A 57,671-nucleotide genomic window follows, 5' to 3' on the forward strand; every position below is an offset into this window, starting at 1 on the left:
TCGAAGCCTACATAACGTGTTCCTTTGAACGAGAGCCGTCCTTCGTCCCCCTCAGCGCACAAACCATACTCTTCGCCATCGACTTTGAATTCAAGCCGATCTCCACTTTCTACTTCAAAGGTGACGTAGTATAACGTTCGTGCTGTACTGCCCGGTTCAGATTGCGACTGACTCATCTTCATCCGTCTGCTGGTGATTCGTGAAGGCACGGTCAACAGCGGCTCCGAGTTGTTGCGTCCCCACCTCCATACCTCTTTTCCCATCGACAGAAGGACTATACCTATAATCAGAACAAATACAACCGGAAAGACGGTTCCAAACAAATCAAACATCCAGGATGATTCAATGCCCATGTCTCTCCCTCCGTTCATACAACTTAGGACAGCCGGAGTCTTGACCCGTCTCCTGTAATGTATATGCACGTAAACAAGGAACTTGTTATCCAGATTGAAATCGAACGGTGTGAAGGGAAAAACCCTCCGACAGAATACCGAAGGGTTGTTTCATACGAAAATAAGTACCATTTCATTATCTAATACATTGCTTAACTAGCAGCCCTGTTTTACTTAAAGGTTGTTGCAAATCGATGATCCAACAATATAACCTGATTGACCTGTCCCTCTTTTGTCAGCATAAACGATGCACGATAGATAGCCAGATCATCTTTTTCAGCTTGCAGCCCTTTCTCATCCAGGAATGTTTCCTTCTGAATATGATAGGCATAATCGATATTACGTTCAGATTCGACTAAAACATGTTGCTTGCCATACAGTGACGTTTTCACCATTCCTCACAAAACAAAAAGAGTATCCGATATGTAGTTACTCCTGTACCATTATCCGCTCCAACTGAGATAACAGCCTCAGGTAAAACACTGCTATCTCAGTTCAAGCAAACCCATGTTACCGTTGTGGATGCATATTTAATAAAGTTGAGAAAAGTTTGCTAGCCTGTTAACGGACTCATGCTAATTGTGTGATCACAAGATGTGCGGATACAGGTCTAGTTCCGCCCGCAAGTGGCGTGATTGTTAATGCTGTAGCATTACCAGCCGGGTTCCGCACGGTCAGAATAGAATTAATCACGGTTGTTTGCACCAAAGCCATACCAACAATCTGAGACGTTCCCGTTGCTCGCCCAACTACAGTAGGAGCCAAGTCTGCCCCATTGAGAGTTAAGATTAATTGACCTGCTTCATTGATACTCACCTGGAATAAAATCTGATACGTACCAATAGCTGCTAGATTGAATGAACTAGGCCCCGTGCGGGCGATAGTTGTTCCACTTGTTGGCCCATCCTGAGGAAAGCTTACATCCGTACCGGGAGCAACCGTTGCTGCATTATCAGGTGGCATCAGTGCGAAAAAGTCAGCGAATCCCAGCACGCTTCCGGCTGCTCCTGTTGCACCTGTAGATCCTGTTGCCCCAGCGGGACCCGCTACTCCCGTTGCACCTGTCGGACCTACTGCTCCAGCAGGACCCACCGCTCCTGTTGCACCGGCTGGGCCTGCCGGGCCTACTGCTCCAGCAGGACCTACCGCTCCTGTCGCACCGGCTGGGCCTGCCGGACCTGCTGCTCCTGTCGCACCCGTCGGCCCAACTGCTCCAGCGGGGCCAGGAAAACCTTGAGGTCCAATCGCTCCGGCAGGGCCTGGATTACCTTGCGGACCTTGTGGCCCTACAGCCCCTGCTTCTCCCGGAATCCCCTGTGCTCCCATGGGTCCAGCAGGTCCGACCGGACCTTGAGAGCCTACCGCTCCAGCAGGACCAGGCTGTCCCTGAGGTCCTTGTGGTCCAGGTGGCCCCCCCGCTGGTCCTTGGGCTCCAGGCGGCCCTTCTGCCCCTTGTTTACCTGGAATACCCTGTACGCCCTGTACGCCTTGTATACCTTGTGGTCCTGTTGGGCCAACGACAGTAGGGGTAGATATGTTCACCTCTGGAGGCGGACATTTTACTTGAACGAACTTTTTAACGACTTTCAATCGGCGGTCTTTTCTTTTAACTTTACATGGATGTAATGTTGCCTTTTTTCTCTTCATACGTTTTTTCACTTCTGAATGACTCACCGTGTGGACACCTCCCTATGGACATAGTTTAACGTACGTATGTAGATGAATAGATGCGTGGACGAACAACCAATTTAATTAAAAAGCTTATCTGATTTATAAGAAAAACTATAAATTCGGTAGCAACTGCCCATACGTTTTATCTATATTTCATAACCATCGATTAAAGCGAGCTTGTTTACGTGAGGAGATTTGTTCACAGAAAAACTCATGCCAATTGGGCATGAGTTTCATGTTTTAACCATGCAGATTTTTCGAATAATGCCCATTCGTTCGTTCAAAGTAAATACCTTTCCCTTGAGCGGGACTTCTTAAGTCTGCTTCGGATGTACGACGATATATGAGTTTTGACAAAAGGGTAACCATGACCCCCATACCGTGTTGAGTTCACTTATGCTGATTTTTCGGTTGTAATACTCTTCATCACAATTAATCTTGTGATCTAACGATTCTGCCAAGTAAAAATGCGTTTCATCATAACCAACGACGGGAACAAAATGCAAATAACGTTGTTTGGCATGTACTCTAATAAATAAAATAACAGGCACCCCTTGGCTGATCTGTTTCTTCAACGTATTCACATTTCCACGTAAGTACATTGCCTGATATCCTAGTTTCCTGAAAAAAACAACAACTGCTTTGGGGTATACGGTTCCATCCAGTAATCTGCGAGGATAGGCTTCATAAAGCTTAGTTCCGTTGGACTCCAAACCGAAATGTCTCAAGACGAACGCACTGGAAAATGCAGCACATTCGTAGTTTTTCTGAATATCCAACCGATTTGAAGATTGAATGTAATATGTGCTTGGTACATTGACTGTGTACATGCGATCTTTCTTAGGAAAACTGAAATAAAGGGAGATCACCCAGAGAATAATCAACCAAAGTAATACATTGAGAAACAATTCGTGACCTCCTTCGTCTCATCAGACGATGTACTCTAACGTTTAAGTACGCCATTCACTAGACAGCAGACTATACGTCACAATATTCTCATAATGATCGTAGACCCATTGAGCTTCTCTGGATGTTCCCTCATTTGAAAATCCGATTTTCTCAGGTATAGCTCTGCTTTTTAAATTATTTTCTGCACATTGAATGATCACACGATTTAACTTCAACTCGTTAAAGAGATATTTAAGCAATCGCTCTATTGATTTGGTAATGATTCCTTTGCCCTGTGCTGACTCAGCTAAAAAATATCCAAGGCTCGTTGCTCTATTGTTCCAATCAATATAGTGCAACCCTAACATCCCGACCAATTGTCCATTGAAGCATATTCCGGAATCAAAACCGTTTCGCTCTTCATAATTACGTGTCCATAACTCTATTACAGAATCTAAATCTTTGGGCGATTGCCGTTTATCAACCCAGAGTAACCACGTTCTCAAGTACTTTCTATTTTCATCAATTAATGCATACAACTCATCTCGATCTTGAGATTTGATCAGCTTTAATACAATAGATTCATTTACTTGAAAAGGTAGCATCCTGTTCCTCCCACTCAATCTAACTATGAGTTATTTTAGGTTTCATTCCTCGCACCAGTTTTTTAGAACCCATTCTTTAATCTGTTCAGCTGTTTCCTCTGCTGTAAGTTCTGCCGTTTCGATTTTTTGCATTGGCGGGTCAAATGCAGTTTTCGAATTTTGGAGTAGCCAATTTGCAAAATTCTTGTGATCTTCGATCGAGTTTTCATCCCACCCACGAGCTCTTAAACGCGTCTCGCGAGTAACGTCGTCACAATGCAAATTCATATATAGAATTCGATCAAATCGATCTATGTAATCTGACGATGCAATGTTTTCCGGCACCATCGTTCCACATAAAACAGTCCCTCGTCCACTTAGGGATATGCTATACGCAATCCTCAACCAATTCTCTTTGGCAATCTGCCAATCCACATTATCGATGATATCCATATCAAAGACGTCAAATTCGGGAAGCTGCTTGCGAACAAACGAAGAGATCGTTGTTTTTCCTGTTCCACTTGCGCCTGTCACTATAAATAGCGGTAATTTTCTCATAACTAGCTCCTTTAGTTAAAATAAAATTTGATAGTCCGCTCTCCGATTCACTTCATTTAATCATCGTTTTCTTGCTTTAATAACAAAAGTTACAGGTAACATCTTCGCTCTTTTAAGGAGATTATCGCTATTATCAAGTAATTGCATGAGATCCTCATCGGATTCCTCGATCATTTGTTCAATGACAAATCCCGCTTTCGCCAATGCATTGATATAGGTTGATATTTGACGATCCGCTAAAGTTAGTTCACCCTGAACAAAATCAGGAGATACCGCATACCACGATTCATCAGAATATGGCTTATTAAAGATAAATCTATCATTTTCTTCAACGACACATCTATGAATTGGATGAGACCAACTGAAAATAAAAATGCCATCTTTCTTTAAATAAGAAGCGATTCGGCTGAAAGTACCTTGAAGATCAGTGGTCCAACCTATGGCGTAAATCGAATACACAGCGTCAAAATAATTCGTAGGAATACCACATTCCTCTTCCATAGGTGAACATATCAATGTTGCCGAAATACCGTGTGTACTCAAGTGTTGTTGTGTCTTTTCTATCTGTTTCTGGGATATATCCATACCCCACAGCTCACCAGCGTTGTGATCCCCATGATACTGCAAGGATTGGCCATCTCCACAGCCTACCTCTAACATCTTTAATCCTGAGACATCCCCAAATAGTTGGTGCTTTTCTTCTGATATGAATGCTCCATAATGTGGAAGCACGATTGCTCTCAAATAGTCATTCCCTCTTGTATCCCAATAGAAGCTGTTTGTTTCATAAACACTGTTCTTGTCCATCTGTTAACCTCCCTTTATACACTACATCCAGAACATCACTTGTTACCCTCGTTGAAATATGTAATCTCATTTCCGGAAACATTAAATATTATTCTTATCACTGAACTCGATGCAAAAAGGTTGCATCTCAGGGTTCAAGCAATACTCTATTCTTTCTCTGAAGTTTTTCCATTCGACTTTTAAAATCGCTTCTTCAATTGGAAAGAAACCAGAGTCTAAACTCTCAGATGATGTCGTTAATTCCCCGCCTATCGGTCTTGCTAGAAATAATGTGTTACATATTGAATTTTCGATATTTTGAAATATTCCACAAAACTTGATGATTTCAATGTCGATGCCAGATTCTTCTTTCGTCTCTCTAATTGCAGCTTGACTAAGAGATTCTCCTTCTTCTACTTGACCACCTGGCATTTCCCATCCTCTTCGCGGCCCTCTAATAAGTAATAATTCATTTTTGTCGTTTATCACGATTGCAGCGGCAGATAAGATGTGTTTTGGAGGGCTCATTTTTTCGACTCCTTCTAAAGAGATTGGATATGCATTTGAAGAACGTAATATAAAAACAAAAACACACTAAAAGAAGTTATATATCCCGTCTTCAAAATAATTGTACTCTTCATCCGTGACTCTTAACTTTCCATACCCCTTATAAAATATTTCTTTATCTCTTTCATTATCAAACGCATTAGGTTTTGGTCTAATGGCTAATGCTACATCATATCTTGGATCGCCATAAGCGGCACCTGCCCAGTCAATAACTCCAACAATATTGCAATCATTAACTAGCACATTATCTATAGTAAAATCTCCATGAATGAAAGTGTTCTCTATTGGTTTTGGTCTTGCTTCTTTCAACTGTTGAAGTAGTTCTGCTGATCCGTCTACAGCAAAATGATTTAGATTATATTCTGCTTTGTTAAGCATTGTATCTAACCAGGGACTGTCATTGTTCAATAATTCAATGGGACAAGAGCATTCATGTATTTTCTTTAAACAAAGCCCAAAGTTAAAAATCGCTTTTTCTTTACTTTGGAGGTCAGGCATCTTAGCGAGAAATTCTCTTAAACTTATTCCGTTAATATAATCCATCAGAAGCCATCTCGTTGTGTCCTCCGTATGAAATGAATATACCTTTGGAACAGGGAGTCCCGAATGATGAAGGTATTGAAGCACCTTATATTCATCGGATAACCATTCATTATATAGATCGTTTTCTGTCTTCTTGATGATGTACTTTTGGTCAAACGTATCCAGTATAGCTACAGTAGAAGTATGACCCTGCTTAGGAAAAGTGATTTTCTGGACTTCTCCTATATGTTCTTTTATTTCAATTGGGAGATCTTGAATGTTCATAGTTTTATCCTTTCTACTATCTCATGCTCTTTCTGATCATGTTCTCGTCGATAATTCCGCTCTAAAAGTACAAATCCCATCCCATAATAAAAGCAGCAAATAGGAAAGCCGACATGCCAGACATGATGTATACCGCCTTTTGCTTGTTACTGTAACTTCTCTTCAGCAGTTTGTAGAACATCAAGACAAGGTACGCCACAGCTAGAATTACATAAAGCAGGTTTAAAATGAGATGTATGCGTAACGAAGAATAAGGGGCAAAGCCTAAGGCGCGCATGAATAATAGGATCGTATTCAGAATGAATGCCAGACTGGCAATATTAATGGCAATATGATATTTATCAAATCCTGTGCCGGGTCTTTCCCAGTTTTTTAATTTGTATTTGGATAACCGAATAAAATAGCCAATTATAGCTCTCAAACTGAGCAGGATGGCTACTGCAAGAGCAATGAAAGATGCTTTGATCAAGTATATCGTTAAATTGGATATGGGCAAAAAGTCATTATAAGACATAGAAACCTTCTCAACAGTGCCATTACGCTCAACAGCATTTGCAAAATTACTAAGGTCAAATGTGGTATACTTCTGCAGACTTAACATCGAATATGCCTTCGTAAAACCGGAAACGACCCGTCGCGCAGGCAGATAATATCCTCCACTCTCAGATGTAACCGAATTTGTACTGAAGCTACTTCCAAACACCTTCTGGACAAGACCAACGCTATAAGCCATTTCATTTGACTGGTTTGTCATGACCACTAACCCAAATTTGACTTCGGGTCAATAACAAATTTACTTGTAAATCCCGCCGTACTTCCAGCGTGTTCAAGTGTAGGCACCCAGTACTCCACTTCAAAGAAGCCATGTGCAATTCGAGGATTAGAAGTTCCATCATAATATAGACTTGGTGACAGCATCTCGTCTAACGTTTCCTTGTTCGTAAATATTAAATTGCTATGATCCACCGGCATTAAGGCTGCGAGAAATTTAGCTGCATCCTCTGCTGTGCCAATGGCGGCCCCCGCAGGGTATAAGCTTATGTATGCTCTGTTCTTAGGGATGAGTTTCAGACTCGTGGTGTATCCTTGAATCTCATTTCTCTTTTTCAAGACGTTTAGATTATCATGCTGTGACGGGTGAATCGAAGTTTCTTTCATATTCAGCGGTTTAAATATATGTTCATTTACATATTTATAAAAGGGTTGTCCGCTTTGCACTTCAACGATGTAAGCAGCCATAGCCGTACCATAGTTCGAATAAGCAACGACACTCCCAGGTTTATCAATCTGCCTTGGCTCAAATTTTTGTAAAGCTTCACCTAACTCCACAATATCATTATCGGATGAATACCATAAATCGATCAATCTATCCTCCCACCCTGCGTTATGATGCATTAGGTTCATTAGGGTGATGGGAGCATCGTATTCAAGCTTCTTAAGAAACCCTTCCGGTAAATATTCCTGAATATCGGTATCCAAATCAAGCTTTCCCTGTTCTACAAGCTGCATAACACTCGTCCAGACCAATAGTTTAGAAGTTGAACCCCATTCAAATACAGTAGAGGTGTCTGCCTTTCTCTGTTGCTCAAGATCTGCGTATCCATAGGCCTTATTCACAATAGTCTCACCGTTCTTGATAGCTACAACCGAAACGGCAGCGGTGTTCTTCTGATTCGTAGCCATATATGAATCAATCGTTTCCTCTAGCGAAGACAACGCAATCCTGGAGGGCGTAGTCTCCACCTTCTCTACCTCAGCGTGCGCAGGTACCGCACATGTCATAATGATTAAAGCGAGTGACAGAAAACAAGTAACTGCTTTATTAACATAGTAATATTTTTGATTAATCTTCATTGGCTACCCCCTTATTATCTACTATAGTTTTCGTTCCTTTATCACATAAGTTGCAGGGAGCATCTTTGCTTTAGTGGCAAAATCATCATTTTGCCGTTGCATTAATTCATCATCAGATTCCTCAATCAATTGCTCAATGGCAAATCCAGCTTTCGCCAACGCATTCACATAGGTTGATAGTTTACGGTCCGATAGTGGTGGCTTAAATCAATTCCACATTTTGAGAAAATCACCTTAATTATTTATATAATAACCCGTGCTGCAATATTTGCGAAGTACATTTAAAAGCGCATACATTTCACTCCGAATCAAAAAGAACCCTCCCGTAAGAGCGTTCTCCGTGAATATAGGCTAAGCGTATATCAGATCCATCTTACTATCTTTTCGCTGACATACGTTTGTAGTTGTACAAGCTGATTTATTGCTTCCTATCTCAGTTTCTAATCCTCAACAATAAGTGGTTACTTATTAATCCAGCACCATAATTTATTTTAAAATATAAAAATCCCTGCTAACTTTTATCGTCAGCAGGGATTCTTATCTATTTTTAAGCTTCCACAGCTTCCGGTCTTTTCACTTGAAGAGGCGGAGGAATAAGCCAGCCTTTTTCTTTACTCATTTGGAGAATACGAAGGCCTAAAGCGGTTTTAGTAACGTGATATTTCGCAAATAAGGCTCCAATATCTTCTCTAATGGATTGGCCCATAACTTGACTACAAGCAACTAATCCCATCGAAGTATCAGACGCAATTTTTGCAGCTATCTCCGGATCTGTAAACCTTGCACCAACAGGAATGTCTTCCAGTTTTACTGGAGGTCTTTCTGGTAAAACTGGCGTTGGAGCAATTCCGTTATCAGTGAGGAGGGTGTCACACTCTTTAATCTCAAGTTTAGCTTGATCAATCAGTGCTTCCAAAGTTTTTTTCAAATCTTTATCTCCTGCATGATTAGAAAATGCTTGGTAAAAGGAAAGAGCACCCTTCGCGACCATTGAACATTGCCATACGCTGAAAATTTCACCATAATGCATAGGTTCATTTTTTGGATTACCACTTAATATTCCCATCATAACAGCTCCTTCATATTTTATTTCCCACCAGAACTATAGTTCCATGTTCCGGAGATACATATTCATAAGTAATAAAATACCTATTTTATAAGGAATGGTTTTGGGAAGCGATATATTTTTGTCTCTAGACAAACTAAGTATCAATAGAGGGAAAAGTTCATCCCTCTATTTGATTTAACTATCAGCAATCGTTTCTTTTCAATTTAATTACTAGCTGTAGCATCTAGATCATCACTGATTTTATGTAGATGTATGATTAACCAATGGTTGGTACTATATCATTTGCAGTTTCCCATTGTTTCCTCCAGAGATCTGCTTGTAAAGCGACATGAATGTAAGGCGGTACTCTTGTCCATTTACAGTTTTTTACTGTATATATCCATCTGCGGAGGCTACGGAAAGTCGGATAATTTTAAACTTCTGGGTATACTACAGCAAGTCAATTCAACAACGTTAAGGAGGAGGAGCTAATGAAAGAAGAATTGAATTACGGTACAGATTATAAGTTTGTCCCGGTAACTTCAGTGGGAAGTGGTGTAGGGACTGAAATATTTCCTGATTTATTTTGCTACACTATCCAAATTGTAAATATCTGTTTAGTGGGTAACCCGAAATCTGACGAGTTCGTTTTAGTAGATGCCGGAATGCCAAAGTCAGCAAATGAAATAATTTCTGTCATTGAGGAACGTTTCGGTGCAAACAGCCGGCCCAAAGCAGTAATTTTGACCCATGGACATTTTGATCATGTCGGAGGGGTGATCGAACTCGTAGAACACTGGGGAGTTCCGGTTTATGCACATCCGCTAGAGCTCCCCTTCCTCACAGGGGTAAAAAAATACCCGGAACCAGACCCTACGGTTGAAGGTGGTTTGGTAGCGAAGATGTCGCCATCCTTTCCCAATGAACCAATAAACCTTGGAAGTCATGTACAAACGTTACCCGCGAACGGAAGTGTACCCCATATGCCAGGATTTAGATGGATTCATACCCCAGGACATTCTCCAGGTCATGTTTCGTTGTTTAGGGAAAGTGACGGAGCGTTAATCGCAGGTGACGCCTTTGCTACTGTAAAACAAGAGTATATGTATAAAGTATTAAATCAGGAATTGGAGATAAGTGGACCCCCTCGCTATTTAACAACAGATTGGGAAGCTGCAAAGCAATCTGTTGTTAAACTTGAGAGTTTAAAGCCATTGATTGCTGTAACTGGTCATGGACTACCGATGTCTGGTGAATTACTAACAACAAGCCTGAGAAAACTGGTTAATGAATTTGACCGCATTGCCGTGCCGGATTATGGAAAGTATGTAAACTAATTTTTCTCTTTGAGCATTGTACTGTGAAGTGTTAAATATGAGTGCGCTGTGGAAATGTGATTTTTTTCAGTTGTTTTCAAAAAAAAAGAAAGCCCCCTGTTGGGGGCAAAACGTTGATATATCAGCTTTTTGTGATCAGTTTTGATTACTATGCGTACATCAAGTCCATATACCCGCGAGTTACATCTCCACCTTCAGCTGGTTCGGGTTGGTCTGCCTGTGCGTGTTCTGCCATGCAAGCCTTCACTGCATCCTCTGTTGTACAACGATTGGCATCGTCACATGTGTAGCATAATTGAAGCATGTATCTGGTTAATTCATCCGCCTGCGTGAATTGAGTTTGACCGTTGGTTCTCATCTTCATCACTCCTTCTCTTGTTGAGTTAAATATATCACCTTCTAGTGGATTTATTTGTGATTTATTTCACAAACTAAACAAAAAAAGAAAAGGAACCCTTAGACTCCTCTCCTTTCTCCTATCTATTCACATCGATAACACTCTACGTTTATAGTACTTTCCAATGTACACCGCCATCTACCGTTTGCAACAACAACGATCTTTTGGCATCTGTATTTTCAACCAATATCCAGCCAAGCTTGGGGTTAACCATCTGAATCTTCACAATTTCCGGATAATCTTCGAGAATTTTCTCCAGTACACTGCTTGCAGGAAGTGCACTCCACGTTTTGCCCGCATCCTTGGTGTGGTAGGTTATGCCCTTTTGCATCGCCCAACCTTCCGATGCGTTCAGAAATACTGGTGAAAGGTTACGATTCGGACCCGTTTGTTTGTTTAAAGTGAAATTGGACAGCTTCCAGCTCTTTCCACCATCGGTGGTAAAGAATCCATTAAATGTCGTGCTCTCCCCTTGAGAACAGGACATTGACATCCAGGCTGATTGCACTTCACGTCCAAAAAATTGTGGTGAACTAACACTGAAATTACCACACCCGTTAAATTTGTTTCGATCAAAGAAGGATGGTCCAGTATTCCAGTTCTCTCCGCCGTCTGATGTTACATACAACTTCGGTGTGCCGAACTCCAGCGCTGTTAAGAAACCATGTTTTGGATCCGAGAAAGTCATCCCCGTGGTGTATCCACGTTTGGAAATCTCTTCTGCTTCCTGTTTGCCATCTTCATCACTGGATGACATCCGATTCCAGGTAATTCCACCGTCCTCGGTAAAGTAAAGTTTCTTATCCTGTTTACCAATAGCGGTATCGACCGTGGTGAGAATCCATCCTTTTTCAGGAGATACAAATGAGATCGCAGTCACTTTATCCGTCTTGGACAGAGAGGACAGGCTCCAAGTTACGCCCCCATTGTTGGTGCGAAGCACCATGGTATCTGTTCCACCCATACCTTCACGAACAATCCAACCATGTGCACGATCTACAAAATAAATGCTTTGTCCATATTTAGGGTTAGCCGGAAACTGTACATTTTCCGAAGGTGAAATATTGGTCCAGGTCTTTCCCTGATCCTGAGTGTAGTACAGGCGCAGCGCATTCCGCGTCACACCCCACGCCAATCCCCCGTTGTCATTGAGCAACTGAAAATCGGTTAATCGGGTCTGTATCTGGTACTTGGCCATATCTGCAGATTCTGTACTGTTTATAGGGGGAACAACAGTTAATGTCTGCCCTGTATTCCCGGCGTCCTCTTGCTGCTGCGGAGGTTCTGCTACCGGAGGTTGATCTGAGTCGGTGCATGCAGCGAGTAAGGCTGCTATACCTATAGACAGCAATGCTGTCTGCGCGATTTTGATCCATTGCGAACGCAAGTGGGTTCCACCTCTCTCATCCAATATACAGGCGCGCATGCCTGTCCTATGGCGTTATATTTACGATTCATCAGAATCCACTGCTCCTATTCTAACACAAACCTTATGTAAAAGGCTCATTGCCTACTCTTGGTTGGCCCGTTCCCTTTTTCCAACTCATACTCTGGGCTATAGGTCGTACATTTATTACCATTAATTTCATCCTAAACTGTTTTTCGACGGAATAATTAGTAAAAAGACATGAAATGTGAACTATTTTATAGACAACACTCGCTTTATATTCTCTGATCCCTTAATATGGATGGGAGTATAACCCAAAAGGAGTGGATATGAACATGACAAATAGTGCAGCATTGAAACCAAGTCGTGTCGTGATTGTAGGCATGGGTGCGGTGGGAACAACAACGGGATACACGCTAATGTTGAGACAGCGTTCGTCCGAGTTGGTATTTGTGGATGTGAATCATGATAAAGCAACCGGCGAAATGCTGGATATGAACCACGGTCTTCCGTTTACGGGTGGCGTGAAAGTATGGGCTGGCGATTATTCCGACTGCAAAGATGCAGATATCATTATTATTACAGCCGGTGCTTCCCAGAAGCCGGGCGAAACCCGGATTGATCTGCTGAAGAAAAATGCAAGCATTTTCAAAGATATTATAGAGCGTATTACTGAAGTGAACTCTCATGGTATTTTGCTGATTGCAACCAATCCTGTAGATATTTTGTCCTATACTTCATGGAAACAAAGCGGATGGCCTGCTTCCCGTGTTATCGGTTCAGGTACATTGCTCGATAGCGCACGTTTCCGTTACCTGATTGGTAAGAACAAAGGGATCGACCCGCGTAGTATTCACGCACACATTATTGGTGAGCATGGAGATTCCGAAGTACCGGTATGGAGCCTGGCTAACGTTGCAGGAACAGATCTGGAATTGGATGAAGAAACACAGCGGGATATTTTTGACCGTACCAAAAATGCAGCGTATGAGATTATTAATGCCAAAGGAGCGACTTCCTATGCAATCGCCCTTGCTCTGGACCGCATTGTAGCTGCAATTCTCGGCAACGAAGGCTCCGTTCTGAACGTATCCACTTACCTTGAAGACTACAATGGTGTATCGGATGTTTATCTGGGTGTTCCATGTGTTGTCGATCGCAACGGTGTGCGCGAGATTCTGCCTCTTCCGCTGAATGAATCCGAGAAAGTGGCTTTCCAGGCATCTGCTAACAAATTAAAAGAACAGATCGCTGGATTGGAATAATCCTGCCACAAAACACGCAACCATTCATGGTGTGAACGATTTAGCATGTTAAACGTTGTGAATTAAGATATCCGCGCTAGCCAAAAGGACCATTTGTTCTTCCAGAGAGAAGAACAAATGGTTCTTTGGTTTGGCTTCTATTTATATGCCTATTTAGTTATCAGATAATTAGTTTACATAATATTAATTATGTTCAAATCTCCACCATCAAATCAATAACAAAAAAAGCCTGTCACTTGGACAGACTCCTTTTTGTGTTAAATATTAGCTATTCACTTCTAATATGACGGAAGTTTAACGTCCAGCAGAGCCATAGCCTCTTCTTTCTCCCTGCTGGTGACGTGTGTGTACACGGTTGTTGTTTGAATCGACGCGTGACCAAGCAGTTCCTGCACCGTACGCAAGTCGGCTCCACGCCGTAACATCATGGTCGCGAAGGAGTGACGCAGCTTATGACTGGAGTAGTTTTGACGTTGATTGGCTGGTGATTCCTGCTGGAAGCGTTCAAACGTTTCCGTAGATATGAGCTGGATACTGCGAATAGACAGTCTTTTCCCTTTTTGCGAGACAAATAACGCTTCCTCTTTTGGCCTCCAAGGATCGAGACGCTCAGCCATCGCTTGAGATAATACTTTTGCCACGGTCTCCGGTACAGGGAGCGAGCGCCATTTACGACCTTTACCAAATACATCCAATGTACGCCGCTCCGCATTATAGTCTTTGCAATCCAACGCATGCACTTCTCCGACCCGTAATCCCATATATCCCATCAGTAGAAAAACAGCCAGATTACGTGTGCGATACTTCCCATCTACCGACTCCAGAAAACGTGTCAAACCACTTTCATCAAGGAAAACGGGCGCGCGGTTTTTCTCGGTTTTGGATTTCTTAATCCCAAAAGCCGGATTATTCGTTAACAATTCGAGTTCAATGAGGGACTTGTAAAAACAGTTCACCGCCGCATGTTTGCGATTTCTCGTGGCATCGCTAACCCCACGCTCCCGCGCACGTGACAGAAAAGACAATACATGCAGCTTTTTGACCTGCTCCAGTGACTTTCCTTGAATGGAGACCAGGAATTCCACCACGTCACCCGTGTATGATTTTACCGTATGGCCTGTATATCCGGCGTCCTTCATCCATATGTGAAAAGCTTCTAGCTCGTCCGCATATTGCTCCTGAATCTCCTCGGTCATCATCTGTCTACGTCACCTCGATTCAGTTAAAATTGAATAAGATTATTTACACCGATACTACAATGACAGAACAACCTTCCAATCGCTGTTATCCCCAGATTTTTCTGATTCCCTTTTCTCAAGGGGACAATCCGTGTATAGCGTATGCTTCCGATGCAGCTTTCTTTCAGAAAGCTTTTAAACGAACGCTTCGCTTTTTCAGGTTCTTTCTGTCCTCTCCGTTTTCGTGTAAATGATTAGTTCAATTTATATATTTATTATAAAGTAGGGCTTCTACGCTTCATCCACAATGACAATGTCAATCAGCGGAATGATCGCTTCGGGTTTGCCTTGACTACGGGTAAGTACAAACGATGGCAATGGATTCTCGTGCAGGCCATTCACGGATTCACAGATCTGAGTATATAAATCCATGTGCAACGTCTCGCCTTCACCCGCCACATCAATGACAGGCCAATCGTTCTGAACGCAGGCAGGCCAGTAAGCTAGTTCATTCGCAGGTACGATACTTAATTGTTGAATGGACGGATCAATACGGTAGATTCCTTGCCGTTCAGGTTCATCACCCAGCTTGTCCACGGCAAGCATTCGAGCAGATGACTGGTCCGGTGCAGAATAGAGTGAATAACACCACGGCGTCACGCCCCATGCCATCGCAATTAGACCTTCTTCCAGCAACGTATCCGACAGTTCCCCTTCCGCAAATTGTTCAATCAGATTGTGGTTACCTGGTCCGATCAGTTCCTCTATACGTTGAGCAAGTCGAGGCAGGTCAGCGAGAATGAATCCTCCTCTGCCGTAGGAGTCAAACACATGGTGATTTCTGCTCCACACAGCTTGAGATGATGAATTCAAGGACGCTACTTCTGCCGGGAAAAGCGATATAAATACGGTAATCACCTGCGCGTACTTAACCATCGCAATCTGCTCAGGTTCAAGCGCGCCTTCAGCAATGCGAGGTGTTTTCATATGCAAGGAGATTCGAAGTTCGTATTCCCCTTCTGTAAATGCTGACCAACCCAGATTAACCTGCTGTTCTACACCTTCAATAGAAGCAATGGAGATCGTGCTATCCGGTTTCAGGTTAACAGCATACTGCATGTATGCCAGCTCCTGACCATAGATGATATTGGCATCCTGACGATTGACCGGTGAATCCAACGGTTGTGCAATGACAGATACCTTACGTCCATCCTTCAGAAGACGCTGCAGATCAATATCCAACTGTAAGGTTTGTGAATCCTCTAATTGTGAAACAATTAATTGCGCCTCTGCAAGTACGGATGAGTCAGCTAATGCAAATCCAAAAGTTGCATTTTGATGATCTGAATTCGTATGTAATGGTGTGTTCATGATACATCCCCTCTCTTATGTCTGATGGCATGTCACATCCCCCAATATATTTCATATTTGGCTCAGCCGCAACCCCGCCCCTGTGATTAAGTTGGTTACGTTCCTTATTACTTACCCATATATGAAGAAAATTCCAACCTTCCCCTGCTGTTATCACCCTTTATCTTTCTATATAAAAAAATTCCCCATCCCGCTTCGCCTAAGCGATACGAAATGAGGAAAAATGAAGATGTTCTCGGTTAAAGACGTTCTCAACTAATCTATTTATCCTTCGCTCTGAAAGCACTGGAGATCCGGCGTGCCGGATTCAGATGACTGTAATGGCGTCCATACGCAAAGTAGATAATCAATCCGATGATCAACCAAGCAAAAAACGTTATCCATGTCAGAGCTGCAAGGCGTGTCATCAAGTATACACAACCCAAGGCACTCAGAATCGGAATCAGTGGCACAAGTGGAACGCGGAAGCCACGTTTGAGATCCGGGTTATTTTTACGCAACACGATAATGCCCAGACTTACGACTGCAAAAGCAAACAACGTTCCGATATTCGTGAGCTCCGCCAAATGTCCTAACGAGATGAACCCGGAGAACAAAGCCACGATAATGCCTGCAACCCATGTTCCTACCGCTGGTGTCTGACTCTTGCCACTAACCTTGGAAAAGACCGGAGACAGCAGTCCGTCACGAGACATGGAATAGAGCAGACGTGTCTGACCATACATCATGACCAGTAATACGGTCGTAATGCCGGCAATCGCTCCAAGAGATACAATCCAGGACAATCCCTTCAGTTGAACAAATTCAAATGCAAACGCAACCGGATCACTTACATTCAACATGTTATAAGGTACAATCCCTGTGAGGATCAACGATACAACAATGTAGAGAACGGTACAGATTGCCAGTGAAGCAATAATTCCAATCGGCAAATCCCGTTGTGGCTGCTTAACTTCTTCTGCCGCTGTGGAGACCGCATCAAAACCGATATAAGCAAAGAATACGGTTGCTGCTCCCGCAGTTACACCTGAGATACCAAAAGGCAAAAATGGCTGCCAGTTGGTTGGCTCTACATAGAAGACACCCACACCAATAAAGATTAACACCACGATAATTTTAATGGCTACCATGATGCCGTTCGCACGAGCCGCCTCTTTTACCCCTCGGGTTAGCAGGAAGGTGATAATTAACGTAATGACCGCAGCCGTGATATCAAAATAGGTTCCCTTTTCCGGGCTGAACGCACTCGTCAGTGCATGTGGTAACTCCAATCCGAATCCGGACAATAACGTCTGGAAATATCCAGACCACCCGCTGGCTACTGCCGCACTCGCGAATCCATACTCCAATATTAGATCCCATCCCAGAATCCAGGCAATCACTTCGCCAAAAGCCGTATAGCTATACGTGTACGCACTACCCGATGCCGGTATGCTTGATGCAAATTCCGAGTAACATAATGCCGCGAATGCACATATGATACCTGCCAGTAAAAACGATAATACAAGTCCGGGTCCGGCATACGTTGCGGCAGCTACACCGGTCAGTACGAAAATGCCTGTTCCAATAATGGCACCTACCCCGAGTGTGGTTAAGTCCAACGGACCGAGTGCCCGTTTCAATGCACTGTTGTTATCGCCCCCGGAGGCAATTGGTTTTTTGCGAAATAATGAAGATCGTTGTTCGTTCTCACGCATAGTCATGTTCCTCTCGTCATGAATCTTGAATGTGCTATGGATGTAGCAGAGATTGATTGCCTTCCCATCTGTTCTATGAAAAAGTCATTTGTTCTATCTTATCGATCACCTATAAAAACCTATCGAATTCTACACGTTATCGCGTTGCTTGGTTAAATTTTTTTTTAAGGATCTCTTATTTTGTTCTTTTATCGCGAAATTTATCATGATCTGCTGCACGTGGATGAATATGAAAATGGATTTAAAACAAAACTGCGTATAATTTATATTATGCGCAGTTTTTATAAGCCTTATTTTATATAAAAAATATCCTTAATGCCTTGTTATCTGAAGTTACGAGAATGAGAGCTTTTTTCGTCTTTTTCCGCTGTCTCTTCTTCCGTTATCCTGTCTATTTCGACGATATGCAAGCATGTAAAAGAGCCACATCGCATGATATGGCTCTTCCTTTCCTCTTTATACAGCTAAAGGTGTATATGAAAATACGAAGTAAATATTTCTTGGCTTTTATGAAAAAGCGAATTATGAAAAAGCAATTCTCTCCGCGTCCGACATCCGGTATTGGGATAATAAATAATCTTTGCTCTGCATTGCCGCATGACGAATCGCATCTAAATCAACATTCAACAGCTTACCCTCTCGCTTCACAAGGCGACCTGCCACAAACACGGTATCCACATTGGATGGATTAGCGAACTGAACGACAGCGCCGATTGGATCATGAACGGGGAACATATTCAGATCGGTGGTACGAATCATGATCAGATCCGCTTCCTTTCCTGGGGTCAGCGTTCCGACCTTCTGCTCCAATCCTAATGCTTGGGCACCAGCCGAAGTTGCAAATCTCAGTACTTGGCTGGACTGCAAGTTCAACTCACCAGGCATCTCACCCTGCTGCAAAAGTTGTTCATTGGCTCTGGATCGTTCAGCTTGAAGTGCAAACTTCATCTGCGAGAACATATCTCCGCCTGTGGACGTTACCACATCTACACCAAGTGTAGGGGTTCCCCCATGTTCGAGAAAATAGCCGGTGGCCGGATATCCATGACCCATCATCATTTCAACCTCAGGTGTGACCGACAAGGAAGCGCCGCTATCTGCCAGCATTTTGTATTCATCCATGCCCATGGTGTTACCATGAACGATATTCACCCGTGGACTTAACAGTCCCGCTTCGTACAATTGACTAATCGAGCGATCCACAGATCCCCAACTGCCAAATCCTGCATGCATGGAACAGATGGCATCCAACTCTTGTGCTAGCTCGATCTCTTTTACCGTTGTATCCCAATGACTGAACTCCGGACCACGAATGGCAAGCCCATAAGTAAGCAATTGATCCCGTGATGAAAAATAACGTTCTTTGACTCTTCTCACATCATTATTCGAATACGTGAGTTGACTATCCCGATTCCAGTAGTCGGTCTCACCAGGGACTCCGTGAGCAAATACCGCCCGAATGCCAGCATCCTGAAGTCCACGAATCAATTCATCCGTATGGTCAGGGGAATACGGCATGCTCCAATCCATTACTGTCGTAACTCCTGCATTAAGCGCTTCCAAGGAACCAAGCAGGTTGGCAATATAACTATCTTCTGGACGGAGCTTGCTCCCCATCGCACCATAATAGAGATTCTGCAAATAAACGGGTAACGACCAGTTGGTTCCCGCTGTTTTGACAAGGGATTCCCACATATGCCGATGCGTGTCCACCAGCCCAGGCATAATAATCATCGATGAAGCATCAATGACCTCCGCACCCGGAATATCCAGGTCGGGCTGGATCGCCATGATCAGTGAATCCTGAATCAGAACGTCCGCCCTCTTATACTGTCCAATTCGAGCATCCATCGACAACACACAGCCATTTTTCAACAGATAACTTGTCCGCACAAGACACATCTCCCATCTAATTTGGTTTGAAAGACGATCACATCCTGCTTACGAATCCGTACTGCTTCTGACTATTTTTTCGCTAGTATATATACATTATATAGTTATTGTTAGTATTTATCAATTTTGGGATTTGTGTTTCGCCCGAAATCTTCTGACCTTCATCAGGTTGCCGCACATCTTATCATCACAGTACTTCTGTGTTCTGCTTCGGGTAACATCATAGAACATCCAGCGACAATCCGAATTATCACAGATCCGAATCCTACGCCCTTCTCCCTCCACCAAAGTTGTAGCAAAGTCAGCAGCTACCTCAGCCATAACCTGATGCCAATGTGCTTTTATAGCTACCAGTTGGAGTTTCATTTCCTGATCAATTGTAGTCAATGTTCTTTTTACATGCCCTGCTTCCATAACACCATTCAGCCACTGTTGCTCTTCATCCGTTAATGATGCTCCAGAAGATAAGCGAGCTCCAAGAGCCATCAATTCGTTCCTGAAGTTTCTCATCGACAACTCATCTTCTGGAGATGCAGGGACAGAAGCGTTAAGTTGCCATCGATCCAGAAAGTCTTGCTGCCAGCTCGCCTTCCCGAGTCTGTCCTCCGATCGATCTCCCCCACGCCAGTCGTGATAATCGCTGTTTACAAAATCGGTCCAAAGTCTGTCCATGTCTACCTCCGTTTAATGTAACTACCTTAATTCAATAAAGGTGGTTACACCCTGTCTTTGATGTGTTATATTAAGTGTAACCTCATTAATCAGTTTTAGCTAGTTACATCATACATCACAATAATTCTCAAGGAGGAAACGGCAATGACGAAAACAACAGCATTAGATGTGTTACTGATTCAAAAGGATAATACATGGGATCAATGCAATTGGATTGTACCTTTGTCGAAATCCTTGGAGGGTCTTACAGCAGAACAAGCAGCCTGGATTCCACCCTCAGGGGGATTAAGCATCTGGCAGTTGGTTAACCATATGTATTATTACAACCATCGCTTATTGTGTCGCATGCAAAGTAAGGAGCCTACCCTTCCTGCTGTAGACTCCAATGAATACACATTTGGGAATCCGGGAGATGCAACGGATGCAGCTGGTTGGAATACACTGCTACAGGGTACAACTCGATTAGCCCAGCAGTTGCGAGATCAATTGGCTGCACTCGAAGAGTCAGATCTTGAAGCCGCATATATGGACTCCGAAGAGAAATGGGCACACGAACTGGCTCGATGGGTACTCCATGATGCGTATCACGCAGGTCAGATCGTGCTTCTTCGCAGACAACAAGGAAGCTGGAAAATCGTTTTCTAAAAAAAATGCTTGAACTGCTAGCGCTTACAGGAATAAGATGAACTTATTAATGTTACAGCTTGTTTAACACACTATATAATTGAATAGGATCTTCGGGGTAGGGTGCAATTCCCAACCGGCGGTGATGTTCTTCGGAACCAGCCCGCGACTCGCTATTTGTTCTTAACGAAGGACATTTAGCGACTGACTTGGTGTGAATCCAAGGCCGACGGTACAGTCCGGATGAGAGAAGATCAACACATTGACATGCCGTTCACGGGAAGGCCTCTTTCCTGACGCATGTCCTTGGATGAGCCCCCGTTTATTTGGTATATACCAAAACGGGGGCTTCTGTCGATTTTGCCAACTGAAGATTCCGTGTTCTGACGAAGGAGTCCTGAATATGGAAAAGACATCAGCAGCATCACCTGTTTACCGCAAGGAACGAAGTAATACCGGATTCTGGCTTGTAGTTCTCGGCGCCGCCTTATGGGGGGTCGACCCACTCTTCCGCATTATTTTGCTAAATACGATGACATCCACGCAGATTGTACTGGTGGAACATATCATCGTCAGTCTTATTGCCATTCCCGTGCTATGGAAATTCCGGTCTGACCTGAAAAACCTGCGCGCTCGCCACTGGATTGCCGTGATTTTTATCTCATGGGGAGGTTCAGCACTTGCAACGGTGTTGTTCACCATGGCACTAACACATAACGATCCGAACACAGTTCTATTATTGCAAAAAATGCAACCACTCTTCGCTATCGTGCTGGCTAAACTGTTATTGAAAGAAACGTTGCCTCGTCGCTTCGGTGGATTGTTCTTCATAGCATTAGCAGGAACCTACCTGCTTACATTTGGCTTCACATTGCCATTAGGTAACTGGGACAACTGGATTCATGCTGGAAGCTTGTTATCCCTTGGGGCCGCTGCCTTATGGGGAGGTTCAACCGTTATGGGACGATTGATGCTGGGTCAGGCGCGTTACGAAACCGTCACCTCTCTTCGTTTTGTCGTTGCTCTCCCGCTCCTGATTTTTATGACGTGGAACGAAGGTGCGGCATGGACGTTTCCGTCCGGAACGGGTGAACAGACCGCTGTCATCCTCAACATTCTCGGTCAGGCATTGTTACCAGGTTTGCTCAGTCTTCTGTTGTATTACAAAGGTCTGTCGTCAACCAAAGCTTCTGTTGCAACACTCGCAGAACTTAGCTTCCCGATGGCGGGTGTGTTGGTGAACTGGATCGCTTTCCGTACGCTGATTACATGGGAGCAGTTGCTTGGTTTTATTTTAATCTGGGTGGCCCTCTTCGCCATTTCCAGACAGCAGGAAAGATCATCCACTGCGACTGATGCGGCACCGAAGCTGCGTACAGAGTAAGTGGATATATCCGAGGTTCTCATATAAACAAATAGTCAAATATAAAAATAAGACCATTGCACATCAAATTAGATGAGCAGTGGTTTTTTATTTCCATTTCTCGATGTTACTCAATCATTTTCTCAATTAGCAATATGAGCTATTAACCCTGTGCTTTATTTTATTTTGATATCGCAACTCCTTCCTCTTTTCCATTCGACCCATACCGAATATGCTAATCATCGCACTACGTCTCTTCTATGTTTTGTCTTTTGTCCAATCCGATGGTACGATGACATATGGAATAAACAGATGAATTATATTCAGAGAGGAACGATCATAATGTCTTCATTCTCATATACCTCCTACGACGCCGTAGGTTTGGCTGAACTGATCCGATCCCGGGAAGTATCCCCGGTTGAATTGCTGGAAGCGGCGTTTGCACGCCTTGAAGAAGTGAATCCGCAACTTAATGCAGTTATTCGTACATATGAAAATCGCGCACGGGAGGAAGCCAGTTTGGTTCGCCCTGGAGAACAACCTTTTGCCGGTGTGCCCCTGCTCCTGAAAGATATCTCGCAATCCTTGGAAGGTGAATTTCTGACTTCAGGCTCCCGTCTGTTCAGCGAGCATCGGGCATTACGCAATTCCAATTTTGTCACTCGACTCCGTGATGCGGGTTTTATCATCATAGGACATACGAATACGCCCGAATTTGGCTTGAAAAATATTACGGAGCCCCGCCTCCATGGTCCAAGTCGCAATCCCTGGAATATCAATCACTCTCCCGGTGGATCAAGCGGTGGAGCCGCTGCCGCTGTAGCTTCGGGTATTGTTCCTCTGGCCGGAGCCAGTGACGGAGGCGGTTCGATTCGTATCCCGGCTTCCTTTAGCGGATTGTTTGGATTGAAGCCAACTCGCGGGCGCACTCCTGTAGGACCGGGAGTTGGTCGTCAATGGCAAGGCGCATCGATTGATTTTGCCCTCTCTCGCTCGGTTCGGGACAGTGCTGCATTGCTTGATACCTTACAAGTCATACAGCCTGAAGCTGCATTTCATGCGCCACTCTTTCCAGGCAGTTACTTGGCAGATATGAGCTATCCACATCAACGCAAACTGAAAATTGCATACACAACCGATTCGCCCGTAGGTACACCCGTCAGCGTAGAAGCCAAAGAGTCTGTACTCAAGCTCGTTCGCTGGTTGGAAGATCAAGGTCATCATGTTGAAGAAAAACTCAGTCCAGTCAATGGAGTTAGGTTGATGGAAAATTATTACATGATGAACAGTGGTGAGATGGCCGCGATGATCTCTTCCATGGAACGATCCATGGGTCGGGCTCTGACCTCCGATGATATGGAGATTGAATCCTGGGTTCTGGCTGAAGCTGGAAAAAAGGTGTCCGCCGCGGAATTTGTACATAGCTTAGCTGAATGGGATGTAGCTGCAGCTCAGATGTCCACCTTGTTTGAGCGTTATGACTTCTATGTCACACCCGTTAATGCTTTTTCTGCGCCTAAGATTGGAGAATTAACACCTCAAGACGAACAGATCCGTAATCTGATGCGAATTAGTGAGTTGGACAAGACCCAGCAGCAGCAACTCATTTATGAAATGTTTGAGCCCAGTCTTACGTATACACCTTTCACCCAGCTTGCAAATCTGACCGGCCAGCCTGCGATAAGTGTACCTCTTCATATGACACCAGAAGGTTTGCCAATGGGTGTACAGGTTATGGCAACCAAAGGCCGTGAAGACTGGTTGCTGCATCTCGCTGGTCAGTTGGAAACATCCGAACTTTGGATTGGGATGAAAGGTAATCCTCTGTTCCCAGCATAAACGCAATATTTTACACGTTTCTGATGAGTAATCTTTCATCCACTCTATTCTTATTTTTCATATTCGCATGCCTACATTACTTGCTATAGTGCATGAAAGCAATGTCGTCTCCGCATACTGAAGTAAAAAGACATCGGAGGAGACAGTGATGAATTCAACGGAATCTCATAAACAATCTATTCACATTCCTGCCAAGACAGGCTACGCTCTTAGAGTGAAAAAAGGCTCACTGATCCGTATAACTGATTTGGAAGGGCAGCAAGTGGTTGACTTTGTCGCTTATGATGCACAGAATATTAATAATCGGCTTGATCCCGGGGTAACCCTCGATGTCCTGCGCAATTACAGAATTAAACCGGGGCAATGCCTGTATTCCAACCGTTATAAACCTCTCATTTCCATTGTCAGTGAAACTGTAGGCATTCATGATTTTTTCAATTCGGCCTGTCGTCCGGAAATGTATGAGGTCTTATATGATAAAAAGGACCATCCCAGTTGTTATAATAATCTGAATACTGCTCTTGAACCTTTCGGTATCTCTCCCCCGGATCAACATTATCCTTTCAATCTGTTTATGAATTCCGTAGTAGATGGTGAAGGCAAAATTGATGTTATCGCTCCCGAATCATGTGCAGGGGATTATGTTGAAATGGAAGCTTTGATGGATCTGATCATCGGTTTATCGGCTTGTCCGTGCGAGGAAAGTTCTTGCAATGGCTATCATTGTACACCTGTTCAACTCGATGTGGAGTCGCCTGCTGGTTAAAGTGCTATATCCTCACAGTTTGTTCTAATTCACTCCTTGCGGGAATACGATGACTTGTACCCATTTTATGTGACTACTGGTACAATTCGTCGAACCCGTTAAGGAGTGAACGTATTTATGTCTGTACTGTTCAGTTATATTATTCTGGGAATATCATTGTCCGCTCCAATCGGTCCGATTAATGCTGCTCAACTGGACCGTGGAGCTCGACATGGATTCATGCATGCCTGGATTCTAGGACTCGGAGCTATGTTTGCAGACTTGGTGTATATGCTGCTGATTTATTTTGGAGTTGCCCATTTTCTGGACACGCCGTTTATGCGCTCTTTTCTCTGGTCATTTGGCAGTTTTATTCTGATTTACACGGGAGTGGAAACGCTCTCGAAGCTGAAACAGGGGATTCAAGGTACATCTACTGCGGAGGCGACTGTTCGAAAATCGTTTATTTCTGGCTTTTTGATGGCTCTGTCCAATCCACTGAATATTTTGTTTTGGCTTGGGATCTATGGCTCCATTCTCGCGACAACTGTAAAGCATACGGACACCGCTCATTTACTGCTCTACAGTTCAGGCATATTTATTGGCATTCTGGTGTGGGATGTCATTATGGCTGGAATGGCCAGTCGATTCCACAAACATAGCAGTGAAAATGTATTGCGCTGGATCTCCATCATTTCGGGAATCTGCCTGATCGGATTTGGTTTGTATTTCGGTTACGAAGCTGTGCGTTCCATATTTTTCTGACAATAAAATCAGGCTGGACAGTCACCCAACTTCCCCCACATTAATACTGTAACGGTATCATGTGGAATGGAGTTGGGAATCAATGGCGGAGCTGTATAGTGCCGACGAAATAAATAGTTTATATGAGCGTCTACCATCTTGGCAGCAGGACGCTTATTCGCAATTTGCAGATATGATCGCCGATGAAAATAATACGTATCCATGTGTACCTGGACGAATGGGATTTCTGTCCGGACATTTGAGGTATGGCTTTACGTGTGACCCCCGATCTGAACAAGCTGCCGAAGATATGGCGGATCTGCTTAGACAATATGGTCCTGTATCCAGAGACACCGGTCATTACGCTTCCATGGTTGTGATCTGTGATACGCCAACTGATCTGAAAGATCATACAACGGTAGAGCAATATCAGACGTTATTCTGGCAAATGCTTAATCGGGTAAGTTCACACGATACCGAGCCGTGGCCAGAACATATTTCAACCGATCCTCATGATTCATCATGGGAATTTTGCTTTGGCGGAGAGCCTTACTTTTGTTTCTGTGCAACTCCTGCACATGAACTCCGAGCCAGCCGGCATTTTCCTTATCTCATGTTTGCTTTTCAACCACGGTGGGTATTCGAATCCATTAATGACAATACCCCTCTTGGCCGTAAAATGAAAACCTTGATTCGCAAACGTCTCGCTGCGTATGATGCTGTACCTGCTCACCCTTCGCTGATGTGGTATGGTCAGCAAGATAATCTGGAATGGAAACAGTATTTCTTGCCTGATGATGAGCAGACACCCTCCAAATGTCCATTCATGCGGATGAAGCAAGCCCTAGGCAAGTTGACGAAATAATCTTAAAGCACTCATTAATCCGTTGTGCGACATCCACGAAAGTTGCTGAAAGGTACTTATGGTTTGGATGGTGCTGACTGCGGTGGTTTCGAGCCACGAACCTTATGAACAACATACGTGATGATCCCAAGAAATACGACAAGTCCCACACTTGCCAGCAGACCCGTTCTGCTGGCTTTTTCCATCGCTGTTCCGGCCACAGCGGCCACAATTAATACCATGGCAATCCACACTTTGATGCGATTCCACTTCACAGGCTTCATTTTTTTAATGTACGTGATGCAGATGAGCAGCCATGTATACATTAATACCAGACTACCTGCTGTCGTCACATATTCAAACAAACTCTTGGGCATCCATAATGCCATCAAGGTAGACAGGACTAATCCAGCCGCTGTACAGCACAATGCCTGAAGTGGCATGTCCTTTTTTCCCCAGGTCTTCGTGAACAGCTTTGGTGCATCTCCATCTTCTGCGAGTTTCACCAACATGGACGTAATGGCATATAACGAAGCCACCATCGTCGAGAATCCGGCTATAATCAGAATTCCGTTGAGAATGTGGACCACAACGGTTAATCCAATGGTTGACATGGCTTTGACAAGCGGGCTTTCATCTGGAGTTAACTGAGCTGAAGGCACAAGCAACAGGATCAACGCAATTGAAATCACATAGAGTGTACTCACCGATAATAACATTACTCGACCTGATTTCACTGCATCTTTTGGTTCTTTCAGGTTAGCTGCCATCAACCCCATAACCTCGATCCCGGCAAAAGCAAAGAATGCATAGATGAAACCGGTCCATACGCCTTTACCCCCATGCGGGAACCACTCATTCTTCAATTGCTCTGGTGTCACTTTTACCGGTAGCCAACCTAGACAAGCCGCTCCTGCTATAGCTATAAATGCAACCGTTGCAGCAAGTTTGATTACAGCAAGAATATTCTCCGTTTTGGTTAATCCCTTTGCTCCCAGTGCAGCAATGAAGAGACCTATAGCGGCATAGATCGCAACAAATGTCCAAAGCGGAAACTTGGGAAACCAGAATTGAGAGAACAGCCCAAGTGCCGTTAATGAGCTGCCCATGATGAGCATTTCAGAGAACCAGTACATCCATCCACTACCAAAACCAGCCCAAGGTCCGAATGCTTCGCCTGCATACGTTCGAAAAGCGCCTTCCTTTGGATCTTCTGCGGTCATCTGTGCCAGCGCACCAAATACAAAGTAAGTACCTGCTGCCGCCAGCACCAACAATATAAGTACGGATATCCCAGCCCAATGAATCGCCAGACTGGTCCCTAGAAAAAATCCCGTTCCCAGTGTGCAACCCGCGCCAAACAGGGATAAGCTGACCCAACTTAGTTTTTCGTCGTCGTTTTTACGGTGTTGCTGACTTTTCATGAAGCTCCTCCTTCTACCTTATCCCCTTACGATTTACAGGTCATGGAGGTTTTATGTCTGTATTGCCAAAAAGAATTATTATTAGTTTACATAATATTTAATATGTTTCATTTATTCTGATGATGCTTTTAAGCTGTATGCTTTTTAAGATCAGAATAAAGATATATTTTCAATTCTATTTAAATCCGCAAAAAAAGTGGTTGACTTCAATCGCTTAGAATGGTTTTCCTTTTAAACATGGTGGTGCGTCAATGTGGCTATATGAGAGATGGTAACTAAGGTGGGAAAATGATCTCTCTATTGTGAATTTTTCATATGTTGAAATTTTATAAAATAAGTCGTTATTTCTTTTAAATTGAACGTAGACTGTTTCTTTTTCGTTTTTTCTCAATAGCTTCGTCGTTTTTTATAAATTTAGTCGTTTATAAGAAAGGCTACCTCCTGGGATTTTTCCTTTTTATCCTTTTTCACCAGTTTTCGAACTAGGCTGACGTATAGGCATTATCCCCTAAAATTTTCGCAGGCTCTGTTCCGAATACTGTTATGAATTTTTCATATATTGAAAATATTTTATGTTGGTCATAAAAAAAGCCGCCATAAAGGCGACTTCGCTAATATTTCCAATTTAAGTCCGGCCAGTCCAATCTGTTCCGGCGATTTCTTTCCATCGTGTTCTAATCTCATCATATATTTCCTGTGGTAATGTGCCTTTAGCCACAAGGTCGGCATTTTGCTGCCAGCGATTGGGCTTGGCTGTTCCTACAATAGCCGTATCTACTCCTTCGGTACTTAGCGTAAAACGCAGTGCTGTTTCCACCGCTGCCTGGGCATCCTCACCCAGAAAACCATAGTTAAGTTCACTTAAGCGCTTCCAGTATATGAATGGATAAGCCTCTTCCGAAAGTGTTTCATACGTCCAGGCCGCATTGGCAATAGGTCTTTTGGCCATTACTCCCATGTTTCTTTTTCTTGCCTCAGGCAACGTAAGATCAATTGCTTCCTGATCTGCGATATTTAATGAAGTCTCCAGGCTGTCAAATACTCCGGTCTGAATCGCATATAGCGCATCTGTTGTATCCCCACTATATCCGATAAATCTGGTTTTTCCCGTTTCCTTGGCACGTTGCAGTACTTCGATTACTGCTCCTTGTCGGAGTACTTCTTCAGAGCAGCTATGCAAATGGATAACATCCACATAGTCTGTTTTCAGCCGTTTCAGACTGCGTTCAATCGTTTGCTCCAGTACTTTGGCATCCCAATCCGGACCTTCAATCCCGGCAGCATGTCCACATTTGGTGAACAAATAGTAGTCATCACGCCGATGTGACAGCACCTCACCGATTAATTCCTCGCTGTCACCGTAACATTCAGCCGTGTCTATCACGTTTAATCCAGCATCCAGGGCACTATTCAGCAATGTCGCTACATCCGTTTTGGATACATTTTTGCCTATTTCCGCTCCGCCAAATCCAAGTGTACTTACGTTCATGCCAGTATTACCGTACTTGCGCGTTTCCATGGTTATCTTCCTCCAAGTTCAGTGAATTGGGTACAGATAAATAGAAATACAGATTAACTTCAACTTCCCTTATGTTATTACCCATGAGTTGGTTATGCCACCCACTTTTCCAGACTGCACCCAAGTTAATTTATTTAGAAACCATAAATGGACATTCCACCGTCAACCAACAACGTTTGACCCGTTATATATCCCGCTGCATCTGATGCCAGGAATACAACTGGCCCTACCACTTCTTCCAGTTCTCCCACTCGCTGTAGCGGTGTACGACTTACAATTTCCTGCAAATACTGGGGATCATCCAGCAGCTTTTCAGTCAAAGGTGTTCGGAAATACCATGGCCCTACTGAATTGACACGGATTCCATACTTTCCCCATTCCAGTGCGAGCACTTTGGTCATATGAATTAACGCAGCTTTGGTCGCACCATATACAACCCCTGTCCGCAAAGCCGTATGCCCACCTACCGAAGAGATGTTAATGATCTTCCCAGTCCCACGTTCTTTCATATGCTGACCCGCTAATTGCGAAGCAAAAAAAGCCGATTTTAAGTTTGTCTGCATGATGGTCTCCCACTGCTCGTCCGTAACTTCAAGTGCTGGTGTCCGTATGTTCATACCTGCGTTATTCACCAGAATGTCCAGACTACCCATCTCCGAGATCGCCTCTTGAAACGTCTCTTCCAGTTGTTCTTTTGATGTCACATCCGCAGTCAGAGCTAGCGCTTTACGCCCCGTCTGTTCATAGATGTAGGCGGCTGTCTCCTCAATTTCTTTCATTGTTCGGGATACAAGTACAACGTCACTGCCTGACTGGGCAAGTCCTATCGCAACTGCTTTTCCGATCCCTCTCCCAGCGCCTGTCACCAGTGCTGTCTGTCCATCGAGATGGAATGTGGGTACGTTCATGTGACTCACTCCTTCATCAGATTCTTTATTTCAGCATTCAAGCAGAATGCTTCTATATGTAGGTAAACCCCGATGGGAATCAGGTTACAAAATACTGGCTTGGATTACCCAGTTCCGGATGGAACTTCTCTCGAAAGCGGCCTCCGGTATAATCCCCTATAATTTTTCGCCAGAACGCCTGCGCAATGACATTGTTACGAACCTGGGTTACTTTCCATCTTCCTGGAAAACGTCTAAACAGCTCATAGGCTGCCCGAGTACCCAATCCACTGCGCCGATATTTTTGCATCACAAAAAACTCAGTCAAATAGTAGTCATTATCCTTACTACCAGGCTCCAATTTCTCCACCAGAGCAAACCCTGCAGGTGCCCCGTCACTTGTAATCAAAAAAGGAAACTTGCGGTCTTCTTCTGCCCAGAATGCCTCCAGACCCGGATATTCCGGAAAAATGCCGTTACTGTCCACATCAATATTCAGATATTTGGTAAAATCATATAGATAAAATTGCATTAAATGCCGAATCACCTGACTGCGTTCCCGGGGAACCAGTTCTATTTTCATATTCATCCGGTTCACCTCCTCTGCTTTACGTATACTAATTACTTTAAAGGTTTACGCGCCGAAGGGCAAGGAAGCATCCCCTACTTACTGCCTGCTTTAGTGAACAAGCTGTGAGCATGTAAATTATGGTACACTAGAGCATAGAATACGATTAAATTGAATATTCATTTTATATGTTTTTCACATGGAGGTGTCGAACTTGACCAACGTGCAAAAAGAGATTGATCGACGCAAGCTGGATGACAAACTGCCTTCCATGCCTTGGTTCGTTCAGCAATTCATGGACTACAAGCTGCCTGACCTGTCCCCCTCTACCCTGCTCGAATATCTGAGAGATTACGAAGCTTTCTTCGGATGGTTGCGAGCAGAAGGGCTGTCCGAGGCAAGCTCTAATAAAGAAGTTACCTTGACTGAACTGGAAGTCCTACGCATGGATTCGGTTACCGCCTATCGGTTATTTCTCACAACCAAACGGGAAGGAACCAATTCCAGAATTACCGTCTCTCGCAAACTCTCTTCCCTTCGATCCCTTTTCCATTACCTGAGCCAGATTGCGGAAGATGAAGACTTTTATCCTCTGCTGAAGCGGAACATTATGGCCAAAATCGAGATCAAGCGTACCCATAAACCCAAGGATACCGCTGCCAAACTCAAAGGTAAAATTCTGGAGGAAGAGGAACTGCTTGAATTTATCGGCTATATTCTTGAAGGTTACGCTGTTGATATGGAGAAGAACAAACAGGCACTGTATTCCCATGAGCTCAACAAAGAACGGGACGCCTGCATTGCCAGCCTGATCCTCAATTCAGGTTTACGGGTGTCGGAAGTTGTCAACCTGAACGTCGATGATCTCGATCTGAACAACAAACTCCTGTATGTTTATCGCAAAGGTAACAATGATGAGACGTACAAAACCCCCGTTTATTTCAGGGAACAGGCCAAGGACGAACTTGCGACTTATATGAACCTGCGGCAATCACGTTACCGTACGCCCAAGCGGGAGAAAGGTCTGTTCATTGCTTTGCGCAACGGAGATTCGGAAGGCAGCCGAATGACCAAAAGAGCGATCCAGGCCATGATTATGAAATACGCCAAACGTTTTGGCAAACCATTCTTGACCGTGCACAAATTACGCCATTCATTCGCAACCGACTATTATCTGCAAAATGATATTTACAAAACGAAGGAGCAGCTTGGACACGCTTCTACAGAAACGACCGAGATCTATGCTCACCTTACTGATAAAACGATGTCCGAAGCCATCGAACGTCGTACAGAAGATGGGATGTAACATCCCGAACATAATAAAAGCAGCAAGCCGTATCAAGGATTTCGATCCGAGAAAGGTCTGCTGCTTTCTGTTTTTTTGCATCATTCAAGGAAAAGAGCACAAGCAGAAATAATTTAGTTTACATAATAAAAATTACGTTATATCCAAAGGCGATCAATCATACTCTCTGTACATTCAATCATATCCAGCGATTATAATATCCCACTTCTTGACGTTTCTACGATTCGACTTCACCATTCTGCCTACACTCGCTCTCAACCATCGCTAACAACGCTTTGGCTAGATCCTCCGTTTCATGAACCGAGTACCATTTTATATCTCTGCTTACGGTGCTCCGCTCTATAAACTGCTCTGAAGGTAACCATGAGATCACACCCACTACCCCTTCAAGCTGATCAACCAAGGTCAGATCTTTCTCCTCTCGGACCATCACGAATTTGGGATAAGAAGCATCCTTGAATCCTTCAACAACAATCCAATCATAACCGGGCAGATGACTTAACATATCCTCAAGCTTGGTTGGCTGTCGCTTCATAATCGCAGTACGTTTCTCTGACATAACAACCACCGCCGAGGCCCCAGCCTCTCCAAATCGATACGAATCCGTTCCTTCTTGATCCATCTCAAAATGGTCATGTCCATCATGCTTAATTGCTGCTACTTTAAGTCCCATGGAAGAAAAGTGCCCGATCAGCGCGGCTGTCAGGGTTGTCTTGCCCGTGTTTTTGTATCCAACAATCTGTATGATATGTGGTTTTGTATCACTCATTGTAGTCATCTACCACTCACCTCACATGACCTGAGGGCAGTTTGAGAATGCGTACCTGCTCACCCGCAGGAATGCCTTTTTTCTCAGGTGGAACAACAATCAGGCAATCACTGTCCTTAATGGTGATCATCACGCTGGATTCATCTACACGGGCAGCAGCCGGTATCGCGTATACCATGCCGTTGCGGATCTCTGTGCGTCCACGTACGAAACGTGTAAAATTATTAACTTTGGTGTACTCTTCTTCCAAGATCGCAGTCCATTCTTCCATATAAGGATGAGCATCCGCCTGCATGGAACGTATGGTTGGGCGAACAAACAAACCAAATCCTACAAAACAAGCCCCCGGGTTACCCGAAAGCGCAAAAAGCAATTTATCTTTATATACAGCAGCTGTAGTCACACTGCCTGGTCGCATCGTCACTTTGTTAAACAACATCTCCACCTGTTCTTCCAACACAAGTTCGCCCATAATATCATAATCCCCGACGGATACACCGCCTGTGGTCACCACGATATCATTATCTTGAATGGCTTCTTCCAGCTTGGCCCTTGCCGTATTCACATCGTCTGCAATAGAACCGTACATCACAGGCTCTCCACCTGCTTCAACAACCAGAGAGCGCAGCATGTAACTGTTGCTGTTCCGAATTCGACCTGGTTGTAATGGCTCATCTACATTAAGCAATTCCGTGCCGGTTGCAAATATCGCTACCTTTGGACGTTGAAATACGGGAACTTCTGCTATGCCAAAAGTAGCTAAAACAGACTGCTCTCCTGCCCTGATGATCGTTCCTGCTTCGAGCAGTTGCTGTCCCTCTTGGACTTCCAGTCCGATTGGGGTGATGTTAGCACCCGACAATATGTGCCGTTTCAATGCAATCCACTGTTCTCCGTCCTCTACCTTGCTCTCGGTCATCTCCATCATAACTACCGCATCCGCACCTTCCGGAACCTGTGCACCGGTCATGATGCGAGCCGTCGTACCTGAAACAATGGTGTGATCCGAGGTGTAGCCGCAAGGAATTTCATCAATTACTCGAAACCAAACTTGATGATCACTCGATGCATCTATCGTATCTGTACTTATAATCGCGAATCCATCCATACCCGATCTCCGAAAGAATGGATACGGATGGGGTGCCTGAATCGCCTCTGCAAGTGTGCGGCCATGAGCAGATTCAAGATGAACTTTCTCTATGGAGCCTACAGTAACTCTTGCAGCTATTTTGGCTTGGGCATCCGGTACCTGTACAGCTGTTCGATTGAATTTGGCAGTTGTCATATCATGTGAATGTGAGTTCATTTTCAAAAGTATTCTTACCTCCTAAAGACTATCATCCTTTAAGAAAGTGTAGCCCGAATACTGTAAGATAACAAGTACATCACTATTGAATCCTGTGACAAAATCTTATTTCTTACAGTTGTAACATTCCTTGACCTTTGTTCAACATGAAAGGCATCTTGTCTGCCCATAATATAATTGTCAAAGGGAGGCGATGATCATGAGTAATCGATGTGAATTATGTGGAAGAGAACCTGTGAATACAACCGTTCATCATCTGACACCCAAAGAAATGGGCGGAACATTGCTGCCAACAGCCAACCTGTGCATCCCCTGTCACAAACAGATTCATTCGCTATACACCAATCGCGACATTGTAACCCTTGGTCTCACGGATCTGCAATCCTTGAGACAGGATGAACGAATGATTCCATTTATCCGCTGGATTCGCAAACAGCCAGCTACAACGATTCCCCGTGTACGTAAATCCAAGCATGTTCGCAAATCGTAAATCAAAAAGAACAGCTCCAAGGTCATGTGCCGGCGAGGTGAATCCGCCTTCCCTTGTCACTGTTCTTAAATGAATTATGCGATTGGCAGCCATTCTTATGATTAGATGTTTATTATCTTCGCCTCTTAATTCGGCCGCCGCCCACTCTGGTTTTCGGTTTTTTGTAGGATTTCTTAGGTGAATCAAACAACCCACCACTGCTCTTATTGCGATCAATGGTTCCCTTGCTCTGATCCTTGTTGCGGTTGAATAATCCTCCGCCAGATCCCACGCTTGAATCTTTATCGCTTCCGCGCCTTGTAATCGTACCTTTCCGATCGACAGTAATAGGTGGAGCAAGCTTCTTGTCATTACTTGTTGGCGTACGGTAAGATCCTGCACTCGGTTTATACGTATCTTTATTGGTATACCCCCGATAGTTGCCATAACCTCGCCCGCCAAAAGAATCAAAAAGATTACCAATTAATGTAGCGGTGAGGTAGCCTTGTAGAAAAGATGAATCGTAGTTCTGCCGAACATATTCTTTGGAGTCCACCTCAACCAAGGTATCCTCCGGCTTGTTCGGGTCTTGTTGCAGGTGATAATACTCGTCCTGATACACGAGGAACATACGCTCTGTGTTCTCTGCCGAGATCTGATCCGGTTGCCTTTGGTCAGACAATTCCTGAGCCACTTCCGGAACGGTGCGGTCCGAAGCCCGGTACACATAAGACGTTGAGTTACCACTGCCGTTAACCGATTCAAGCGGATATGTGTCCTGAACAGAAGGTGCTCCGCACGCGGACAACAGAGACATCACAAGGCTGAGGACCAGCATTAATTTTAATCCATGTGCCAAGCGTTTTTTCATTGGGAACCTCTCCTAGCTCGAACGAATCACTTTGATATCCGCAGGAAGAATGGACTCACCCTCATACAGTGTAAATCTTCTGTCTTGCCACTCCACCCGAAGAAGCATATTATCATCCGACTGATACTGCCATACCAATTGTTCTCCAGCCTGGCCATATGGAGTTCTACCTGCCGTTGATACCATGCCTCCATACTCTTCCTCCAGATGATATGCGCGTCCATCCAGGTCCAGCAATGTGGGCACCTCATCAGGTGCATCAAGCCTGCCATCAATGGGTGTATATAGAGCGTAACGTGTGAGTTCCCGTTCTTCGATATGCAAATATCGAAATGCGGTACCATCCTGCAGCGTGAGCACAACTGCATTTCGAGCGCGATTTTGTACCCGACCAACGACTTCATAAGTAACCAGAGAAACCTCACAGATATCACCAGGTGCAAGCTGAAGCATCGTTTTCTCTGCCTGCGGTGGTTCAGGTTTTGTTAGTATTCCTTTAATTCGTTTCCATACACTCATGAGAATTACTCCTGTTCCTTATCTTATAAACAAGCTGCAATAATCAGTGCGCCCACGATATGTAAAGCGCCAGAGAACAATCCGTATCCTGTCTTCCCTTGTTGAATTCCTGTATCCAGATCCAGATTGGCCCATTTGCGAATCATAAAGTGTACAACACTCTCCAAAATCAACAAAATGATAAAGGATACAACGGAGACCAACAATGCTTCTCCAAGATGACCAGCCGTAGAAATGGACGTAGCGAGTACATACCCTTGTGCAAATAATTTCATAACCATCCGTGTAGTAACGGCCATATTGCCAGCCTTAACTTCAGCAAAATCCTTATATTTCGTGAACAGTGAATCTACATACATCAAGACAAACAGCAAAACCGAACCAGATCCGGTCCAGACCAGCATCGCCAAAATATTCAAATCCATTTACACAGCCCCCACATATCAACATGAACCGCATTTAAAAGCGAAGGAGAAATACTCTTCTCCTCCGCTGGTTAACCCTGCTGACAACCAAGGTATTAGTTCTTATTATCGTACTGTTTCATCAATGCTGCGAGTTCGTCTTCAACAGCCTGATCTTTACCCAACTTCTCGAACTCTTCATCCAAAGACTTGCCTTTGGAAGACATTTCGTTACTTGCTTCCGCCTGTGCTTCCATCTGCATCATTTTCTCTTCCATACGCTTCATACCAGCACTTGCAGTATCAGAACCAAACCCATTCAACGCTTTGTTGATTTCAGTTTGGGCTTTTGCTGCATTGTAACGTGCTACCAGTGTTTCGCGTTTGTTCTTCATTTGAGTCAGTTGCTTACGCATCTCGTCGAGCTTGCCACGCAGGTTATCTGCCGAAGCCTTGTTTTGGTCATAGCTGGTTTTGTACTCAACCATCTTCTCCTCAGCAGCCTTTTTCTCTTCCAGGGCACGTCGAGCCAAATCCAGATTCTGAGCACGTGCCGCCGTATGCGCCTGCTCTTCACGTTTCTTCACAAGAGCTTCCTGCTCTTCGAATAACTGCTTGAATTTCTTCTCAATGGCGATCTGTTGAGCTACTGCCTTCTCTGCATCTTCCAAATCCTCTTGCATGTCACGGATATATTGGTCCGTCATCTTGATTGGATCTTCCGCCTTGTCAATAATGGCGTTGATGTTAGACATGGTTAGATCACGCAAACGTTTGAAAATGGACATTATGTTATTCCTCCTAGTCGATATTACATCGTATATAAACATACATACGTAACAATCTACAACTCGTTTCAATTTTAGCAAATAAAATCAAAACATTCGATGGCTCTTATGTCAGAAAGATCGTTTATCTTTGTTCAGATGATCCTCCATCAACCTCTCTGCAGTCTGCACGATTTCGTCGATCTGCATCCGCGTGATGGAATCAAAATGAATACCCATGATCACCGTAACAGTTACTTTCAGCTGCAGAGCAGCCTTTCGGGCAAGCCGCTCACACAGTTCTTGTTCCTTATGCCCAGGAATATGTACCGTCGTCCCGCTGACGCGCTCATGATCCACGTAGAACGTAGCTACGGCGCCAATATGCGCCATTCCTCCGGTAACGAGAAAAACCTTATCTTCTCCTGCTTCAATCACCTGTAAACGTATGGATTTCAAATCATATGTACTCATACCCATCCACCTATCCTTTTCTATATGTTATATATGGAGGAATTATGGCTGTCATGAGCTAAATCGGCAATGAAACTTCTCACACTGTGCATATTTTATGGAACCCCCGGGTATACCAAGGAGAACGTCATTTTGGAAAAGGAGGCCGATATTATGCGCGTACGCCTCATTATGCTGATGGTTATCGTTATTTTTCTCGGAGGATATCATGCTCCAGTTTCAGCGCGGGAAGTTTCAAGCCCGCCAAGTGAATCAGTATCAGGTTCGGATTCTGCGGAAGAAGAACAACTGACATTGGGACAGTTACGTCAAAAATATGCCGATACGTTCAAAACCAATGGTCCTTCAACCAAGAAGGTTGCACTGACTTTCGATGATGTACCTGATCCACGGTTTACTCCACAAGTACTGGATGTATTGAAGAAATACAATGTCAGAGCTACATTCTTCATCGTGGGTAGTCGTGCTGAGAAACATCCGGATCTTGTGAAACGCATCATCAAGGAAGGGCATATGGTTGGTAATCACAGCTACAATCATCCTGAATTCAGTAAACTGTCGATGAATGCCTTTCGCAAACAAATTTTACATACCGGGGATATTATTCGACGTTTGGCGGGATATACGCCCAAGATGATTCGGCCGCCTTATGGAGACATTAATGAAGAACAGCTGAGATGGTCTGCCAAACAACACTATAGCATTGTGAACTGGAACGTAGACTCCCTGGACTGGAAAGGCCTTTCAAAGGAACAGGTGAAAGATAATATTCTTTCTGCTGTAAAACCCGGCTCCATCGTTCTGCAACATGCTGGAGGCGGTGTAGGATCAAACCTGAACGGCACGGTTGAGGCTTTGCCTGAAATCATTGAAGAATTGCGTAATCGGGGATATGAACTGGTCACCTTGGACGAAATGTTGGGATTGCCAAAGGCCAAAGATTAGGATGACCGTGATACCAAATAATGAGAATATTAAAAGGGTGCTGTTCAATCGCGAATTAGCGACTGGCAGACACCCTGTTTGAATTCATTTTAAATGTTATTTTCTCTCTACTTCAGAATGTACAGCTCAATATCCTGAAAACCAAATGAGCTTACAGACTGTTTGCTACCTGGGATAAAGATATCAATCCGGTGACCTTTGATTGCACCGCCCACATCTCGCGCTGTGGCTACAAAAGCCTGTTTGGGCAATCCTGGATGGCTATGACCAGTTACCAGTACTTTGGTTCCGAGTGGAATTACACTTGGATCAACTGCAATCGTGCCCAGTTCAAGATCATTTCCGAAATAATCGACTGCACCCCAGCCTCCATTTTCAGACGGATCTGCAGAGTATGCCGTTGCTTTTACGTTCACAGCTTTGCTGTAATCGAATGTTTTACCCCAGGCTTGAACAACTTTGTTATCTGCGTTAACGTCCAAGCTCGCTGTAGTAACAGTCTTCGCTTGGGTCTTTCTCTCCGCTGCCGCAGCGGCTGCTACATTGTTTGACTTACCGGGAATCGTAATTTTCAAACCACCATAAATGTTGTAAGGCGAAATGTCGTTGTTTGCTTTAACTAACGTGTTAATTGCTACTCCGTATTGTTTCGATAAGGTGTAGAAGGTATCCCCCTCTTTGGCCACATGAACTGAATCGGCGTGAGCCGGAACGGCTTGAATGAGCATTGCTGTTGTCATTAATGCTACTGCTGTTTTGGCTATACGTTTCTTGTTAATCATGGTCTTCCTCCCTCATTGTGCCTGCGAAGTTAGTTGTCGGATTCGGATGAGGAGCCCACCCTATAGGTTCATCATTACATTTGAAACGATATGTACCCCTAATTCACCCCAAGCAGTGTGCCGTAGATCTTCCCCCTGCACAATCTGCATCGTTACATCCCCCGCACTCCCTATCCGGAAGTTTCGGCAGAGTTCAATATATCACAATTTTGTAACCTGAACTTGTAGTAATTCTTACCAAATGGTTTTAACATGTGTAAGCACGTGTAAGAATACTGAATACTCTAAAACTGTTGGGCGAGATGTCCCCTATATATTTGGTAACAGAATAGTTACTTTTCCGAATCCTATATTTGATTATTTTCAAACAAAAAATAGCGTCACCGACTCGAGGTCAGTAACGCTATTTAATCACTTCATTTAGAGTACTTTCGCAAGAAAATCACGTGTGCGTGAATTTTTCGGTGCTCCAAACACCTCATCAGGTGTTCCCTCTTCCACAATAACCCCGCCATCCATGAACAGGATCCGGTCTCCCACTTCACGTGCAAAACCCATCTCATGCGTTACGATGACCATCGTCATCCCGCCTTCTGCAAGACGTTTCATGACATCCAGCACTTCACCGACCATCTCGGGGTCCAGTGCCGAAGTAGGCTCGTCAAACAGCATCACATGCGGCTGCATGGCCAATGCTCTTGCAATGGCGATCCGCTGCTTCTGTCCACCGGACAGCTGATTCGGGAATGTATCTTTTTTATCGTACAAGCCCACGGTGTTAAGCAGATCAGCGGCAATTTTCTCCGCTTCCTGAGTGGATTGTTTCTTCACTTTAATCGGAGCGATCGTGATGTTTTGCTGTACCGTTTTGTGTGGGAACAGGTTGAAGTGCTGGAACACCATGCCCATTTTTTCCCGAGTTGCGTTGATGTTATGCTTGGGGTCCGTGATTGACACGCCTTCAAAATCAATCTCTCCTGAGGTAGGCTTTTCCAGCAGGTTCAAACAACGCAAGAATGTACTTTTACCTGAACCGGAAGGACCGATGACCACGACAACCTCACCTTTGCCAATCGTCACGTTTATGCCCTTAAGCACATCGTTATTACCATAAGATTTGTGTAATTGTCTAACGTCTATCACTTGCACTCAACTTCCTTTCCAGTCGTCCCAGCAGCTTGGACAAAATGAACGTCATTACAAAGTAGATGGCTGCTGCAATCAAAAATGGACTCAATCCTTGGTACGTAATGTTTTTGACAACACTTGCCTGATACATAATATCCACCATACCGATAACGGAGATAATGGAGGATTCTTTAATGATAGTTATGAATTCATTACCGATCGCTGGTAATACAGCTTTGAAGGCTTGTGGCAATATGATATAACGCATCGCGGCGCCTCTTCCCATACCTAATGAGCGCGCTGCCTCCAACTGACCACGATCCACACCTTGGATACCTGCACGGAAAATCTCCGCCAGATAGGCACCACTATTGATTGAAAGTGTAATGATACCTGCCTGAAGTGCAGTGAAGTTAATGCCAAAGCTCAAGGAGAAACCATAGTAAATAATCATCAATTGTACCAGCATCGGTGTGCCACGGATCACTTCAACGTAAGCTGTACCGATCCAGCGCAAGATTGCAGCGTCATGCAAACGGAACAAACAGATGATCAATCCAATAATTACCCCGAAGATAACCCCAAGTGCAGACAACAGAAGTGTGTATCCTACACCTGTAGCATAGAAACTTTTGTACTCCCAGAACACTTGGAAAATATTTTGTGATTTGTTCGCTTTATCCGCCATTAAGAGGCTGGCGTCCGTCACCATCTGATTGATTTTATCTTCACTTTTCAATCGCTCCAGTGTTCCATTTACTGCAGCTAGCAGCTCGGTATTACCTTTGCGAATCCCGATTGCCGCTTCTGCTTGCTCTTCGTCCGGAACAGCAGCAGCAAGTCCAATAATATCGTCCAGATAACCTGCAGCAACGGTATCTTCAACGATTGCCGCGTCAATGCGTTTTGTTTGCAGTTGAAGCACAATATCCGAGATTTTATCAAGCGCTGTAAGCTTCGCTCCTGGAATACTCTGTCCGATCGTTTCCTGAATGGAGCCTTTCTGAACGCCAATTTTCGCATTTTCAAGTTCTGCCATGGTTGGATATTTGTCTTTATCCACATTGCGAACCATAATCACTTGTTTTGATTTATAATAGGTGTCGGAAAAATCGATACTTTTCTTCCGCTCATCCGTCGGCGTCATACCTGAAATCACCAGATCAACACGCCCGCTCTGCAATGAAGGCAGAAGACCGTCGAAGCCCATATCCTCAATCACAAGCTCAGCGCCAAGATCTTTGGCAATCTCTTTCGCGATCTCAATATCGAAGCCGACGATTTCATCTTTGCCATTAATCACTTTATGGAATTCATAGGGTGCAAAATCGGCACTTGTACCGAGCACCAGCTTTTTACTGCTTGAATTGTCTGTAGTCCCACTTGCAAGTGCCACAGGAACGGCAGTTGTCAGCAGAACGACAAAGGTCAACAGCATCATGGTGTAACGACTTATTAATTTCAACCTTGTTCTCTCCCCTTACAATACTTTGTATGCTTCTCATGTTGATGACTGAGTCATTATAAAGTACAATGCATGATTATGCAATGCATTTTGACATTACAAATCTTGACTTGTTTCTGAAAAATTGAAGCAAACATGATATAATCAATGAATTATTTTCATTTTTGCATAAGGAGTTTACTAATGACAGCTAACAAATCACAAATTCTGACGGTTATTGATCAATATGCTTCCCGTTTTAAAGCCATTTCATCATATATCGGTGCCAACCCCGAACTGGGAAATGAAGAGTATCTCGCTTCTGCCCGTTTGAAAGAAGAACTGGTCTTCCACGGTTTCACTGTAGAGGCTCCGATCCTTGGACTGGAGACAGCCTTTATCGGAACCTATTCAGCCGCCAAACCCGGCCCTACCATTGCTTTATTGTGTGAATATGACGCCTTGCCGGAGATCGGTCATGCTTGTGGTCACCATCTGATCTGCATGATGAGTCTTGGAGCTGCTGTTGGGCTGAAATCCATTCTGGATGAAGTAGGTGGAACGATTAAAGTGTTTGGTACACCCGCTGAAGAGACACGTGGTGCCAAAGTACCGATGGCTGAAGCAGGTTTGTTCGATGACTGTGATGTCGCTCTCATGGCGCATCCATATTATGCCTACGAAAAGTCAGGCAGCTCGCTGGCTATTGATGCAGTACAATTTGAATTCCATGGCCGATCTTCACATGCTGCTGCAAGTCCGCACGAAGGTATTAATGCTCTTGATGCCGTCATTCAAACGTTCAACGGAATCAATGCATTCAGGCAACAAGTGAAAAGTACCGTTCGCATTCATGGAGTGATCAACAACGGAGGTCAGGCAGCTAATATCATTCCCGACTATGCTTCAGCACAATTTTATGTACGGGCAGCAACTCGCAAAGAACTGAATATCCTAACAGAACGTGTGATTCAGATCGCTGAAGGTTCTGCTCTCCAGACAGGATGCAAGCTGGTGACATCCAACTATGAAACGTCCTATGACGAGATGGTTACCAATGAAGCATTCTCAGCTGCGTTTAGTCAAAATCTGATGGAACTTGGTATCCCCCAAGAAGAGATTGTGAGTGGTAATGATCACGGCTCTATGGACATCGGTAACGTTTCCCTGAAATGTCCTGCAATCCATCCCTACATTCGTGTTGTGGATGAGGTTCATACCCTGCACTCCATAGCCTTCCGTGACCTTGCACTTCAGGAGCGCGCGCTGGATGGCATGATTATGGGAGCAAAGGCACTTGCTACAACAGCCTATGACGTACTGAGTCAGCCAGAGCTGCTTCAAACCATCCGCACGGAGTTTGAGCAAGCTATTCGCTAAAATTCACTTTCAACATGTTATATAGGGGTGCCCTGAACAATCTTGAATTCCAAGCTGTTCAGGGCACCCTTTTTTCTAAATTGGCTGTAAGTATATTCAGCACAAAGCTGGAAATGCTGTGAAAGAAACCTTTGAAAACGATGAAAATAAAACATTTCATTACAGTAAATGTGATTCATTTGCTGGCTAACTTGGTTAATTATAACTATTAGTGCGTGTTCTAAAGACTGGTTTTTATAACTTATCCTATATTCAGGAGGTGCTGTCATGCTGCTCGAAGCCATGTATCATGTTCCTCGTGACAAGTGGGCTTATGCCTATAATTCGTCTACCATACATCTGCGCGTACGAACCAAACGTAATGATGTGCAATACGTGACTGCACTGACCGGAGATAAGTACGATTGGAACGGAACATACAAGGAAATTCAATTGGAGAAGGCTGCTTCGGATAACATGTTTGATTATTGGGAGGCTGCCGTCAAGCCACAATTCAAACGTCTCACCTATATATTTCGGATAACTGCCGGTTCAGAAGATGTTTTTCTTGCGGATAATGGAATTCATTATGAAACCCCCTATCCAACTGGAGGATTTTATGAATTCTCGTATATACATGAAATTGATGTGTTTAAGGTGCCCGAGTGGGCCAAAGAAGCTGTCTTTTATCAGATCATGACGGAACGGTTTGCTAATGGAGATCCAAAGCTGAATCCAAAAGAAACTCATGACTGGGGTGGCAAACCTGAGTTGGACAATTATTTTGGTGGAGATCTGCAAGGTGTGCTGGATCATCTGTATGACTTAACTGAACTTGGCGTGAACGCCATTTACTTTACCCCGTTATTCCAGGCCAATTCTTACCACAAATATGACACGATTGATTATAAAAAAGTCGACCCTCATTTCGGCGATAATGCCCTGCTCAAACAATTAACAGAAGAATGTCATCGCCTGGGTATACGTGTCATGCTTGACGCGGTGTTTAACCATTGCAGCGAAGACTTCCCTCCTTTTCAAGACGTTCTCCAGAATGGAAAAAACTCTAAGTATGCCGATTGGTTCCACATCAATGAGTATCCGGTTCAGATCAAGGATGGTATACCAACCTACGATACATTTGGGTTCTATGGCAACATGCCCAAGTTCAACACAGCCAACCCTGAGGTTAAGGCATATCTACTGGATGTAGCTGAGTACTGGATCAAGGAAATTAAGCTGGATGGGTGGCGTCTGGATGTAGCGAATGAGGTGGACAACCATTTCTGGCGTGATTTTCGCAAGGTTGTTAAAGCAGCGAACCCTGAAGCCTATATTGTTGGTGAAGTATGGAGCGACTCCTTGACCTGGCTTATGGGAGATCAATTCGATTCCGTCATGAATTATCCATTTGCCGACAAAGTGCTTCAGTTCTTCTGTGGTTCAATGGACGGTTATAACTTTGCCAACGAGATGGGTTCACTGATTATGCGCTATCCGCAACAAACCAACGAAGTGATCTTTAATATGCTGTGCAGCCATGATACCCCACGACTGCTCACCCGGTTAGGAGAAGACAAACGCCGATTAAAGTTGTCGGTTGTATTTCTTTTCACCTATATCGGTACACCTTGTATCTTCTACGGCGACGAAGTTGGGATTAGTGGTGATGCTGACCCGGATTGTCGAAAATGTATGGAATGGGACCCCGCCAAGCAAGACAGAGAATTGTATGATTTCTATCGTCTGATGATCGATTTACGCAAAAGCAATGAAGCCCTGCGCAAAGGACGCTTCCGATTCCTCAAGGCTGATCACCATGATCCCTGTATCGTGTACGAGCGTGTGGATGACAACCTTCACTTTACCGTTTGGATGAACAATACACCTCAAGATCGAACGCTTTCTCATCCCATGGAAACAAAAGACTGGAAAGATGCATTAACTGAAGAGCCTGTGTTTCCAACCGATGGAATGATGAATATTAAGCTTGACCCCTATGGGTACCGCATTTTGTATAGACAGCTTGACCCTACAACCATCCTACACAACTGAGGTTTGAATTCAGACAGTCATCTTAAAAAAAGAAAAACACTTCCACCGTCTCAGATGATACTTCAATCTGAACTTTGGAAGTGTTTTGTTTTTTTAATTAAAAAAAGCCACAGCAGGAATGCTGTGACTCATTCAAAACTACATCAATTTACAGGGTCAAGTGTGATCCGACGATAAATGTCCATATATTCTTCAGCTGAGACGTTCCAGCTGTATTCTCCGCCCATTGCATTTTTCACGATTTTCTTCCAGTGTTCTGGCTGTTTGTAGATCTCCTCAGCACGCCGAATGGTACTCATCATGTCATGTGCGTTAAAGCTTGTGAATGAGAAACCATTCCCTTCTCCAGTAAACTCATTGTATGCCTGCACAGTATCGTTCAGACCGCCTGTTTCCCTTACGAGAGGCACACTACCATATCGCAGAGCCAGTAGCTGACTAATACCACATGGTTCGAACCTCGATGGCATCAGGAAGATATCACTGCCTGCATAGAAACGGCGGGATAACCCATCGTTAAAAGTGATCTGGGCAGACATTTTGAGCGGATAACGATTAGCGGCTTCACGGAACCAGTGTTCATACATCGGCTCTCCTGTTCCCAGTACCGCGAATTGAATGTCATCATAGTACAGCAATTCATCCAGGATGCGGCAGACCAGATCAAGTCCTTTAGAGTCCACGAGCCTTGTAACCATCACCATGAGTGGTACATCAGGGCGAACAGGAAGTCCAAGTTCCTTTTGCAGCTCAATTTTGTTCTCCGTTTTCTTGGACAGACTTGTTCTGTATTTCACTGGAATTTTGGTGTCCGTTGCCGGGTTGTAACTCTTGGTATCAATCCCGTTCACAATCCCGCTGAAACGATCTCCAAGCGAACTGAGCAGTCCGTCCAGTCCGTAACCATAATAAGACGTTTGCACTTCCTGTGCGTATGTTGGGCTTACGGTTGTCACATGGTCAGCATACACAATTCCTGCTTTCAAGAAATTGACGTTACCGTAATATTCGGCTCCATCCACGGTGAAATATCGATCGTCCAGTTCAAGGATATCACTGAATAACTCATGCGGGAATACCCCTTGGTACAACAAGTTATGTATGGTGAATACCGTACGAATATCACTGTAGAATGAATCATGTCTGTAATGGGCTTCAAGCACCAAAGGAATCATTCCTGCATGCCAGTCATGACTGTGCAACACGTCAGGCTTGAACTCAATCTGTGGCAACACTTCGAGAACTGCACGGTTGAAGAAGGCGAAACGCTCGCCATCATCCATATAACCGTACACTCCATCACGCCCAAAATAATACTCATTATCCACAAAATATACTGGAATCCCATCATGAACCAGCATTTCTATTCCACAATAGGGTCTGCGCCAGCCAAGAGGCACATCCGTTGTAATTACGGGCTGTAATGCGTCTTTATATTCATCGGGAATACCCTTGTACTTAGGCATAATCACCCGCACATCTGCCCCGTTCTTCTTCAATGCAAACGGGAGAGCACCGATTACGTCAGCAAGGCCTCCTGTTTTGATAAATGGATGTACTTCAGCAGCAGCAAATAGAATATTCATGCCTTTGTCCTCCTCTTCGGTTTGAGCGTGTTGCTTTCATTTTTATTCTTCGTTTTTGAACTGACGGAAGTTATGCTCGCAGGTGATTCATCCGTTTTCCGACGTGTGTTCTTTTTTAGAATCACGATGCTAAGCGGAGGCAATACCAATTCGAGACTATGCGGATGCCCATGAAAAGGAATCTTTTCGGTAGGCAGTTGCATATCATTAGTAATGCCTGAACCGCCGTAAACGTAATGGTCACTGTTCAGTACTTCGGTATACATACCGGGACGCATGACACCAATCCGGTAACGCTCCCGCTTGACCGGCTGAAAGTTAATGAGCACAAGGAGTGTATCCGCAGGTTTTTTTCCTTTGCGTACGTATGAAATGACACTCTGGTCCTGATCATCCGGAGTGATCCATTCATAACCGTCCAAGGAATGATCAAGCTCCCACAAAGCTTTTTCACTCAAGTACAGGTTAGACAGCTCACGCTCAAACTTATGCAAATTGCGGTGACTGTCATAATCCAGCAAGAACCAATCCAGTTGATCCTCATCTTTCCATTCGATGAACTGGCCAAAGTCTCCACCCATAAACAACAGCTTTTTCCCTGGGAAAGTCATAAAATAGCCCAGAAAAGCACGCATGCCGGCAAATTTCTGCTCATAAGTTCCTGGCATCTTGTCGAGGAGCGACTTTTTGCCATGAACAACCTCGTCATGTGACAGAGGTAGCACATAATTTTCAGCAAAGGAGTATACGACCGGGAAAGTCAGCAAATGATGTTTGGAAGGACGCTCATGAAAATCAGATTCCATGTAATCAAGCGTATCGTTCATCCAGCCCATGTTCCATTTGTAGTTAAAGCCCAGACCACCTTCATCTACAGGTAAAGTCACCATTGGCCATGCACTGGATTCTTCAGCCATCATCAATGCATAAGGGAAATACTTGAACACTGTCTCATTCAGCTGCTGCAAAAAGGCTACAGCTTCCTTGTTCTCAAGACCACCTTCATCATTGGTACGATATTGTCCTGGCTGCTTCTCAAAATCAAGCCGAAGCATACTCGTAACCGCATCAACACGGAGTCCGTCAAAATGATACATCTCCATCCAATATAATGCATTGGAGATCAGAAATGAACGAATCTCAGGTTTCGAATAGTCAAAGCTAAGTGTACCCCAGCCTGGCTTCTCTGCTAACATCGGATCTGCATACTCATACAAAGGCGTACCATCAAACATACGCAACCCATGAGCGTCTTTGGCAAAATGTGCAGGTACCCAATCAAGCAATACGCCAATCCCAGCCTGATGTAGTGTATCCACCAGATACATCAGATCTTTTGGATGCCCATAACGACTAGTCGGCGCATAAAACCCTGTGTTTTGGTAGCCCCACGAAAGGTCATATGGATGCTCACTGAGGGGCATCATTTCAACATGTGTATATTTCATTTCTAATAAGTAAGGAACAAGCAAATCAGCCATCTCTCGATAACTATAGAGGCTTCCGTCTTCTTTGCGCTTCCAGGTTCCCATGTGCATTTCGTAAATATGTAGAGGTTTGTTGTACATGGCACGTTGTTTGCGTCTCCAGGCTCCATCATTCCATTTGTACCCTTCGATCGAACTGGTGACAGAGGCTGTCTGAGGTCGAACCTCTGCTTGAAACGCATATGGGTCCGCTTTGAGCAATTCTGTTCCATCTTCCGTTAATATACGGAACTTGTATAAAGTTCCTTCGCTGATTTCCGGAAAAAAACGACTCCAAAATCCTGATTCGGGTATCTTATATAAAGGTTCCTTTTCGCCTTTCCATTCATTACGGTCCAGAGCCAGTCCTACTTCTACGGCATTTGGTGCCCACACGGTAAAGCGATACCCCTGAAGGCCATCGCAAGTCTCAGGCTGCGCGCCCAACATTCGATAACTGTGATGAAGGTTACCTTCATGAAATAAATAAATATGCTCCGGCAATATGTCCGGGTGTGCTAACGGTTGAATGGCCAAGAGATCACCTTCTTCTCAAGAAAATAGATATAACAGTAACCATTACCCCAGTCTAGCCAAGTTGAAAAGAAAAATGCGGTGAATTAGAAAATGTTGTACATTTTCAGAATTTTTACAGTAACAATCGTTTCATCTGCTCTACTTTGCGTTAATGATGTACTACAATGCACAATATTTTGGGAGGGAAACGATTATGTTTAATAAAGATTGCATCGCTATGCTGTTGGCGGGAGGAGAAGGGAAGCGATTAGCCCCTTTAACCTCAAGTATCGCAAAACCCGCTGTACCGTTTGGCGGGCACTACCGGATCATCGATTTTCCTCTCAGTAACTGCGTAAACTCAGGGATCGATACTGTAGGAGTATTGACGCAGTACCAGGCGGAATCTTTACACGATCATATCGGTGGAGGAGAACCATGGGGACACGGTAACTCAAGTGAGGCAGGAATCTCCTTGCTTCCATCTTATCATACAGGAAATGACGAATACTTGGGAACGGCGGATGCTATTTATAAAAATATCGACTATATTGATCAACAAAACCCCGAAAATGTTCTAATTTTGTCGGGTGACCATATTTATCATATGAATTATCGTGATATGTTGGAGGCTCATCAAGCCAATAATGCCGCAGCAACGATTTCAGTTATGGAAGTTCCATGGGATGAAGCACATCGCTTTGGGATCATGGCTGCCGATGCTGATTTGCGTGTAACCGAGTTTGCCGAGAAACCGGCTGAACCAAAAAGTAATCTGGCTTCAATGGGCATTTACATGTTCAAATGGGATTATCTGAAACGCCATCTCATGGAAGATGCCGCTAACCCTGAATCCAGCCATGACTTCGGTAAAGATGTCATTCCTCAAATGTTGAACGAAAATAATCCCCTCTTTGTCTATAACTTTAATGGTTATTGGAAAGACGTAGGTACGGTTAAGAGCCTATGGGATGCACATATGGATCTGTTACACAACGAGGAAGACTGGAGTCTGCAAAAAGAAAACTGGCCGATGTTTACTCGCGACTGGCGCTCCAAACCAAGTGCTTACAAAGCAAGACATACAAAGATCGAACATGTTGCTTCCATGATTCACGACTCTTGTGCAATCGAAGGTCGTTCAGAACGTTCCGTTATCTTCTGCGGCGCAGAAGTGGGTAAAGGCTCTGAGGTTAAAGACAGTGTTGTTATGCCTAACGCACGCATAGGCCGTGGGGTTCACATCGAACGTGCCATCATCGGTGAAGGTGCAATAATCAAGGACGGTGCAATCGTTAAAGGTACGGCGGATGAAATTGTAGTCGTTGGACCTAACGAGATCATCTCTGCCAAACCTGCAGTCCGTACACAACCTGTTCGTATGTTGAAAGAAGTATATGAAAAAAGTGGACGCCTGCGCACTGGTGAACTTTCTTCATAATGAAGTAAACATAATATGTAAAAGGCGAGCCTCAGATGGCTCGCCTTTTTTTGTGTTATGGATGTTATAAAGTGTACATGTTCGATCATCAGGTAGAAAAATCGCTTATCTTTTAAAACCTTAAGACTTTTCTAGATCCGATTTTGTATCGCTTGCTGTTCGCTCATCTGTGACTTCAGCATCACCAGACGCGGTTACAGATTCTTCTGGACCCATCTCCTCAGCCACAGCCGGTAATGTAACCGTCACGGTTGTACCAGATCCAAGTTCACTCTGCATCGTGATGGTTCCCTCATGCAGTTCTACCAGTTCCTGCGTAATCGCAAGCCCCAGTCCCGTTCCCCCATTCTGATGATTCACCTGGAAGAAGCGGTCCCGCACTTTAATTAGGTGTTCCTCACTGATGCCGATACCGGTGTCCTGAACAGCTGCAATGATCTGACCATTCTCCTCTTTGACCGACAAGAAGATCCAGGAATTCTCATGTGAAAATTTGATCGCATTATCCACAACGTTTAAAAAGACTTGTTTCAGTCTGTTGCCGTCTCCATGGACATTATAAGCACGAGTCTCGTCCGTTTCCAACTTGAGATGGACCTGTTTTTGTTCCGCTTTGGCCCAGACATTCAACATCGTTTCCTGTACAATTTCACGAATGTTGACGGTTCCTTTGACCAGCTTCATCTGATTCTGCTGCAATTTGGAGAAATCCAGCATCTCTTCAACAAGTCCAATCAGTCGTTCGGTTTCCTTGGAGATAATACCCATACCGATACGGGTTTCTTCCGGATCATAACCGCCTGAATCCAGTGTCTCGCTCCAGCCTTTGATACTGGTCAAAGGTGTTCTTAATTCATGTGAGATGGAGGAGATAAAATCATCCTTGATCTGATTACTCCGCACAATCTCATGTGCCATGAAGTTAAGTGTTGATGCCAATTCGCCCAGTTCGTGCTTATAATTCCCTTTAACCCTGACATCCAGCCGTCCTCTGGCCATTTGGGCAGATACTGCGGTGATGTTGTTGATTGGACGTACAATGGAATTTGCCATACCAATACTGATGATCAACACTATAGCAAGCACGCCAACACCGACCGCAGCGGCAAGTAGCCCCATATTCAACAGCTTTGAATTCACATCTTCGAGTGATGTCAGATATCGAATAACATAAGTATTTTCGCCGCCCAGATCAAACTTGTGTGAAACGGCCATGACGGATTCTCCAGTACCTGGTTGTCTTCCAATCCAGCGTCCCATATCCCCATTCAGAGCCTGCATAATATCACTGGTTTGCAACACAGCACGGTCAGATTCAAAAGCAGTCGAACTCGCCAATACGCGCCCGTTCAGATCCAAAATTTCCAATTCAGTATTGGACAATGCCAAATTCACAAGGAGTCTGGACAGATTATTGCCATCCTCCGTAGTATTCTCACGAGCGATCGGCTCGAAAAAGTCCTTTGAATTAGAAATGTGGGTACTAATCGTATTGTAGATACTCTCATAATAATACCTTTGAACTGCCAACATAAATACGAATTCGACCAACAGCAGAGCGAGAAAAACTACAAAGAAATAATGTAGTACGATCTGCCGAGTAATGCCTTTTTTAATCATTGCTCCCGGCCCTTCCATTTGTACCCGTGACCCCATACAGTCTGCAGGTATTCGGGCTCGGAAGGATTGTTCTCAATTTTTTGACGCAGACGACGAATGTTGACATCCACAATTTTGGGATCACCCATGTACTCTTTTCCCCATACATGATCTAACAATACATCGCGGCTGAGCGGTGTATTCTCTTTTTCCAGGAAAAACTGAATCAGGGAAAACTCCGTTGGAGTCAGCTCAATGGCTTCATTCTGTTTCTTGAATTGCTTCGAGATAAGGTCCAGTGAAAATGGCCCAGACTGGAACGTAACCTTCGCCGCAGTTTCCCGATGCACGTTCACACGACGCAACAATGACTGAATACGTGCAATCAACTCTGTTGGGCTGAAAGGCTTGCTAACGTGATCATCTGCACCAACGGAGAGTGCGTACACTTTATCCTGTTCCTGAACTTTCGCGGTCAAAAAGATGATGCCCAAACGTTCATTGGTTTCACGGATCCGTCGACACACCTCGAATCCATCAATACCTGGTACCATGACATCCAGCAGAGCCAGATCAATATCCGGTACTGTCTGCAGTATGCGAAGCGCTTCATGACCGTCACCCGCTTCAAGCACTTCGAATCCGTTTCTCTTTAAATTAATCACTATAAAACTGCGGATGGATTCTTCATCCTCAAGAATAAGTACTTTACTCATTAAGTTCTCCCTTTCTATTCAGCTGAGAAGTATTGCTCAGTGCATCTTTACCCGCCTCTGATTGTGCTACCCGTGAAGCAATAACCCGATCTTTGGTACGCATAATTTCCTTCCAGCTTTTACCCTTCTCCTGTTCCCACTTGGAAAGGGTGAAATATTTGATCTCTGCTACGGTTTCGTCCGTATCAATCATTTTAAATCGAATATATTTTTCCTTTTCCGATTTGGTATCAATAGTGATCTTACCGTACCACTCTGGTTTGAGATTTAGATGAAATAAATCAGCATCATCCCGGAATTGGAATGAGACAAATTTCTTGCTGTCTTTGCCATCCCATTGATAATAGGTGTAAAACCACAACCGAGAGTCAAATACGTAATGCTCCCAGCCTTTCGGAGTCTCTTTAAGTCCAAACTCAATAATACCATCATTATCAACATCACCGCTTAAAATTTTGTCATCTCTATACGTTTGATCCGGTGATTTGAAAGCATTGACTAACTTGTTATCTTTAACATACATAATTTGCGAGAAGGAACTCCGATCATCCAGCTCGGCATCCAGTACAATGCCCATCTGTCCTTTGGCGATCTCCCCGCCCAGAGCATTATAAACTTCTTTAACGGTATAATCGGTCTGCACCCGATCAACTTCCTTGAAGCTGCCATCTTCGTACTGGTATAACGCAATCGTTGCAAAACCGCTGTTGTTCAGCGAAATGATAACAAAATCACTCTTACCATCTCCGCTCAAATCCAGCGTGTTCCCCTGCGCATCATCAATGATATATTGATTATACGGAACTCCACCCAAGACCTGCTCCAGTGCCCCGCCCTTGTAGGAATATGCAGTCAGGGCTTTCTGCTCCTGCAGACTTACACCAAGAATAATATCTGGATTTCCGTCATTCGTAACATCCAAAACTTTAAAGGATTGCAACTCATTTCCCGGTACATCAAATGTAAGTTTTTTAACCCATGTGCCTCCCTGCTCTTCCAAAATCATGCCATGGATTCGCACATTCTCATTTGGTGTCTCATAAAAAACAATCGCTTCCCGAGTTCCATCCCCGTTCAGGTCTTCCACCCGAATCATGCTGGTATTATTCATATCCTTAGGACGAATCAACGTGCTCTCTGGCGGCAGTTTAACCTGAACCACGTTGTACAGTTTCTCCTTATCGGTGGACATCATTGGTTTTCTCATCAAACCCTTGGGGTCACTTATGACTGTGCATCCGCTCAGAACAGAACCAAGCATAATTGCCATAGTTCCTGCTGCAATGAAGCGTCCCCACCGTGAATTAAACAATCTCATCACTCTTTTCAATAGTTTAAATCTGGTTTTTTTCTTGCTGTGTCAGTCTTCGTCCACGAATATCAAAAGCAATCTTGCCGTCTGCCAATCCCCAGATCCGTGTGGCATGTTTCTCAGCAAGTTCAATTGGCAATACTGCAATGACCGTTGCACGTTCTTCTTCACATAATTTGCGCAGCGTTTCCAGCACCGAATCTGCTGTATGAGGGTCAAGACCAATTACAGGTTCGTCGGCCAAAACCACTTTGGCACCATGAGCAAGTGCTCTTGCAATGGCAACACGCTGCTTCTCGCCACCACTGAGCTTCTCTGCGATTTGATGTGCTTTATCGAGTAATCCCAATCCTTCGAGATAATCCATAGCACCCATATAATCATCGGAACGTACCATACCGGTTACCATTCTCCATACGGGAGTCTGACCCGATCGTCCGATTAATACATTTTTAAGAGCCGTACGTCTCGGAAATAATTCTGGATTCTGTTCCAAGTATGCCCATTCCCGTTTGATTTTTCGTTTTCCAGACCAGCCTTCTTTCAAAATCTCAGCACCATCCACCGTAAACCGGCCGGAATCCCATTTTTCCATCATGGCCAAACATTTAAGTAACATGCTTTTACCACTACCGCTTGAGCCAACTACAGCTATCATCTCACCCTGTTGCATATCAAATCGAATATCCCGTAGAACGGGAACGCGGTCCACGCCAACGGATTTACTCAAGTTCTCTACTCTGATCATCGCGATGTCTCCTCTTGTCCATGTTTTTCCCTACCACTAGTGTACTCGGAAATGGACATCAATTTCCATGCGAACACCAGCTTCTATTTTAACACAGATTCGAACTCAGGTTTACGACGAAATAATATACCTGCCACGCCGAAAAGAAGGTACATGATTCCCAGCAATGTGAACATGCTTCCTGGTGAAATCCAGTTGATCATCTGACCGCCCAGATTCGGTCCAATAATACTTCCAATCGTGAAATGAAAGGAAGCCACAACGTTGGCTGCAGGCAGCAACACTTTAGGCAAAATGTCTGCGGCATAGGCCAGGCCCAGTGAGAAAAAGGAGCCGACCAGGCCGCCTGCGATTGTTAACAATACAAGCGTCCACCAGAAATGCGTACCTGCGACTGGAACCAGCATGAAGATGATTCCGCCGCTGATGCCCGCAAACATTAATACCTTCTTTCGCCCATATCGGTCACTCAACATACCCAAAGGCAATTGAAGGAACAAACCTCCAATCCCGATAAAGGGAAGCAACGACGAAATCTGATCGGTGTCGAACCCAATACGCAGGCCATACACGGGGAAGTTACTATTCATGCCAGCCTCCATATATCCGTATAAGAGTGCTGGTAAAAGTGCATACCAGGCCCATGCCAGACTTCGACGGAAGCGACGTTCCGGCAGTTGGCCATGCTCTGCTTTTTCCGGTTTCGTATTCGGAAGCTTCATTAATACCAGTATAAGTACTGCTGCGATACATATGAACAAGACCCAGAAAGGGACAGCATCACCAAAGCCAAGCAGCTTAATTCCCAGTGGACCAATACTGAATCCGAGACCGTAGGACATGCCATATAGTGATATGTAGCGTCCACGCTTTTCAGGAGCGGTAACAAGTAGCACCCAGAGCTGAGCCGCATAATGAAGTGCGCTGTCTCCTATTCCAACGATCAGACGCAATATGAACCATATTTTAATATCTGGAAAATACGGAAATAGTATTAATGGGACCATGACTAATATCAGGCCACCTACAATCAGCTTTTTGAACCCTAATGCTCCCAATAACCGTTCCGCAACGAGAGTCATGGCAAAAGACCCAATGTACAACGCGGCGGCGTTTAATCCGTTTAAACCTGGCGAAACCCCTTTTTGCTCCAAAAAAATCGAAAGCACAGGCAGTAAAAGCCCCTGACTTATTCCCGCCACCACAATAACCGTAATCAAAATGAGATAGTTGGCTGTCGAGTGTGATAGTTTGGGACGAGTAATCGATGACACGAATTCATTCCTCCTGCGAGCACACAAAGAAAAATCGCCATCGCTGACGACTTTTGTATGGTATACATATGGTTTTAAACTGCTATTCAAAGATCAGGGCTTTGCCCCGGACTTGAACATTATAGTGGACAACGCCCTGCAAAACAAGCCATAATAGAGGTTAAGTCGCTGCGTACATTTAGATGTGACGGGAGGATTCTGCAACATATGGCTTATCATGTGAAAATTGATGTTTCACCGATATATGAAATGCTTAACAGCTTTCTGGTTTATGTCACGAAAAAATGGATTCAGCATCTGGATATTGGTCCTGAATGGATTCTGGAGGTGGAAGGCAAACTAAGTTCCAATGTACGAGCTGCTCTCGCACCTGCTGCCACTTGGCCTTTTGATGATTTTGATGTTTTGTTTGCATGGGCAGCCTATCAAAATGATACATCGGAGAATCGTGATTTCCTGGACATGCTTGCCGGAATGACAGCGGAAGACCTGTTTGCACGTGTGTCTCCTCTTCTGCCGGCTCTTACAATAGAAGAATCTACGCGCATTCGGAACAGTTATGTCCCATTATTGCGACTATGGGATGAAAACTACTGTCAGAATATGAGCGAAGATCAGCGTGTGTGGCTTGAAGAAGATGCCGAAGAAAAACGCATTTTGCTTGATAAAATGGGACCTGAACTTCTTATTGAATATGCTACAGCGGGCGTTCTTGTTGAACCGATGCCTGGACTGAACGAAGTCATCCTGTTTCCAACGGTGCACAATCGCCCTATTAATATGTACTGTTTCTATGAGGGTATGATGATTATGCAGTATCCCGTAGATGCACCAGAAGAGAATGAAGACCAGCCACCAACATGTCTTTTACGTTTTACCCATGCACTAGCTGATCCCGAAAGACTTCGCCTGCTTCGTTACGTATCGGATGAACCCAAATCCCTCGCTGAGATGTGTGAAGAATTGGGTAAAGACGAAGACACGGTTAAAGACCAGGTGATGGCGCTTCGCATCGCAGGTCTGCTACGGACCCATCTGCTCGGAAGTAACCGTAAAGAGAAATACAGTATTCGGCCGGATGGCGTATCTGAGTTGAATATGTTCCTGGAATCCTATATTCGCATTTAATTTAGTTGAACCATTGTGGATTTACTGGCTACAAGGAGTGAGTTAGATCATGAAAATAATGAAACAACATATTTTGTTTGACCTTGATGATACACTCGTATATTGCAACAAGTACTTCAACCTGATTTTGGGAGAATTCTTTGAGAATATGCAAGAGTGGTTTGATGGACATTCTCTGACAACACAAGAGATTCGGGAAAAACAGCTGGAGATCGATGTAACCGGAGTGAACAAGCTTGGTTTTGCGAGTCATCATTTCCCGCAATCCCTGATTGATACCTATCGTTATTTCTCCAGCAAGTTCGCCAGATTAACCTCTCCCAGAGAAGAGTCTTATCTGAGTAAATTGGGTATGAGTGTGTACGATCAGGAGGTTGA

At 44.2% G+C, this 57,671-nt stretch carries 56 protein-coding genes, 1 pseudogene and 2 riboswitches (2 of these 59 running past the window's edge); of the genes and pseudogenes, 16 read left to right on the top strand and 41 right to left on the bottom strand.

Annotated features, from left to right (window positions below):
- The 13 genes and pseudogenes from ACETMN_RS18065 to ACETMN_RS18125 all read right to left on the bottom strand — a co-directional run.
- Positions 1 to 353: the 5' portion of a DUF2500 domain-containing protein gene (locus ACETMN_RS18065; RefSeq protein ID WP_091019559.1), read on the bottom strand. Its footprint begins 40 nt before the window's first position; the window shows 353 of its 393 coding nt (coding positions 1-353); its start codon is at positions 351 to 353; its stop codon lies beyond the left edge, outside the window.
- Between the two features lie 209 nt (positions 354 to 562).
- Entirely contained in the window at positions 563 to 787 is a 225-nt protein-coding gene (locus ACETMN_RS18070; RefSeq protein ID WP_091019561.1) for a hypothetical protein, read from the bottom strand.
- Between the two features lie 175 nt (positions 788 to 962).
- Positions 963 to 2,066 (bottom strand): collagen-like protein, encoded by a 1,104-nt coding sequence (locus ACETMN_RS18075; RefSeq protein WP_091019562.1) that lies wholly within the window; start codon positions 2,064 to 2,066, stop codon positions 963 to 965.
- A 311-nt stretch (positions 2,067 to 2,377) separates the two neighbouring features.
- The gene (locus ACETMN_RS18080) at positions 2,378 to 2,947 is read right to left on the bottom strand and encodes a C39 family peptidase (protein ID WP_411734857.1); all 570 of its coding nucleotides are present in this window, start codon (positions 2,945 to 2,947) and stop codon (positions 2,378 to 2,380) included.
- 66 nt (positions 2,948 to 3,013) lie between these two features.
- Positions 3,014 to 3,556, bottom strand: coding sequence for a GNAT family N-acetyltransferase (locus tag ACETMN_RS18085; protein WP_091019566.1), 543 nt, complete (start codon positions 3,554 to 3,556; stop codon positions 3,014 to 3,016).
- Between the two features lie 42 nt (positions 3,557 to 3,598).
- The gene (locus ACETMN_RS18090) at positions 3,599 to 4,093 is read right to left on the bottom strand and encodes an AAA family ATPase (protein ID WP_091019567.1); all 495 of its coding nucleotides are present in this window, start codon (positions 4,091 to 4,093) and stop codon (positions 3,599 to 3,601) included.
- Positions 4,094 to 4,153: 60 nt separating this feature from the next.
- Positions 4,154 to 4,900 carry a class I SAM-dependent methyltransferase gene (locus ACETMN_RS18095; RefSeq protein ID WP_091019569.1) on the bottom strand — a complete coding sequence of 249 codons (747 nt, stop codon included), beginning with the start codon at positions 4,898 to 4,900 and terminating at the stop codon, positions 4,154 to 4,156.
- Positions 4,901 to 4,981: 81 nt separating this feature from the next.
- Positions 4,982 to 5,407 (bottom strand): NUDIX hydrolase, encoded by a 426-nt coding sequence (locus ACETMN_RS18100; protein WP_091019571.1) that lies wholly within the window; start codon positions 5,405 to 5,407, stop codon positions 4,982 to 4,984.
- 66 nt (positions 5,408 to 5,473) lie between these two features.
- Entirely contained in the window at positions 5,474 to 6,253 is a 780-nt protein-coding gene (locus tag ACETMN_RS18105) for a phosphotransferase (RefSeq protein ID WP_091019572.1), read from the bottom strand.
- A gap of 61 nt (positions 6,254 to 6,314) precedes the next feature.
- Positions 6,315 to 7,007 (bottom strand): hypothetical protein, encoded by a 693-nt coding sequence (locus tag ACETMN_RS18110; RefSeq protein WP_091019574.1) that lies wholly within the window; start codon positions 7,005 to 7,007, stop codon positions 6,315 to 6,317.
- A 5-nt stretch (positions 7,008 to 7,012) separates the two neighbouring features.
- Positions 7,013 to 8,107 (bottom strand): serine hydrolase domain-containing protein, encoded by a 1,095-nt coding sequence (locus tag ACETMN_RS18115; RefSeq protein WP_091019575.1) that lies wholly within the window; start codon positions 8,105 to 8,107, stop codon positions 7,013 to 7,015.
- Positions 8,108 to 8,128: 21 nt separating this feature from the next.
- A pseudogene (locus ACETMN_RS18120) lies at positions 8,129 to 8,302 on the bottom strand (class I SAM-dependent methyltransferase); the annotation flags it as partial.
- 352 nt (positions 8,303 to 8,654) lie between these two features.
- On the bottom strand, positions 8,655 to 9,173 hold the full coding sequence (locus tag ACETMN_RS18125) for a DUF3231 family protein (RefSeq protein WP_091019577.1): 519 nt from the start codon (positions 9,171 to 9,173) through the stop codon (positions 8,655 to 8,657).
- 473 nt (positions 9,174 to 9,646) lie between these two features.
- On the opposite strand from ACETMN_RS18125, the gene ACETMN_RS18130 reads away from it, so the two are divergent.
- Positions 9,647 to 10,492: an MBL fold metallo-hydrolase gene (locus tag ACETMN_RS18130; protein WP_091019578.1), complete on the top strand. Its 846-nt coding sequence runs from the start codon at positions 9,647 to 9,649 to the stop codon at positions 10,490 to 10,492.
- Between the two features lie 148 nt (positions 10,493 to 10,640).
- Here ACETMN_RS18130 and ACETMN_RS18135 read toward each other — a convergent pair whose 3' ends face one another.
- Together ACETMN_RS18135 and ACETMN_RS18140 are read right to left on the bottom strand one after the other, a co-directional pair.
- Positions 10,641 to 10,850, bottom strand: a complete 210-nt coding sequence (locus tag ACETMN_RS18135; RefSeq protein ID WP_017688124.1) for a hypothetical protein — start codon at positions 10,848 to 10,850, stop codon at positions 10,641 to 10,643.
- 148 nt (positions 10,851 to 10,998) lie between these two features.
- Complete coding sequence (locus tag ACETMN_RS18140) at positions 10,999 to 12,276, bottom strand: WD40/YVTN/BNR-like repeat-containing protein (protein ID WP_179198638.1); 1,278 nt, start codon at positions 12,274 to 12,276, stop codon at positions 10,999 to 11,001.
- Between the two features lie 335 nt (positions 12,277 to 12,611).
- Here ACETMN_RS18140 and ACETMN_RS18145 point away from each other — a divergent pair, with 335 nt between their 5' ends.
- Positions 12,612 to 13,541: an L-lactate dehydrogenase gene (locus ACETMN_RS18145; protein ID WP_091019581.1), complete on the top strand. Its 930-nt coding sequence runs from the start codon at positions 12,612 to 12,614 to the stop codon at positions 13,539 to 13,541.
- A gap of 278 nt (positions 13,542 to 13,819) precedes the next feature.
- On the opposite strand, the gene ACETMN_RS18150 is transcribed toward ACETMN_RS18145, so the two are convergent.
- The 5 genes from ACETMN_RS18150 to ACETMN_RS18170 all read right to left on the bottom strand — a co-directional run bounded on the left by ACETMN_RS18150 (position 13,820) and on the right by ACETMN_RS18170 (position 20,352).
- A complete protein-coding gene (locus tag ACETMN_RS18150; protein WP_091019582.1) occupies positions 13,820 to 14,740 on the bottom strand; it encodes a tyrosine-type recombinase/integrase in 921 nt (306 codons plus the stop codon).
- A gap of 270 nt (positions 14,741 to 15,010) precedes the next feature.
- On the bottom strand, positions 15,011 to 16,090 hold the full coding sequence (locus ACETMN_RS18155) for a hypothetical protein (RefSeq protein WP_091019584.1): 1,080 nt from the start codon (positions 16,088 to 16,090) through the stop codon (positions 15,011 to 15,013).
- Positions 16,091 to 16,350: 260 nt separating this feature from the next.
- Positions 16,351 to 17,787 carry an amino acid permease gene (locus tag ACETMN_RS18160; protein ID WP_223199722.1) on the bottom strand — a complete coding sequence of 479 codons (1,437 nt, stop codon included), beginning with the start codon at positions 17,785 to 17,787 and terminating at the stop codon, positions 16,351 to 16,353.
- Between the two features lie 522 nt (positions 17,788 to 18,309).
- Entirely contained in the window at positions 18,310 to 19,680 is a 1,371-nt protein-coding gene (locus tag ACETMN_RS18165; RefSeq protein ID WP_373419891.1) for an amidohydrolase family protein, read from the bottom strand.
- A 120-nt stretch (positions 19,681 to 19,800) separates the two neighbouring features.
- Positions 19,801 to 20,352, bottom strand: a complete 552-nt coding sequence (locus ACETMN_RS18170) for a CGNR zinc finger domain-containing protein (protein WP_091019588.1) — start codon at positions 20,350 to 20,352, stop codon at positions 19,801 to 19,803.
- Positions 20,353 to 20,496: 144 nt separating this feature from the next.
- On the opposite strand from ACETMN_RS18170, the gene ACETMN_RS18175 reads away from it, so the two are divergent.
- The 6 genes from ACETMN_RS18175 to ACETMN_RS18200 all read left to right on the top strand — a co-directional run bounded on the left by ACETMN_RS18175 (position 20,497) and on the right by ACETMN_RS18200 (position 26,532).
- Positions 20,497 to 20,997, top strand: coding sequence for a DinB family protein (locus ACETMN_RS18175; RefSeq protein WP_091019590.1), 501 nt, complete (start codon positions 20,497 to 20,499; stop codon positions 20,995 to 20,997).
- A gap of 84 nt (positions 20,998 to 21,081) precedes the next feature.
- Positions 21,082 to 21,235: riboswitch (FMN riboswitch) on the top strand.
- A gap of 144 nt (positions 21,236 to 21,379) precedes the next feature.
- On the top strand, positions 21,380 to 22,360 hold the full coding sequence (locus ACETMN_RS18180; RefSeq protein ID WP_091019592.1) for a DMT family transporter: 981 nt from the start codon (positions 21,380 to 21,382) through the stop codon (positions 22,358 to 22,360).
- 321 nt (positions 22,361 to 22,681) lie between these two features.
- Positions 22,682 to 24,178 (top strand): amidase, encoded by a 1,497-nt coding sequence (locus ACETMN_RS18185; protein WP_091019594.1) that lies wholly within the window; start codon positions 22,682 to 22,684, stop codon positions 24,176 to 24,178.
- 148 nt (positions 24,179 to 24,326) lie between these two features.
- Positions 24,327 to 24,944 carry a DUF1989 domain-containing protein gene (locus ACETMN_RS18190; protein ID WP_091019596.1) on the top strand — a complete coding sequence of 206 codons (618 nt, stop codon included), beginning with the start codon at positions 24,327 to 24,329 and terminating at the stop codon, positions 24,942 to 24,944.
- Between the two features lie 117 nt (positions 24,945 to 25,061).
- Complete coding sequence (locus ACETMN_RS18195) at positions 25,062 to 25,688, top strand: LysE family translocator (protein WP_017688112.1); 627 nt, start codon at positions 25,062 to 25,064, stop codon at positions 25,686 to 25,688.
- 82 nt (positions 25,689 to 25,770) lie between these two features.
- Entirely contained in the window at positions 25,771 to 26,532 is a 762-nt protein-coding gene (locus tag ACETMN_RS18200; protein ID WP_091019597.1) for a YqcI/YcgG family protein, read from the top strand.
- 56 nt (positions 26,533 to 26,588) lie between these two features.
- Here ACETMN_RS18200 and ACETMN_RS18205 read toward each other — a convergent pair whose 3' ends face one another.
- The 4 genes from ACETMN_RS18205 to ACETMN_RS18220 all read right to left on the bottom strand — a co-directional run bounded on the left by ACETMN_RS18205 (position 26,589) and on the right by ACETMN_RS18220 (position 30,930).
- Complete coding sequence (locus ACETMN_RS18205) at positions 26,589 to 27,935, bottom strand: amino acid permease (protein WP_091019599.1); 1,347 nt, start codon at positions 27,933 to 27,935, stop codon at positions 26,589 to 26,591.
- Positions 27,936 to 28,560: 625 nt separating this feature from the next.
- Positions 28,561 to 29,454: an aldo/keto reductase gene (locus tag ACETMN_RS18210; RefSeq protein WP_091020765.1), complete on the bottom strand. Its 894-nt coding sequence runs from the start codon at positions 29,452 to 29,454 to the stop codon at positions 28,561 to 28,563.
- 134 nt (positions 29,455 to 29,588) lie between these two features.
- Positions 29,589 to 30,362 carry an SDR family NAD(P)-dependent oxidoreductase gene (locus ACETMN_RS18215; RefSeq protein ID WP_091020764.1) on the bottom strand — a complete coding sequence of 258 codons (774 nt, stop codon included), beginning with the start codon at positions 30,360 to 30,362 and terminating at the stop codon, positions 29,589 to 29,591.
- A 79-nt stretch (positions 30,363 to 30,441) separates the two neighbouring features.
- A complete protein-coding gene (locus tag ACETMN_RS18220) occupies positions 30,442 to 30,930 on the bottom strand; it encodes a GNAT family N-acetyltransferase (RefSeq protein WP_091020763.1) in 489 nt (162 codons plus the stop codon).
- Between the two features lie 178 nt (positions 30,931 to 31,108).
- Between ACETMN_RS18220 and xerS the strand changes: the two genes are divergently transcribed.
- Positions 31,109 to 32,215, top strand: a complete 1,107-nt coding sequence (gene xerS / locus ACETMN_RS18225; protein ID WP_091020762.1) for a tyrosine recombinase XerS — start codon at positions 31,109 to 31,111, stop codon at positions 32,213 to 32,215.
- Positions 32,216 to 32,432: 217 nt separating this feature from the next.
- On the opposite strand, the gene mobB is transcribed toward xerS, so the two are convergent.
- Both mobB and glp read right to left on the bottom strand, forming a co-directional pair.
- Entirely contained in the window at positions 32,433 to 32,993 is a 561-nt protein-coding gene (mobB, locus tag ACETMN_RS18230) for a molybdopterin-guanine dinucleotide biosynthesis protein B (protein ID WP_091020761.1), read from the bottom strand.
- 7 nt (positions 32,994 to 33,000) lie between these two features.
- Positions 33,001 to 34,290 carry a gephyrin-like molybdotransferase Glp gene (gene glp / locus ACETMN_RS18235; RefSeq protein WP_091020769.1) on the bottom strand — a complete coding sequence of 430 codons (1,290 nt, stop codon included), beginning with the start codon at positions 34,288 to 34,290 and terminating at the stop codon, positions 33,001 to 33,003.
- A 199-nt stretch (positions 34,291 to 34,489) separates the two neighbouring features.
- On the opposite strand from glp, the gene ACETMN_RS18240 reads away from it, so the two are divergent.
- Positions 34,490 to 34,780: an HNH endonuclease gene (locus tag ACETMN_RS18240; protein ID WP_091020760.1), complete on the top strand. Its 291-nt coding sequence runs from the start codon at positions 34,490 to 34,492 to the stop codon at positions 34,778 to 34,780.
- Positions 34,781 to 34,892: 112 nt separating this feature from the next.
- Here the strand turns inward: ACETMN_RS18240 and ACETMN_RS18245 are convergent, their stop codons facing one another.
- From ACETMN_RS18245 to ACETMN_RS18265, 5 genes are all read right to left on the bottom strand, one after another.
- Positions 34,893 to 35,630 carry a DUF4247 domain-containing protein gene (locus ACETMN_RS18245; RefSeq protein WP_091020759.1) on the bottom strand — a complete coding sequence of 246 codons (738 nt, stop codon included), beginning with the start codon at positions 35,628 to 35,630 and terminating at the stop codon, positions 34,893 to 34,895.
- 12 nt (positions 35,631 to 35,642) lie between these two features.
- A complete protein-coding gene (locus ACETMN_RS18250) occupies positions 35,643 to 36,149 on the bottom strand; it encodes a DUF4178 domain-containing protein (RefSeq protein ID WP_076317633.1) in 507 nt (168 codons plus the stop codon).
- A 23-nt stretch (positions 36,150 to 36,172) separates the two neighbouring features.
- Complete coding sequence (locus ACETMN_RS18255) at positions 36,173 to 36,574, bottom strand: DUF350 domain-containing protein (protein WP_036613690.1); 402 nt, start codon at positions 36,572 to 36,574, stop codon at positions 36,173 to 36,175.
- A gap of 95 nt (positions 36,575 to 36,669) precedes the next feature.
- The gene (locus tag ACETMN_RS18260; protein ID WP_091020758.1) at positions 36,670 to 37,341 is read right to left on the bottom strand and encodes a PspA/IM30 family protein; all 672 of its coding nucleotides are present in this window, start codon (positions 37,339 to 37,341) and stop codon (positions 36,670 to 36,672) included.
- Between the two features lie 111 nt (positions 37,342 to 37,452).
- A complete protein-coding gene (locus ACETMN_RS18265; protein ID WP_091020757.1) occupies positions 37,453 to 37,794 on the bottom strand; it encodes a hypothetical protein in 342 nt (113 codons plus the stop codon).
- 153 nt (positions 37,795 to 37,947) lie between these two features.
- On the opposite strand from ACETMN_RS18265, the gene ACETMN_RS18270 reads away from it, so the two are divergent.
- A complete protein-coding gene (locus ACETMN_RS18270) occupies positions 37,948 to 38,739 on the top strand; it encodes a polysaccharide deacetylase family protein (RefSeq protein ID WP_091020756.1) in 792 nt (263 codons plus the stop codon).
- Positions 38,740 to 38,846: 107 nt separating this feature from the next.
- Here the strand turns inward: ACETMN_RS18270 and ACETMN_RS18275 are convergent, their stop codons facing one another.
- The 3 genes from ACETMN_RS18275 to ACETMN_RS18285 form a co-directional block, all read right to left on the bottom strand.
- Positions 38,847 to 39,521: a 3D domain-containing protein gene (locus tag ACETMN_RS18275; protein ID WP_091020755.1), complete on the bottom strand. Its 675-nt coding sequence runs from the start codon at positions 39,519 to 39,521 to the stop codon at positions 38,847 to 38,849.
- Positions 39,522 to 39,523: 2 nt separating this feature from the next.
- Positions 39,524 to 39,720, bottom strand: a riboswitch (cyclic di-AMP (ydaO/yuaA leader).
- Between the two features lie 221 nt (positions 39,721 to 39,941).
- Positions 39,942 to 40,664, bottom strand: coding sequence for an amino acid ABC transporter ATP-binding protein (locus ACETMN_RS18280; RefSeq protein ID WP_091020754.1), 723 nt, complete (start codon positions 40,662 to 40,664; stop codon positions 39,942 to 39,944).
- Complete coding sequence (locus ACETMN_RS18285) at positions 40,651 to 42,087, bottom strand: ABC transporter substrate-binding protein/permease (protein ID WP_373419913.1); 1,437 nt, start codon at positions 42,085 to 42,087, stop codon at positions 40,651 to 40,653. The genes ACETMN_RS18280 and ACETMN_RS18285 overlap by 14 nt, the downstream gene beginning before the upstream one ends.
- A 210-nt stretch (positions 42,088 to 42,297) precedes the next feature.
- Between ACETMN_RS18285 and ACETMN_RS18290 the strand changes: the two genes are divergently transcribed.
- A complete protein-coding gene (locus ACETMN_RS18290; protein WP_091020752.1) occupies positions 42,298 to 43,473 on the top strand; it encodes a M20 family metallopeptidase in 1,176 nt (391 codons plus the stop codon).
- 267 nt (positions 43,474 to 43,740) lie between these two features.
- Complete coding sequence (locus tag ACETMN_RS18295) at positions 43,741 to 45,507, top strand: alpha-glycosidase (RefSeq protein WP_091020750.1); 1,767 nt, start codon at positions 43,741 to 43,743, stop codon at positions 45,505 to 45,507.
- A gap of 143 nt (positions 45,508 to 45,650) precedes the next feature.
- Here the strand turns inward: ACETMN_RS18295 and glgA are convergent, their stop codons facing one another.
- Complete coding sequence (gene glgA, locus ACETMN_RS18300) at positions 45,651 to 47,093, bottom strand: glycogen synthase GlgA (RefSeq protein WP_091020749.1); 1,443 nt, start codon at positions 47,091 to 47,093, stop codon at positions 45,651 to 45,653.
- Entirely contained in the window at positions 47,090 to 49,096 is a 2,007-nt protein-coding gene (gene glgB / locus ACETMN_RS18305) for a 1,4-alpha-glucan branching protein GlgB (protein WP_091020748.1), read from the bottom strand. The genes glgA and glgB overlap by 4 nt, the downstream gene beginning before the upstream one ends.
- Positions 49,097 to 49,289: 193 nt before the next feature.
- On the opposite strand from glgB, the gene ACETMN_RS18310 reads away from it, so the two are divergent.
- Positions 49,290 to 50,516, top strand: a complete 1,227-nt coding sequence (locus ACETMN_RS18310) for a glucose-1-phosphate adenylyltransferase (protein ID WP_091020747.1) — start codon at positions 49,290 to 49,292, stop codon at positions 50,514 to 50,516.
- Between the two features lie 120 nt (positions 50,517 to 50,636).
- Here the strand turns inward: ACETMN_RS18310 and ACETMN_RS18315 are convergent, their stop codons facing one another.
- The 5 genes from ACETMN_RS18315 to ACETMN_RS18335 all read right to left on the bottom strand — a co-directional run bounded on the left by ACETMN_RS18315 (position 50,637) and on the right by ACETMN_RS18335 (position 56,165).
- Positions 50,637 to 52,136: an ATP-binding protein gene (locus ACETMN_RS18315; protein ID WP_411734858.1), complete on the bottom strand. Its 1,500-nt coding sequence runs from the start codon at positions 52,134 to 52,136 to the stop codon at positions 50,637 to 50,639.
- Positions 52,133 to 52,831, bottom strand: a complete 699-nt coding sequence (locus ACETMN_RS18320; protein ID WP_017688086.1) for a response regulator transcription factor — start codon at positions 52,829 to 52,831, stop codon at positions 52,133 to 52,135. Before ACETMN_RS18320 ends, ACETMN_RS18315 begins: the two co-directional genes overlap by 4 nt.
- Positions 52,824 to 54,149, bottom strand: coding sequence for a hypothetical protein (locus tag ACETMN_RS18325; RefSeq protein WP_192131100.1), 1,326 nt, complete (start codon positions 54,147 to 54,149; stop codon positions 52,824 to 52,826). The genes ACETMN_RS18320 and ACETMN_RS18325 overlap by 8 nt, the downstream gene beginning before the upstream one ends.
- A gap of 16 nt (positions 54,150 to 54,165) precedes the next feature.
- Positions 54,166 to 54,891, bottom strand: a complete 726-nt coding sequence (locus tag ACETMN_RS18330) for a phosphonate ABC transporter ATP-binding protein (protein WP_091020744.1) — start codon at positions 54,889 to 54,891, stop codon at positions 54,166 to 54,168.
- Between the two features lie 83 nt (positions 54,892 to 54,974).
- Entirely contained in the window at positions 54,975 to 56,165 is a 1,191-nt protein-coding gene (locus tag ACETMN_RS18335; RefSeq protein ID WP_192131099.1) for an MFS transporter, read from the bottom strand.
- Between the two features lie 207 nt (positions 56,166 to 56,372).
- Between ACETMN_RS18335 and ACETMN_RS18340 the strand changes: the two genes are divergently transcribed.
- Positions 56,373 to 57,293 carry an ArsR/SmtB family transcription factor gene (locus tag ACETMN_RS18340; RefSeq protein ID WP_105599106.1) on the top strand — a complete coding sequence of 307 codons (921 nt, stop codon included), beginning with the start codon at positions 56,373 to 56,375 and terminating at the stop codon, positions 57,291 to 57,293.
- Positions 57,294 to 57,342: 49 nt separating this feature from the next.
- Positions 57,343 to 57,671, top strand: partial view of an HAD family hydrolase gene (locus tag ACETMN_RS18345; protein ID WP_411734859.1) — the beginning only. Its footprint extends 436 nt past the window's final position; 329 of the gene's 765 nt are visible here — the first part of the coding sequence; it begins with the start codon at positions 57,343 to 57,345; its stop codon lies beyond the right edge, outside the window.

Origin of the sequence: Paenibacillus sp. M2, assembly GCF_046713495.1 — a bacterium.
Classification (GTDB): Bacteria; Bacillota; Bacilli; order Paenibacillales; family Paenibacillaceae; genus Paenibacillus; species Paenibacillus amylolyticus_B.

What these genes read in the sequence shown, in the direction of transcription:
- ACETMN_RS18070 (WP_091019561.1), bottom strand. Translation starts at nt 787, where the DNA reads ATGGTGAAAACGTCACTGTATGGCAAGCAACATGTTTTAGTCGAATCT.
- ACETMN_RS18085 (WP_091019566.1), bottom strand. Translation starts at nt 3,556, where the DNA reads ATGCTACCTTTTCAAGTAAATGAATCTATTGTATTAAAGCTGATCAAA.
- ACETMN_RS18090 (WP_091019567.1), bottom strand. Translation starts at nt 4,093, where the DNA reads ATGAGAAAATTACCGCTATTTATAGTGACAGGCGCAAGTGGAACAGGA.
- ACETMN_RS18095 (WP_091019569.1), bottom strand. Translation starts at nt 4,900, where the DNA reads ATGGACAAGAACAGTGTTTATGAAACAAACAGCTTCTATTGGGATACA.
- ACETMN_RS18100 (WP_091019571.1), bottom strand. Translation starts at nt 5,407, where the DNA reads ATGAGCCCTCCAAAACACATCTTATCTGCCGCTGCAATCGTGATAAAC.
- ACETMN_RS18105 (WP_091019572.1), bottom strand. Translation starts at nt 6,253, where the DNA reads ATGAACATTCAAGATCTCCCAATTGAAATAAAAGAACATATAGGAGAA.
- ACETMN_RS18110 (WP_091019574.1), bottom strand. Translation starts at nt 7,007, where the DNA reads ATGACAAACCAGTCAAATGAAATGGCTTATAGCGTTGGTCTTGTCCAG.
- ACETMN_RS18115 (WP_091019575.1), bottom strand. Translation starts at nt 8,107, where the DNA reads ATGAAGATTAATCAAAAATATTACTATGTTAATAAAGCAGTTACTTGT.
- ACETMN_RS18125 (WP_091019577.1), bottom strand. Translation starts at nt 9,173, where the DNA reads ATGGGAATATTAAGTGGTAATCCAAAAAATGAACCTATGCATTATGGT.
- ACETMN_RS18130 (WP_091019578.1), top strand. Translation starts at nt 9,647, where the DNA reads ATGAAAGAAGAATTGAATTACGGTACAGATTATAAGTTTGTCCCGGTA.
- ACETMN_RS18135 (WP_017688124.1), bottom strand. Translation starts at nt 10,850, where the DNA reads ATGAGAACCAACGGTCAAACTCAATTCACGCAGGCGGATGAATTAACC.
- ACETMN_RS18145 (WP_091019581.1), top strand. Translation starts at nt 12,612, where the DNA reads ATGACAAATAGTGCAGCATTGAAACCAAGTCGTGTCGTGATTGTAGGC.
- ACETMN_RS18150 (WP_091019582.1), bottom strand. Translation starts at nt 14,740, where the DNA reads ATGATGACCGAGGAGATTCAGGAGCAATATGCGGACGAGCTAGAAGCT.
- ACETMN_RS18155 (WP_091019584.1), bottom strand. Translation starts at nt 16,090, where the DNA reads ATGAACACACCATTACATACGAATTCAGATCATCAAAATGCAACTTTT.
- ACETMN_RS18160 (WP_223199722.1), bottom strand. Translation starts at nt 17,787, where the DNA reads ATGCGTGAGAACGAACAACGATCTTCATTATTTCGCAAAAAACCAATT.
- ACETMN_RS18170 (WP_091019588.1), bottom strand. Translation starts at nt 20,352, where the DNA reads ATGGACAGACTTTGGACCGATTTTGTAAACAGCGATTATCACGACTGG.
- ACETMN_RS18175 (WP_091019590.1), top strand. Translation starts at nt 20,497, where the DNA reads ATGACGAAAACAACAGCATTAGATGTGTTACTGATTCAAAAGGATAAT.
- ACETMN_RS18180 (WP_091019592.1), top strand. Translation starts at nt 21,380, where the DNA reads ATGGAAAAGACATCAGCAGCATCACCTGTTTACCGCAAGGAACGAAGT.
- ACETMN_RS18185 (WP_091019594.1), top strand. Translation starts at nt 22,682, where the DNA reads ATGTCTTCATTCTCATATACCTCCTACGACGCCGTAGGTTTGGCTGAA.
- ACETMN_RS18190 (WP_091019596.1), top strand. Translation starts at nt 24,327, where the DNA reads ATGAATTCAACGGAATCTCATAAACAATCTATTCACATTCCTGCCAAG.
- ACETMN_RS18195 (WP_017688112.1), top strand. Translation starts at nt 25,062, where the DNA reads ATGTCTGTACTGTTCAGTTATATTATTCTGGGAATATCATTGTCCGCT.
- ACETMN_RS18200 (WP_091019597.1), top strand. Translation starts at nt 25,771, where the DNA reads ATGGCGGAGCTGTATAGTGCCGACGAAATAAATAGTTTATATGAGCGT.
- ACETMN_RS18205 (WP_091019599.1), bottom strand. Translation starts at nt 27,935, where the DNA reads ATGAAAAGTCAGCAACACCGTAAAAACGACGACGAAAAACTAAGTTGG.
- ACETMN_RS18210 (WP_091020765.1), bottom strand. Translation starts at nt 29,454, where the DNA reads ATGGAAACGCGCAAGTACGGTAATACTGGCATGAACGTAAGTACACTT.
- ACETMN_RS18215 (WP_091020764.1), bottom strand. Translation starts at nt 30,362, where the DNA reads ATGAACGTACCCACATTCCATCTCGATGGACAGACAGCACTGGTGACA.
- ACETMN_RS18220 (WP_091020763.1), bottom strand. Translation starts at nt 30,930, where the DNA reads ATGAATATGAAAATAGAACTGGTTCCCCGGGAACGCAGTCAGGTGATT.
- xerS (WP_091020762.1), top strand. Translation starts at nt 31,109, where the DNA reads ATGGAGGTGTCGAACTTGACCAACGTGCAAAAAGAGATTGATCGACGC.
- mobB (WP_091020761.1), bottom strand. Translation starts at nt 32,993, where the DNA reads ATGACTACAATGAGTGATACAAAACCACATATCATACAGATTGTTGGA.
- glp (WP_091020769.1), bottom strand. Translation starts at nt 34,290, where the DNA reads ATGAACTCACATTCACATGATATGACAACTGCCAAATTCAATCGAACA.
- ACETMN_RS18240 (WP_091020760.1), top strand. Translation starts at nt 34,490, where the DNA reads ATGAGTAATCGATGTGAATTATGTGGAAGAGAACCTGTGAATACAACC.
- ACETMN_RS18245 (WP_091020759.1), bottom strand. Translation starts at nt 35,630, where the DNA reads ATGAAAAAACGCTTGGCACATGGATTAAAATTAATGCTGGTCCTCAGC.
- ACETMN_RS18250 (WP_076317633.1), bottom strand. Translation starts at nt 36,149, where the DNA reads ATGAGTGTATGGAAACGAATTAAAGGAATACTAACAAAACCTGAACCA.
- ACETMN_RS18255 (WP_036613690.1), bottom strand. Translation starts at nt 36,574, where the DNA reads ATGGATTTGAATATTTTGGCGATGCTGGTCTGGACCGGATCTGGTTCG.
- ACETMN_RS18260 (WP_091020758.1), bottom strand. Translation starts at nt 37,341, where the DNA reads ATGTCCATTTTCAAACGTTTGCGTGATCTAACCATGTCTAACATCAAC.
- ACETMN_RS18265 (WP_091020757.1), bottom strand. Translation starts at nt 37,794, where the DNA reads ATGAGTACATATGATTTGAAATCCATACGTTTACAGGTGATTGAAGCA.
- ACETMN_RS18270 (WP_091020756.1), top strand. Translation starts at nt 37,948, where the DNA reads ATGCGCGTACGCCTCATTATGCTGATGGTTATCGTTATTTTTCTCGGA.
- ACETMN_RS18275 (WP_091020755.1), bottom strand. Translation starts at nt 39,521, where the DNA reads ATGATTAACAAGAAACGTATAGCCAAAACAGCAGTAGCATTAATGACA.
- ACETMN_RS18285 (WP_373419913.1), bottom strand. Translation starts at nt 42,087, where the DNA reads ATGCTGTTGACCTTTGTCGTTCTGCTGACAACTGCCGTTCCTGTGGCA.
- ACETMN_RS18290 (WP_091020752.1), top strand. Translation starts at nt 42,298, where the DNA reads ATGACAGCTAACAAATCACAAATTCTGACGGTTATTGATCAATATGCT.
- ACETMN_RS18295 (WP_091020750.1), top strand. Translation starts at nt 43,741, where the DNA reads ATGCTGCTCGAAGCCATGTATCATGTTCCTCGTGACAAGTGGGCTTAT.
- glgA (WP_091020749.1), bottom strand. Translation starts at nt 47,093, where the DNA reads ATGAATATTCTATTTGCTGCTGCTGAAGTACATCCATTTATCAAAACA.
- ACETMN_RS18310 (WP_091020747.1), top strand. Translation starts at nt 49,290, where the DNA reads ATGTTTAATAAAGATTGCATCGCTATGCTGTTGGCGGGAGGAGAAGGG.
- ACETMN_RS18315 (WP_411734858.1), bottom strand. Translation starts at nt 52,136, where the DNA reads ATGATTAAAAAAGGCATTACTCGGCAGATCGTACTACATTATTTCTTT.
- ACETMN_RS18320 (WP_017688086.1), bottom strand. Translation starts at nt 52,831, where the DNA reads ATGAGTAAAGTACTTATTCTTGAGGATGAAGAATCCATCCGCAGTTTT.
- ACETMN_RS18325 (WP_192131100.1), bottom strand. Translation starts at nt 54,149, where the DNA reads ATGAGATTGTTTAATTCACGGTGGGGACGCTTCATTGCAGCAGGAACT.
- ACETMN_RS18330 (WP_091020744.1), bottom strand. Translation starts at nt 54,891, where the DNA reads ATGATCAGAGTAGAGAACTTGAGTAAATCCGTTGGCGTGGACCGCGTT.
- ACETMN_RS18340 (WP_105599106.1), top strand. Translation starts at nt 56,373, where the DNA reads ATGGCTTATCATGTGAAAATTGATGTTTCACCGATATATGAAATGCTT.